We start from the raw sequence: 57,337 nt of genomic DNA on the forward strand, positions 1-57,337 counted from the left end.
GTGTCGGCGAGCTCCTTGAGCTCGTCGTCCGGGCCCCCCAGCTCGATCCGCCGGTGCAGGTCCGAGCCGGCCACCCGCTGGGCGGTACGCGTGATACGGCCCAGCGGCGACAGCACCCGCCCGGCCATGGCATAACCGAAGGCGAAAGCGACCACCGTCAGCCCGAGGAGTGCCAGCACGGAACGGTTCAGGAGGGTGTTCAGAGCCGCCGCCCGTTGTTGCTCGAAACAGCCGTTCAGGGCGGCGTTGGTCTCGTGGAGTGAAACGGCCGACGACAGAGGGGGGCACCGGTCACTGATGACCTTGATGTCGCTGCCGGAGACTCCGAACGACGGAACGCCGTCATCGAGGGCGTTCGCGGCCAGCGTGTAGATGATCGCGAGCAGCACGATGCCGGCCGTCAGGAACATGCCGCCGTAGAGCAGTGTGAGGCGAATGCGGAGGGTGGGGCGCAACCAGAAAGTCGGCTGCCCTGAGGGTTGAGGGCCCCACGTCGGTTTCGCCTGCGTGGTCGGCGGCACGAGAGATTCGGAGGATGCGGCCATCGCCGGTCAGCCTCTGCAACCCGAAACGGGCACAATGGATAAAACCGGGATGAGGGGTGAACGCACTACTGATCCTTTCTCATGCGCATTGCAGCCGAATGGAGTTGTTTGCCCCTCATCCTGCTCAGATAGGCCATAAACCGACGGTAAGAAGTGCCGCCGGCAAAGGGCCGTCCCACAACTCCGCACCTGCTGGTCACGGTGCCCCGATAGCGCCGGCCGGCACTCGGCCGAAGGGGAGGTCGACGCCCCCCTCGACGCAGAGTTGCCGACAGATCACCAACAGGCGGGCGAACCTGAACCCCACCGGAGGCGATCGCTACTGGTACCAGTCGTCTCCGTCGTCTGCGAGGGACCGGCCGAGGTAGTCCTGCAGGTCCCGGGCGACCCAGCGGCGGCTGTCGTCCTCGGGTTCCCATACGAAGATGTCGGCTCGCGGGGGTTTCCGGACGAAGGCGAACTGATCGCCGCCTCCGTTGTCGCCGAAGAAGAGCAGCGCTTCGAGCGGCATGTACAGGTCGGCAAAGGAATCGTCCGACCAGAAGCGAAGATTCTCCTTGATGATTCGCTCCAGGGGCCAGACCGTCTCCACCCCGTAGCGCCCCACGATGCCGTCGGTCTCCTGCAACAGACTCACCAGCCCGGACGGCAGAGAACACCCCAGCCGTTGCCTCGCAGCGGCCAGGCCGACCGCGTCGACCGGCACCCGGAACTCGGCCTCGGGGAACGCCCGGCCTGCAACTTCTCTCCACATGCGGGCAGCCTAGATGTACTGATCGGAGACGTTAGTCAATCGTGAGAAGGGCGGCTGGCTGCCGCAGGCCGTGTGGGGCCGGTGCTGGTTGTAGTGGTGTAGCCACGTCTTGAGTGCGTCCCGTCGCTCTTGTTCTGACTGGTAGCAACGGGCGTGAGCCCAGCCGTCGGCCATTGTTCGATGGAAGCGCTCCACCTTGCCATTCGTCTGCGGTCGGTAAGGGCGTGTGTGCTTCGGCGTGATGGCCAGGGCCTCGCAGGTGTCGCGCCAGAGGAAGGACCGGTACGCGCCTCCGTTGTCCGACAGAATTCGCTCGATGGTAACGCCGCGTCCGGCGAACCACGCCACCGCTCGATGCAGCACCCCGACGGCGGTGATGGCGGTCTCGTCGTCGTGTACCTCGGTGTATGCGACGCGTGAGTGGTCGTCGATGATCGTGTGCATGAAGGCGTAGCCGAGTTTCGGGTTGCCCCACTTGCTCTTCAGCTTGTCGGGAGTGGCCGAGCGGTTCTTCTCGCCTTGCCGTCGCCCGACGTAGCGCCATCCACCGCCGTCAGGGATGTTCCCGAATTTCTTAACGCCCACGTGCACCAGCGAGCCGGGGTACGGGTGCTCGTAAGCGCGGATGGTTCTCCAGTGGCACGGTCGAGATGGGACAGCCTGTTCACCCGCGTCGCGGTGAGGATACGGTGGACCGTCGACGCGGCGATGCCGAGTCGTGTCGCGAGTTGAACTGGGCCCTCCCTCAATCGCCTCCGCAAGCTGACGGATCGCATCGATACTGCCTTGGGCGTCTTCTTCGGCGAGGTCTTCGGTCGGGACGAGCGGTCTTGCATTGACTCGCCAGCAAGGTGGCGGTCGACCCAGCGCTTCACGGTGGGCCAGGAGACCTGGAAACGGGCCGCAACTTCGCTGATTGGCCAGCCGTCGTCAACGACGAGTCGTGCGACTTTCAGACGGTGGCGCGGGGTGAGGGCAGCGTTCGGATGTGACATGTCTGAGCTCCTGGACGAGCTGAAGGGCCGGCCATCGTGTGTGGCCGGCCCTTCGAGAACGAACATAGTGGGTAGGGGTCGTGCAGCTCAGTCCACCGGGGAGACCCGGATGAGGTTGCCGTCGGGGTCCGTGATCACGAACGTGCGGCCGAAGACAGCGTCGTACGGCTCCTCCACGACATGGACTCCCTTCGAGACCCAACTCGTGAAGATCTCGTCAACTGCGGACGCTGCTCCTGGCACCATCAGCCCGACTTCGCTCGTGCGAGGGGTGGTCGGGACCGCGTGTTCGCTGCCCCCCGTCCACAACGCGAACAGGACGCCGGGGGCTACCTCGAAAGCAACGTAGTGGGGACTGGTGAAGGTCGGTTCGATCTCGAACAGGTCGCTGTAGAAGGCCGTAGCGGCCTCGGCGTTGCGGACGTAGATCAGGAACAGGTTGGGGGCGGGCATAGAGCGCTCCTCAGATCGTTGAATTCTCGGCACCGCTCCAGTTGATCGCCTAATCGCGACAGAACCTGTCATCTTTTCTGCGAACATTGGTCAGCATGAAGGCTTCGAGGCTGTTTCACCTCTTGCTGCTCCTGCAGACACGTCAGCGCATCACCACCACCGAGCTCGCCGAGCGTCTGGAGGTTTCGCGGCGGACTGTGCTGCGGGATGTCGAGGCGCTCTCTACAGCAGGTGTGCCTGTTTATGCCGAACGCGGGCGGAACGGTGGGATCGTTCTGCTCCCCGGTGCACGGCTCAACGCATCCCATCTGGAACCACCAGAGCTGGAGGTCCTCTCCGTGGCTGGTTTGGACAGCGCGCAACTTGAGCGCTTGGGACTGTCTGCGGTGCGTGAGTCGGCCGCGCGCAAGATCGCCGCCCGCCAGGCCGCAGCACCTGAGTCGCCGAGCCTGCTGCGACTGGCGAACCTGGTACTCGTGGACAGCAACGCGTGGCTTGCTGACTCAAAGGCAGCGGTGGACGTATCGGATCTAGCCTCGGCCCTGCGACACCGACGCCGGCTGCGAATCCAGTACCGGCGCAGTGCCGAGAAACAGGCCTCGGCGCGGGTGGTCGACCCGTACGGGATCGTGGCGAAATCAGGCCGCTGGTATCTCATCGCCGACGACCAGGGGACCGGTCGGCTGTTCGCTCTGGAACGACTCTCGGCCTACGAACAACTCGACGCGCCAGCTGTTCTCCGACCAGATGAGACCCTCCGCACCAGGTGGGCTGCGTTGAAGGAACGCACCGAGAGGCCAGGTCGCGTGAGCGTGACCGTCCGTCTGCGAGAAAATGGCCTCGACCTGGCACGGCGCATCCTCGGCACCCGCATCCACGATGTCTCCGACACGGAAAACGGCTGGTGCACCGTCGTCGTCCGCTACCCCGACATCGAGTCAGTGCGTCAGCTCCTCCAGTTCGGCGACCACATCGAGATACTCACCCCAGAGACAGCCCGCAAACGCATGAGCCAGCTTGCCAAGGACCTGGCTGAAAGACACTCGGCCCCAGCCTCGTGACTGCTAAGCGGCACGCCCTGCTCTCGATCAATGTCCCCGGTCGATACACCTAGACAGCCCCGCCGACTCCCCACTCGGGCATCCCGGAGCCGAGCGGCCCTACTCCTGCTCGTCCAGCATGAAGGATCCGTACTCGGGCTTCCCCGCCCGTTCGTAGGCGCAGTACTGCACGCCCGCACCGGAGGCGCGGGATTCCGTGAGCGTCCAGGCCGAAGGGGCGGCGCCCTCGGCGAAGAGCCGCTTGCCGGTGCCGATGATCACGGGGTTGACGAGCAGCCGGTACTCGTCGACGAGGTCGTGCTGCTGCAGGGTGCGGATGAGGTCGCTGCTGCCCTGCGTCATGATCACGCCGTCGAGCTGCTCCTTGAGCTGTGCGACGGACTCTGCGGCGTCGCCCTTCAGCAGATGGGAGTTGTGCCACTCCAGGCTGCTCCGGGTGCGCGAGGTGACGTATTTGGGCATGGCGTTGAGCTTCACGGCGATGGGGTCGTTCTCGTCGGTGACGCGGGGCCAGTGGGCGGCGAAGATGTCGTACGTCTTCCGGCCGAGCAGGAGATGGTCGGCGGTCTGCTCGAAGATCCTCGTCATGAGGTCCATGAAGTCGTCGTCGACGTACGGGACCTGCCAGCCGCCGTGCTCGAAGCCTTCGTCGACGTCCTCGCCCGGGCCGCCGGGGGCCTGCATGACGCCGTCCAGGGTGACGAATGCGGTGACGATCAGTGTGCTCATGGTACTGCCTTTCGGGTGCGGAATCTGCCTGCACCCGTTGTGACTCCCGGGCCGACGAGAACTCATCGCCCTGTCGGCGTGCGTCGACATCATCGTGGTGGGGGTTGAACCAGTGTGCGGCTCGCCCGGCGCCGACAAGGGCGCCGAGGAGCCGCACCGACTGCTACTTCCGGTCCCCGAGCACCTCGGTCGCCACGTCCTGCAACGCGGCCTGAGCCTGAGCGAAGGCGTTGGGCGGCTGCAGGGCCTCCTGGTGCTTGCCGGGCTTGGACTTGGAACCCTCATGAGCCGGACATGCCTGCGCGGCTGACGCCCCCAGTGCCACTACGGCGATCGAGCTGGCAACCATTACCCCGGCACGACGAATGCGCATCATCACTCCAACGGAAGGCAGGCTGACATCCACGGTGGATGTCTCTCCAACAACCGGGTTGGCCACCTGCTGGTTACACGCCAAGCGGGTGACGGGTGGAGCGAATGCCGGCAGTCGGCTCGGCCGACCGTGCCCGTGGGGCCGCTTCGGGGCGCAGCGGCCGAGGTGTCGATGCCCCGGCCGCCGTGACCGGCGTCGGGCAGGGCGGCTCACGTGTCGGACGGATCGACCATGGCGGCCAGTACGGCGCGCCGGTCCTCGCCGGGCCGGGCGCGAAGGGACGGGGCCAGGCGGTCGGCGTGGTAGTGCCAGCGGTGGTCGAGGTCCGGGTGGACCTCGTCCGTTTCGCGGATCTCGCTGTCGCTCCCGAGCAGCGTGATCAGCTCGCCCGCCAGGTCCCGCCACGCGACGTGGCCGCTGAGGGCGTTGGCCACGCCGTGTACGGGTGCGTTCAGGCAGGAGACCACGGCGCGTGCCAGGGCCGCGGCGTGCACCCAGGCCGCCCCGAACCAGTCGCACCCGTCGGTACCCGGCCGGGGAAGGTCCATCGGATGTCCCGCGCGTGCCGCCTGGTAGAGCATTCCGGTCGCACCCCAGCGCAGCTGATCGCGCAGCCGCTGGTGGGGTCCCCAGACCAGGGGGGACCGAACGGCGCTGGCGCCGCCACGTCCCTGGGTTCCGGCCGCCCGCAGCAGCATTCCTTCGCAGTCGAGCTTGGCCTGTCCGTACGCGCTCAACGGCTGCCGTGCGGCGGACTCCTCCGCCACCGATGTGCCGGCCGGACGTCCGTAGGCGTCCACGCTGCTGACGAAGACGAACGGGCCGCGCGACCAGGCGCCGACCATGGCCGCCATCGCCGCCACGTCGACCTCGGGACGGGTGAAGGTGCAGGCCGCGTGGATGACGGCATCCGCGCTGCCGACGGCCGTGCGCAGGCCGTCGAGGTCGGTGAGGTCGCCCTCGACGACGTCCACGCCGGTCGCGGCGACCAGGTGCGCGGATTCGGGGCGGGCCAGGGCCAGTACCGGGCGTCCCTGGGCGGCCAGTTCGCGCAGCACGGACGCGCCGACGCCGCCGGTGCCGCCGGTGACCAGGACGGTCCCCTCGCGGGTGCGCCGTGGGCGGGAGGGGGTGGTCGCGGGGGCGGCGGCGCGTTCCGCCTCGCGCGTGTCCAGCAGGGCGGTGACGGCGCGCGGGCTGCGGGCCTGCATGATGTCCAGGCCGGTCAGCGGCAGATTCAGTGCCCGGCGCAGCCGTTCGGCGAGCTGGACGGCGATCAGCGAGTGGCCGCCGAGGAGGAAGAAGTCGTCGTCCGGCCGGGGTGTGTGGCCCAGCAGGTCGGTGAAGGCTTCGGTCACGGCATCGGCGCGCGGACCGTGCGGTGCGGGTGCGGACGGCAGCCCGGGGAGCCGGGCGAGGTCGGGCGCGCCGTCTGCCGTACGCGGCAGGGTGTCCAGCAGGGTCACCGCGGCGGGCACGCGTTCCGGGGCGAGCGCGGTGCGAAGACGGGCACGGAGTTCGGCGGGCGAGGGGCCGCCGATCTCCCGCAGGACGGCGTACGCCAGCAGCGGGCCGCCGGCCGGTTCGACCACCGCGGCGTCGGCCACCGCGGGGTGTGACCGCAGCAGCGCCTCGGCCGGGTGCCCGGCGGGCCCGCCCGGGGGCGCCGGCGCCGCGCCGGGCAGCCGGGAGAGCCGGCGGCCCGGCTCGTCCGCCACCGCGGTGAGCAGGGCGGCCCAGTGCGCCCCGAGGGCGGCCGCCTCCTTCTCGTCCAGTGCGGTCCGGCCGTACTGGACGAGGGCGGCGGGAGCGTCGGTGTGCACGAGCCCGAAGGACAGGTCGAACTTGGCCTCGCCGGAAGGGACTTCGACGTACCGGCCCTCCGTGCCGGGCAGTTGCAAGGTCGTGGGGTGGCCCAGGACGTCCGCGGTCACCCGGATCAGCGCGGTGCCGTCGGTGTTGCGGGCGGCGGCGCCGAGCCGCTCCAGGATGAGGTCGAAGGGCACGTCGCGGTGCTGCTGGGCGTCGAGCAGTGCCTCGCGGACGCGTTCCACGAGCGTGGTGAAGGCGGGGTCTCCGGCGGTGTCCACGCGGACCGGGAGGGTGTTCACGCACAGCCCTACCAGGCCGCGCATTTCCGTGCCCTGCCGGTGTGTGCCCGCGACCCCGATCACCAGGTCGTCCTGGCCGGTGAAGCGGTGCAGTGCGGCGAAGGCCGCGGCGAGTGCCACGGTGAACAGCGTGGCCCGGTGCTCTCGGCCCAGGTCGCGCAGCGCCGCCGGAATCCGGGAGTCGAGCGGCACGGTGTGCGTGGTGGTGGCCGGCCGGGTGGTGGTGTCGGCGGGCGGGTTCGCGGGGCGGGGCAGGCGCAGCGGGGCGACACCTTCGAGGCGCTCCGCCCAGTGGCTCAGGCCCTCGTCGTGGCGGTCGGCGCCCGCCCGCTCGCGCCGGGCGAAGTCCGCGTACTGCGGAGGTGCCGGCCGCTCGGCCGGGGTGCCCTGGGCGGCGGCCGTGTAGAGCTCGCCCAACTCCTCGGCGACGGTCTCCAGTGACGCGCCGTCCAACGAGATGTGATGGAACGTCAGTTGAATGGTGTGGTCGTCCGGCCCGTGCCGCAGGACGAGGGCGCGCGGCACGGTGCCCGCGGCGAGGTCGAACGGGCGGCGGGCCTCGGCGGCCAGCAGCGCGTGGGAGCCGGCCGCGTCCGTGTCCACGACGCGGATCGCGATCTCCTGCGGTGCCGGAAGCACTTCCTGGTACGGCTCGGCGTCCTGTTGGCCGTAGCGGGTGCGCAGGATCTGGTGGCGGTGGACCAGGGATGTCAGCGCGGCGCCCAGGGCGTGCAGGTCGAGCGGGCCACGCAGGCGGGTGGCGAAGGGGATGCTGTAGGAGGCACCGTCCTGGCCGAGCCGGTCCATCAGCCACATGCGGCGCTGGGCGTGGGTGAGCGGTGCGGGCCCGTGGTGGACGGTTGCGGAGGCGGTCGCGGGGCCGGGGCGGGCGGCGCGGGAGCGTGCCCGGCGCAGCAGTTCCTCCTGAAGGGCGGCCGCGGTGGGGGTGTCAGTGGACATCGGTGTCCTCCGGGGCGCCGGGGCGCAGGTCGCTGTGGGCGGCGAGCAGTGCGCGCTCGACCAGTGCGGCGTGTCCCGCCACGGTGGGGAGGGCGAAGAAGTCGGCGAGCGTCAACTCGACGCCGAGGTCCTCGCGAAGGTCGTCGGCGACGGCGAGCGCGAGCAGGGAGTGTCCGCCCAGGGCGATGAAGTCGTCTTCCGGGCGGGCCACTTCACAGCCGAGCGACCGGCTCCAGATCTCGGCCACGGCCTGCTGCAGGGGGCCGAGCGGCTCGGCCGGGGTGCCGGGCCCGTCCTCCGTGACGAGGTCCGTCAGCGCGCGGCGGTCGACCTTCCCGGAGGGGGTGAGCGGCAGTGCGTCGACGATCTGCACGTGGTCGGGCAGCAGAGCGGCCGGCAGCACGGCGGCGAGCCGTTCGCGCAGGGTGGCGGGACGGGGCACGGGCCCGGGGGCGGCCACGACGAAGGCGGTGAGCCGGGCGTCGTCGTGTGTGCGGCGGTGCACGGTCACGGCGGCGTCCGCCACTTCGGGCTGCTCGCGCAGGGCGTGTTCGATCTCCGCCGGTTCGATCCGGAAGCCGCGGATCTTGAACTGGTCGTCCGTCCGCCCGTGGAAGTCGAGGCTTCCGTCCGGGCGCAGCGAGACGAGGTCGCCGGTGCGGTAGAGGCGCCCGAGCTCGGGGTGGTGGACGAATGCTTCGCCGGTCGGCCGGGACCGGCCGGTGTAGCCGTGTGCCAGCCGGCAGCCGCCGATCCACAGTTCGCCGCGCTCGCCGTCGGGGACGGGTCGGCCGGCGTCGTCCAGGAGATGGACCGTCGCGCCGGCGACCGGCCGGCCGATGGGCACCTGACCTTCGCAGTCGGTGTCGGTGACACGGTGGGCGGTGGTGAAGGTCGTCGCCTCCGTCGGCCCGTAGCCGTTGACGAGCTCCAGCCAGGGGAAGGCCCGCAGTACCTCGCGGGCGTGCTGGGCGGACAGTGCCTCGCCGCCCACGACCACGGTGCGCAGCACCGAGAAGATCCGGGAACGGCGGGCGGCCAGCTGGTGGAAGAGCGCGGTGGTGAAGAACGCGACGGTGACGCCGTGGTGTTCGACGTCGCGGGCCAGGTCCTCGAGGGACGGCCGTTCGGTGGTGCACACCACCACCGCGGCGCCGTTGGCCAGAGCGGCCCATATCTCGAAGGTCGAGGCGTCGAACGTCATGGGCGAGTGGAACAGCAGCCGGTCGCGGGGGCCGATGGTGAGGTACGCCGGGTCGGTGACCAGTTCGGCGATCGCGTGGTGCGGCACGGCAACGCCCTTGGGGCGGCCGGTGGACCCCGAGGTGAACATGATGAACGCAGCGGCGTCCGGGGCCGGTTCGGCCGTGGGACAACCGTCGCCGTTTTCCACCATGGCGTCGTCGGGCAGGGCCAGGGTGGTGCCGGGGAGCGCGGCGGATTCGAGGAGTTTGCCGTCGCCGACGGTCAACGTCGCGCCCGCGTCGGCGGTCAGGGCCTCGGAACGGGAGCGCGGATGCGCCGGATCGAGCGGTACGCACACGGCGCCCGCCCACCACAGCGCGAGTTGGGCGACGACGGTGCGGGCGCAGCGGGGCATCAGCAGTGCGACGGAGTCGCCTTGGCGGACCCCGTGTCCGCGCAGATGGCCGGCGAGCGCGCGGGCCGAGGAGACGAGCTGTGCGTAGGTGAGCGTGGTGTCGGCGTCCGCGACGGCCAGGGCGTGCGGGGTCCGCGCGGCGTGCGCTGCCACGAGGGCCGGCAGCCCGCCCGTTGCGGGGCCGCCGGGCGGGTTGTGCAGGGGCGACGGGGTGCCGTCGGTGGGCACGGGGTGTTCCTTCCGGACGTCGGGAGAGTGCGGGGCGGCAAGGGCGCGGCGGGGCATCTCACGCCCCTGCCGGTTGCCGGGCGGGGTGGCCCTGGTCGATGAGCCGGGCCACGGCGTGCAGGTCCTCCTGGCGGAGCAGGGCGGTGGCACGCAGCCGTATCCCGCTCTCCCGCTCGATGGCGGTCAGCAGTTGGGCGGCGAGGAGCGAAGTGCCGCCGACCTCGAGGAAGTTCTCGGTCAGGAGGGTGCCGGGGCGATCCAGCAGGTCGCGGACGGAAGTCAGGACCAGCTGTTCGGCAGGGGTGGCGCCGGCGGGCCGGGCGGCGGCCGGGGCGGTGGCGGCGACGGGTTCGGCCGCGCGCCGGGTCAGCTCGGGGCGGTCCACCTTGCCGTTGGCGTCCAGGGGGAAGGAGCCCACGATCCGGACGTCGGAGGGCACGGCCTGCTCGGGCAGCCAGGCGCGTACCTCTCCCAGCAGCGCGTCCGCCGTGATTCCGGCGTCGTCGACCACCCGTACGTACGCCACCAGGCGGGCGCCTCCGTCGGCGGACCGGGGTGCGACGACGACGGCGCTGCGGACCGCCGGGCTCTTCTCGAACGCGGCTTCCACCTCGGCCGGTTCGATCCGTACGCCGCTGATCTTGACCTGGTCGTCGAGGCGGCCGAGGAATTCCAGCGGGCCGTCGGCGGGCATCCGCACCCGGTCGCCGGTGCGGTACAGGCGTGCCACGCCGGGCAGCCCGAGGTCCTCGGGCACGGCGGCGAAGCGGCGCGCGGTCAGCTCGGGGTCCAGGTAGCCGAGTGCCAGGCCGCTCCCGCCGATGAGGAGTTCGCCGTCCGTGCCGCGCTCGACGGGCCGGCCGGCCTCGTCGGCGACGACGACGGTCACTCCCGGTACGGGGTGGCCGATCGGAGGCGCGGCATCGGTGCCCGCCTCGCTGTCCGTGGCGCGCATGGTGAAGGCGGTGGTGACCACGGTCGCCTCGGCCGGTCCGTAGGCGTTGTGCACGGTGGCGGTCACGTCCGGACCGGGACGGCGCCGCATCCGGTCGCCGCCGACGATCAGATGGCGCAGCTTGAGGTCCTGGGGCCAGGGGCGGTCCAGCAGCGGCTCGGCCATCGGGGTGGCCGCGACGGACACCGACACCGCGGCCTCGCGCCACCAGTCGGCGAGGAGCACGGGGTCCCAGCGGAGTTCGTCGGGGGCGACCGCGAGCGTCGCCCCGGACGTCAGGCCCGCCCACAACTCCAGCAGATGCGGGTCGAACGCGACGCCGATCAGCAGGGACTGCCGGTCTCCGGGAGCGAGACCGGTCGTGGTGCGGTACCAGTCCAGGAGTCCGCCGAGCGCGGCCTCGTCGACGGCCACCGCTTTGGGGCGGCCGGTGGAGCCCGATGTCAGCACGGCGTAGAACGCCCCGTCGGGTGCGGGGCGTGCGCCGTCGCCGGGCGCGGCGAACGCCGCCACGACGGTGGCGCCGGCGTTGGCTCCCTCGGTGGGCAGCGCCAGGTCGTTCCGGTCGGCGGTCCGGTACCGGGGCGGCAGGACGGCGGGGTCGCCGATCAGGCAGACGACGTTCAGGTCCTCGGTGACGGCGTCGGTGCGGCGCTCACCGGGGCGGGGGCCCAGCGGAAGGTAGACGGCGCCGAGCCGGGCGAGTGCGACGGCGGTCACCACGAGCGCGGCGGACCGGTCGAGGCAGACGCCGACGAGGTCCCCGGGCCGCACCCGGTCGCGCAGGGCGCGGGCGGCCTCGTCCGCGGCGGTGTCGATCTGCCGGTAGGTCCAGGTGTGGGCCCCGTCGACCACCGCGGGGGCCTGCGGACATCGCCGGGCCCAGTCCTCGAAGCGGGCCAGCACTCCGGACTCGCTGCCGGCCGCCGGGGCGGCGCCGTGGGCGACGCTCGGCGCGCCGGGGTCGGGGGTGCGTCGTCCGGCGCCGTCGGCGGTGGTCCCGGGTGCCGTCCGTGCGGTCGTCGGCTCGTTCATCGGGACTCCATCTCGGTGGTCGAAGCGGTGGGAGCGGGGGCGGGGGTGCCGACGGACGCGAGGGCGACGGCCTGGTCGGCCAGCACCGGGTTCTGGAAGAGCAGCCGCAGCGGCGGACGCTTCCCCAGCCTCGGCTCCAGCCAGGCGGCCAACTGCGCGGCGAGCAGCGAATGGCCGCCGGCCCGGAAGAAGTCGGAGGACGTGTCGAAGCGGCTGTGGCCCAGGACTTCTCGCCACCCGTCGGCGAGCATCGCCGTCAGCGGGTCGGCGGGCTCCGGCGGCGCTTCGTCGGCGGGCCTCCCGGCGGCGGCCGGCTCCAGTGCGGCGGCGCTGCGGGTGAGCGCGGTGCGGTCGGGCTTGCCGCCGGCCAGCCGCGGCATGGCGTCGAGCCGGGCCCAGCGACCGGGCACGAGGGCGCTCGGCAGCCGCCGGCTCAGTTCCGCGTGCAGCGCCTGCTCGTCCCACGGCCCGCTCTCGTCCGCGCTCTCCAGGAAGCCGACCAGCCGGGGCCCGCCCGCGGCCTCCCGGTCCAGTACGACGGCGCAGGACCGTCCGCCGAGCGCGGTCGAGGCGGCCGCCTCGACCTCTTCCAGTTCGATGCGGTAGCCCCGCAGCTTGATCTGGTGGTCCAGACGGCCCAGGAAGTACAGGAGCCCGTCGCGGCCCCGGTAGCCGCGGTCACCGGTGAGGTAGACCCGCTCACCGCCGAGGGCTTCGATGCGGACGAACCGGGCGGCGGTGGCCTCGGGGTTGCCGACATAGCCCTCGGCCAGCCCGGCGCCGGAGATGGCCAGTTCACCTGCGGCGCCGTCCGGGAGCGGCCGGTGGTGGGCATCCAGGACGTGGACGCGTTCGCCGGGCAGCTCGGTGCCCAGCGGGATCTCCGCCGCGTCGGCGAGCCCGTCCCGGGTGATCTCGTGGACGGTGGAGCTGATGGCGGCTTCGGTGACGCCGTAGACGTTGAGCACGGTGCTGTCGGTGTCGGCGAGGAAGCCGCGCACCACGTCCGCCGGGAGCCGCTCGCCGCCGAGGACCAGCAGTCGCGGCGCCCACTGGCCGTCTCGGAGCGCTGCGCGCAGCTCCTGACGGGTGGCGAGGAAGTAACTGGTGGGCAGGTTGGCGACGGTGACCCGCGCGGCGGCCAGGAGTTCGGCCAGCTCGGTGCCGGTCGGTACCTCGCGCTCGGGGGCGACGAGGCACGCTCCGGCACCGAGCGACGGCAGCACCTCTTCGAGGGCCACGTCGAACGACGGCTGGGCGAACAGCAGCACCCGGTCCCCCGGTGCCAGACCGAACCGGGTGGCTGCGCCGGTGAGATGGTTCTCCAGCGCCGCACGGCCCACGGCGACGGGCTTCGGGATGCCCGTCGAGCCGGACGTGTGAATGAGGTACGCGGCATCGGGCACGGCCGCGGCCGCGCGCGCCGGCGGCAGCACCGGGGCGTCGACCGGCGCCGTCGGGAGGTCGTCGGGAACGCTGACGGGGGTGTCCGGCGAGGTGAGGACCAACGCCGGAGCCAGCCGCCCCAGCAGCAGCTCCAGTCGGGCCGTCGGGTCGGACGGCGAGAGCGGGCAGTACACCGCGCCGGTTCGCAGGCAGGCCAGCAGCGTCACCACCGAGTCGGCGCCGCGGGGCAGCACGGCCGCCACCGGCTGCCCGGCGATCACGCCCGCCTCCCGCATCCGGCGCGCGAGCGAGGAGACCCGCTCGTCCAGCTCGCCGTAGGTGATCCGGCGGGCACCGACGAGCAGCGCGGGCAGCGCCGGGTCGTGGGCGGCGGCGGGGTCGAGCGGATCGTGGGCCGGCACCGCGGGCGCGGTGGGCGCGACGGCGGGCGGTGCCGGCGGGAGCGCGAGGTCCGCGAGGGCGGCGGCGGGGGTGTCGAGGTAGGCGCGCAGCAGGCCGAGGAAGCGTCCGGCGAGCAGCTTGGCCACGTCCTCGTCGAACATGTCGGCGTCGTAGTCCCAGACCAGCGTCATGCCGGCCGCGCCGTGCCGGGGGCCGACGCCGCGCCGGTCGTCGGGCAGCAGCACCACGTCCAGGTCGAAGCGGGTGGTGCCGGTGTTGAAGCCCTCGAAGAGCGTGATGTCCAGGCCTGGGACGTCGATGTCGGGCAGTTCGGCGTCATGGGCGCTGAACATGACGCTGAAGAGGGGATTGTCCGCGCCCGAGGTGTGCAGGCCGAGCGCGCGGGTCAGCTCCTGGATCGGCACCTCTTGGTGCGGCAGCGCACGGAAGAGGGTGTCGGTCACCTCGTCCATGGACTCCTCGGCGGGGGCCGCCGGGTCCAGGCGGAGCGGGAGCGGGATGGTGTTGACGAACATGCCCACAGCCTCCTCGAAGCCGCGCGGGCGGTTGCCGACCGCGGTGCCGATCACCATCTGCGAGCGGCCGCTGTGCCGGCGCAGCAGTTCGGCGAAGAGGCCAAGGAGCGTGGCGAAGGGGGTGAGGCCACGCGTTCGGGCGTGGTCACGGAGACGTTCGGCCAGATCCGCGCCGATGGACTGGCGCAGCTGGCCACCGTGGTGGCGGCGCCGGGTGCCGGGCCGGGTCAGACCGGGCAGCGGCAGGTCGTAGGACATCTCGCGCAGTTCACCGGCCCAGAACTCCAGCCCGTCCCGCCGCTCCCCCGTCGCCTCGTCCCGCGACCGGGCGCGGACGTGATCGGCGTACGAGGGCGCGGCCGGCAGCTCCACCGGCTCGCCCAGGACGTGGCCGCGGTAGACGGTGAACACGTCATGCAGCAGGATCGCGAACGAGTGGCCGTCGTGGATCAGATGGTGCTCGACGTGGATGAGCCGGTGCCGGTCGTCCGCCAGCCGGACCAGCGTCCATCGCAGCAGCGGTGCCTCGTAGGTGTCGAGTGGCGTCTCCGCCTCCGTGCGCAGCAGCTCCTGGAACGCGGCCTCCGGGTCCGTCGCCCCGCCGAGGTCCACGGTGCGCAGGCGCGGTGTGCAGGTGTCGGCGACCCGCTGCCCCGGCATCGCCCCGGCGACGGCGACGAGTTCCAGCCGCAGACCGGCATGCCGGGTGAGCGCGGCGGCGAGTCCCTGGCGCAGCGCGTCGGTGTCGAGCGTGCCCCACAGGTCGAGGGCGGCGGTGAAGTTGTAGGCGCGGCTGCCCGGTTGCACCTGTTCGTGCAGCCAGACGATCTCCTGCGAGGAGGAGAGCGGAAGCATGGGCGATCCCTGAGGTCGTCGGGGTGGGTGTGCTCCGGCCGGGGCATGGTCGGGCCCGGCCTGTGGGGTGCGCAGACCGGCCGCGGATCGCGCGGCAGGGTCTGGGCGGTGGAGGTCGTGGGGTGCGGGGGGTGCGGGGGCCGGTCAGCCGGCTGTCGGCGCCGGGGTCCGCAGTGCGTCGGTGAGCGCCGTGAAGGCCCTCTCGGCGGTGTGGTCGGGGAGGACCGCGCGGTCCCACACCATGCGCAGCAGCAGTTCGGGTCCTTGGGTGACGGAGACCGCGAACGGGCCGCGCACGGCCCGGCCGTCGATGTGGATCTCGCGGCCGGGCACTCCGCCCAGCTGGAGCGGGGGGTGCCGGCGGGTGTCGTCGACGGTCAGCATGCCGTCGAGCCGGCCGGTCCAGCCGGAGCCGGCCGCCCGGGCGGCGTGCACCACGGTGTCGAAGGGGGTGGCGGCATGGTCGAGGTCGTCCCACCAGGCGCCGGCCGTCGCGGACGCGGTGGGCTCGTCGCCCGTCGCGGTCGGGAACACCACGGTGTTGAGGAAGCAGCCGAGCACCGGGGCGGCGCCGGGCGGCCGGCCGCCCCACGGGTAGCCGATCGGCACGACGGGGCCCGCTCCGTACAGCGCCGCTGCCGCCGCGTGGCAGGCGTTGAGCAGTTCGGGGAAGGGCACGCCGTCGCGGGGTGCGGGCATCCGCAGCACGGCCGAGCCGCTCGGCGGCAGGCCGGCGCGGAGCGCCTCCGGCCGCGGCTCGGGGGCCTGTTCGCGCACCGCGCGCAGCCGTTCGCCCCAGTAGGCCGTCGCCTCCGGTGAGCCGGCGCGTTCCTCGGCGGCGAGCTGGAGCAGAACGGCGTCGCGGTAGGCGGCCAGCTCGGCCGCGACGTCGGTGGGAGAGGGACCGTCGGCGCGGGGCCCGTCGCCGTAGCCGGAGCCGAGCTCCCCGACGATCCGGGCCAGCGACCGGCCGTCGCATGCCGTGTGGTCCAGTACGACGGCGAGGACCTCCTCCGTGCCCTGCGGACCGTCCGGCACCAGGAACAGCCGCAGCGGCGGCCCCTGTGGTGCCCAGCGGGACAGGGCGCGGCGCAGCACGGTGGTCGCGTCCTCGCCGGGCCCGCAGTCCATCCGCGTGACGGGCACCTGCGGCGGCTCCAGGCGCAGCGCGGGCGTGCCGCGCAGCACGGTGGGGCGGGCCCGGAGCACGGGGTGCAGCGCGGCCATCCGGTTCGCCGCCGCCGCGAGGCGTACGGGATCGACCGTGCCGCGCGGGAAGGCGTAGAACATCGGCACGAGATCCGGCCGCCCCGCGGGGTCCATGGCACGGACCAGCGCAAAGCGACGCTGGGCGCCCGTGACGGGCAGCAGGACCGGGTCGCCGGCACCGGTGTCGAGTCGCCGGTAGCGGGCCAAGTACTGGCTCGTGATGCTGAGCACGTGATCCTCATTGTCGTGGCTGACGCGCACGCAGAAGGTGGCGTGGGTGGGAAGGCCGTGCGGGAGGGCCGGGGACGCGGCGGTTGTCAGCCGACGGGCGCGGGGGCGTCCGGGGTCGCGGCGCCGAGCGGGGCGGTGTCCTCGTCGGGTCCGGTGGCGGGCAGTTCCCGCATCCGGCGCAGCGGGGAGAGCAGCAGGGGCAGCGGCACGACGAGGAAGCCGGCCGCGCACCACACGAGCGCGGCCCGGGCCCCGAAGGCGTCGGCCAGCGCACCGCCGGCCAGGGCGCCGAGCGGCAGGGTGCCCCACATCAGGAACCGCAGCGTGGCGTTCATCCGGCCGAGCAGCCGGGGCGGGCACAGGGCCTGGCGGAAGCTCACCTGTGCGACGTTGTAGACGACGGCGCCGAAGAAGACCACGGCGGAGCCGAGGGCGAACAGTGCCGCGCCGGCGCCGCGCCCGGACAGCGGCCACAGCAGCGCGAACGGGCCGGTGGTCAGCGCGGACAGCCAGATGACCCGGGCCTGGCCGAGGCGGGCGGCGAGCCGGCCCGCGCACAGTGCGCCGGCGAGCCCGCCCACGGCGGAGGCGGCCAGGACGAGGCCGACCACTCCCGGGGCCAGCCCGAGCACCCGGACCAGAAAGACGGCCTGGGTCGCCATCAGCACCGCGCTGAAGAGGTTCGCCAGACCGGTCGTCAGCGCGATGACGCGCAGCAGACGGTGCCCGCACACGAACCGCAGGCCCTCGCCGATGTCCTGGCGGAGCGAGGAGCCCGCGACCCTTGGTGGAAGGCTCTCGGGCTGTTTGATGCCCCACAGGAACAACGCGGAGAGGGCATAGCCGGCCGCGTCGGCGACGACGGCCAGGGAGGCACCGAGCAGTTGGACGAGGCCACCGCCGAGTCCGGGGCCCGCCACCTGGGCCGAGGAGCGGATCGTCTCCAGTGCCCCGTTGCCGGAGACCAGATGCTCCGTGGGCAACAGTCGCGGCAGGAAGCTCTGGTGGGCCACGTCGAAGAAGACCGTCGCCACGCCGGTGACCAGGGCGACGACGTACAGCTGCGCCATCGTCAGCACACCGGCGACGGCGGCGGACGGAACGCTCGCCATGGCGACGGCGCGCACCACATCGGCCCGGATCATCAGCGGCAGTTTGCGCATGCGGTCGACCCAGGCCCCGGCGGGCAGCCCCACCAGCAGGAACGCGGCCGTTTCGGCGGCAGTGAGCAACCCCACCTGGAAGGCGGGGGCATGGAGTTCGAGCACCGCGACGAGCGGCAGGGCGACGAGGGTGACCTGGGATCCGAGCTGTCCGGCGGCGGCACCGGCTAGGAGGAGGCGGAAGTCGCGCATGCGCAGCGGACCGCCGGCCGCGGGTCGAGGTGTGGCGGGCATACGACGGACCATGACCGAACCGCTGATCAACGGTCAAAACCAGATGCGCACTTTCAGCCGCTTTTCTTCACCATTTGCACACCAAGACAGGAAAATCTCCATCAGATTCCGGTAACAACCGGATGGCTGCCTCCTGCCGCGCCGCCTGGCGTAAGGGCACTCCCCTGATGGCCGCGCGGCAAGACGGACGATCATGCACAGAGCATCACGTGACGGACTCCGACCGAAAACAGTCATTGATGTCCGCTTATTGACCGAAGCAGTCAGTTTCTCCGCTATGGCGCCGCTCCGACGCCACCCCCTGGACGCCGCACAGGCCGCTCGCCGACGGGGCCCTCACACACCCGAGCGGTTTCCCCGGTTCGCATGTCCTTGCGCCGGGGCCCCTCAACGAAATGGTTGCATTCGTCCGGAGGTGCACATGTCGAGGGAGAACCTGCCCCACGTGGCGTCGCGCGAGGAGTGGCTCGCCGCGCGCAAGGAGCTGTTGGCCAAGGAGAAGGAGCTCACCCGGGCCAGAGACAGGGTCAACGCCGACCGCCGGCGGCTACCGATGGTCCGGATCGAGAAGCCGTACACGTTCGAAGGGCCGAGCGGGCAGGTGAGCCTGCTCGATCTGTTCGAGGGACGGCCGCAGCTGGTGATGCATCACTTCATGTGGGCCTACGACATCGACGCCGAGGGTGTCGAGCACCCCCGCGACACAGGCTGCTCCAGCTGCTCCTCCGCCGCCGACGGCATCGGCAGGCTGAGGCAGCTGCACGTCCGCAACACCACGCTCGTCGCGGTGACAAGGGCGCCGTACGACAAGCTCGCCGCGTTCCGCGAGCGGATGGGCTGGACGTTCCCCTGGTACTCCTCGGCCGGCAGCGACTTCAACTACGACTTCCACGCGACCGTCGACGACCGAGTCGCGCCGGTGCAGATCTTTCACCGCACCGAGGCCGAGCCGGCCGGGGCCGGCATGCCGTTCACGGAGAGCCTGCGCGGCGACTGGCCGGGCATCAGCGCCTTCCTCCGGGTCGACGACGAGGTCTTCCACACCTACTCCACGTTCGGCCGCGGCATCGAAGAGTTCCACCACGGCTACCCCTACCTCGACCTCACCGCGCTCGGCCGCCAGGAGGCGTGGGAGGAACCGAAGGGCCGCGCCGTCCCGCTCGGCCTGCACGTCGGCGGCCCCAACATGCGATTCCCCGACGAATACGACACCGACGAGGCAGCCCGGGCCGACGGTCCCTAGGTGTCGCGGTGCTTGAACGAGGTTGAACCAGGATGAACGAGATGGGATGAGGGCCTTCTGGCTCGGTGCGGATCGCGGCATCTGCCCGACGGCGGGAGGCCCCATGCCCCAAAGCCCTCGGGGTTGCCGGCGCGCAAGGCGGCCTGGACGGAGAGCACCAAGTCACCCTGGAGCGCCGCCGAGAAGCCCACACGCAGCGGTCCGGCAACACCCCGGCCGACCCCGGCCGACCTCGGCCGCCCGCGCGGCGCCGTCCTGGACACGTACGAACGCCGGGACGATCACATGCGATCACATGCCCTGGGCTCCCGACTCTGTCCGTCATCTGCTGAAGCGCGCGCATTCGACCCCCTGGGGCACCCGGGGGTGTCTCGGGTCTTGCTGTGCGGTCGGTCTGCTTCGTTCACCGCCGGCCTTGTTCGTCCCCGGCGAGTGCTTGACGACTGCGCTGCAGGAAGTGGCGCTCGGCCGCGTTCTCGGTGCGGGCGAGCGCCTTGTCGTAGGCCAGGGCCGCCTCGGCGTTGCGGCCGAGGCGCCGGAGCAGCTCGGCGCGGATGGCGTGGAACACGTGGTAGCGGTCGAGCGTGAGGCCGTCGACGAGGTCGAGCGCCTGCTCCGGCCCCTCGACCTCGGCCACCGCAACCGCGCGGTGGAGGGCCACCACGGGGCTCGGGTCGAGGGAGAGCAACTGGTCGTACAGCTCAAGGATCTGCCGCCAGTCGGTGGCCGCCGCGGTCGGTGCGTCGCTGTGGACGGCATTGATCGCCGCCTGGATCTGGTACGGGCCCGGCCGATTGCGTCGCAGGCACCGTCGGACGAGGGTGTGGCCTTCGGTGATGAGGCCGCGGTCCCAGCGGCTCCGGTCCTGGTCCGCCAGCAGTACGAGGCTGCCGTCCGGCCCCGTGCGAGCGGCGCGGCGCGATGCGGTCAGCAGCATGAGGGCCAGCAGCCCCATGGGCTCGGGCTCGTCGGGCATCAGCTCGGCGAGGAGCCGCCCCAGGCGAATCGCATCCCTGCAGAGATCGTCGCGGACCAGTGCCTCGCCCGAGCTGGCCGTGTAGCCCTCGTTGAAGATGAGGTAGACGACGGCCAGCACGGCGCGGAGGCGGTCAGGGAGGTCGGCGTCGACCGGGATCCGATACGGGATCTGCGCGTCGCGGATCTTGCCCTTGGCCCGGCTGATCCGCTGGGCCATGGTCGGCTCGGCGACCAGGAAGGCGCGGGCGATCTCCGCGGTGGTGAGCCCGCCGAGGAGCCGGAGCGTCAGGGCCACCCGAGCCGCGGGGGCGAGGGCGGGGTGGCAGCAGGTGAAGATCAGGCGTAGCCGGTCGTCGCGCACGGGTCCCTCCTCGGCCGGTGTGTCCCCGGCGTGCAGCAGTGCGGCTTGGGCCTGCCGGTCCTCGCGGGATGCCTCCCGGCGGAGGCGGTCGATCGCCCTGTTGCGGGCGGTGGTGATGATCCATCCCGCAGGGCTCGGGGGCAGCCCGGTGGACGGCCACCGCTCGACGGCCGTGGTGAACGCGTCCTGGACCGCTTCCTCGGCGATGTCGATGTCGCCGAAGACGCGGACCAGGACGGCGACCGCGCGGCCGTGCTCCTCGCGGAACACGCCCGAGATGTCCGCTGCGGTCGCCTTCGGCATGCCGGAGGTCACCCGCAGGAACCGTCCTGGAGCGGCCTGACCTCGATGGGGAGGGTGGTGGCGCGTGCGAGCTTGCGGCCCCATTCGAGCGCGGCGTCGAGGTCGGGAGCCTGAATGACGGTGAAACCGCCGATGTGCTCCTTGCCCTCGATGTACGGCCCGTCGGTCATCAGCATCTCGTTGTCCTTCAGTCGCACCACGGTGGCCGTGCTCGGCGCGTGCAGCCCCCCGGAGAACACCCAGGCGCCGGCCGCCCTGAGCTCGGTCTTCAGGGCCTCGACGTCCCGCATGATCGGCTCCAGGAACTCCGGTGGCGGCGGGGTTCCGTCCCCGTCGGGCTGGTAGATGCTGAGCAGGTAGTGGGTCATGACGTGCCTCCTTGGCCGATCGCTCCGCCGGCGCCTGCCGGCGTCTCACCCTCTGTACGAATGGCCTCGTCCCGGATCGACACCGGGCAGCAACCGGCCGGAAGATTTTTTGACGCCCGCTCCCGCAGCAGCGGGCAAAGGCGCCCTCCCTCCAGCTTGAGCCCTCCGGCTTGAGCCCTCCGGCTTGAGCCCTCCGCCGGAGCACCGGAGCGGCTGTCCCCACACCTCGCGCCACCCGGCCGCGAGCAGGCCGAACGGGTGGGAGGGCACCGAAGGCGCCTACGAGATCACGCAGGATAGGTACGAGCGGATCCGGCTCGAGGCCCGGCACCGCTGTGAGCAGACCGTCGGCTCAACGGCTCGACGGCTCGACGGAACATCGAGGGAGCACCGTGATCTCGGACTATCAGCAGCAACTGCGTGAACGCTTTCTGTCCGTCCCCGAGACTCCTCCGCCAGCCGTCTGGCGCCCGGTCCTGGACCGGCGAACACCCATAGGCGGCCTGCTCGGCATCGGCTTCGCCGTCGCTCCCGACACCGGTCATGACCTCGTCATGGTGGTCTCTGTCGAGGGGCACGGGCTCTTCGATGCCGTCACCGGAGAGAAGATCGCCAGGAACCGCGACCCTGATCCCGACGACAGCACCCCAGACGCGGTGCCCGACCTCTCATGCCCTGGACTCGGACCGATCGCCGGGACCCGAGTGCGCATAGCCGGCCTCTTCGGAGGCGGCCTCCATACCACCACACCCGACGGCTGGAGCCTGGAAGTCGCCGGCCCCGAGTGGCCGCACCACCGCATTCTGCTCTCCACGGATGGAGGAATGCCCCACAGCGGACCGCACGGCGAGCGCTGGTGGCACATCTTCGACTCCCACTACTCAGAATTGCGGACCGCCGGCTTCTCCCCGTCCGGACACACCCTCGCGGTCGCCACGAGCAGCGACCTCACCCTCTGGACCCGGCGAACTGCCACAGCAGGCGCAACGCGCGAGAGCGGGACATGACGCGCGATCGACCTGCTGAGACCGCGTAGCGCGGCTGCACCGTGCGGAGCCCGGGTGCCGGCCAGGAGCCCTCACCTACGCGGCGAGAGCCCCCCGAGCACCCGACCGGGCCTCCCCCGTTCGATCGACAGCCTCACGATCGGTACGGCACCGTTTTTCTGAGGGTTCGTCACTCCGTGAGCGAGCCGATGACCACATCCGCCATGGCGCCGGCCATGCGCTGGTGGAACCGCCACAGGAAGGGGTCGCGAGGACTGGGAGCGCCGAAGAACCCCTGTGGCGTCACTCGACGGGCGTGTTCTCCGCCCTTTCGCCATTCCGCCAGATCCGTGGCGCTCAAGCCCGTCGGCTTGAGTCGGGCCATGGCGTCGTAGTCGACGATCTCGGGGAACCAGCGCATCATCAGCGCACTTTCGATCTCTTCCGCATGGACTCCCAGTTCGCCGGTCAGCTCCAGGCCGTCGAACAGCGGCTGCATGGCGAAGACGCCGAGAGCGGGTGTCTGCGCCGCGTCAGGCAACCGGTCGGCGATGAAATCGGGCTCGATGAGTACGACACCGATGTTGCCTTGGTCGTGCTGACGCTGCACGACCTCGAGCAGCATCTGGTTGTGGGCGATGTCACCCTGATGGTTGATCACAAAGACGTGGCGGAACCCGTCGGTAGCCAAAGAGTCCAGGATGTCCGAGTGCAGTGCCGCCGCGGTCTCGGGGCGCGTGCGGAATGTTCCGGCGAAAGCGGCCGACACCTGATTGATTCCCCAGAACACCGGCGGGGCGATGAGCGCCTCCCTCTGGTGCTGCTCAAGCTCGCTCTTCACCATCCGACACAGCTGATAGGCGCCGTAGGCGTCGGTGCCTAACGGGAGATGCGGACCGTGCTGCTCGATGACACCAGTGGGCAGGAGCACACACGCCCCACGACCGGCCGCCGCCTCCACCTCCGGGTACGTAAGGTCGGCCATCGTCCCAGCAAAGATCGAATACCCGCCATGCATCATGCTGCTCCCCCAGTTGGCCAGTGGACCGACCGAGCCGTCGACCACGGCGTGATCTTGGCACGCGCATCAGGTCGCGCACGATCTTCACCTTCGACCAAGACGTGGCCGACGATGTGTGGAAAGACCACAAAGGCTTCCCTGCGGCGTGGCGAACACCCGGACACAAGCCGGCACAGGGCCCCTCTGTTCTGTCGAGCGGAAAGCGGTGGTATCGCGTATCGCATAGATGCCGTTCGGGTGAGTCGTGGTCCGCGCCGGCATCCGCCACGGCGTGAGGAGGAAGGAAGGGGACGGCAGTGAACCTCGACCTTGGGGCGGAGTGGTGAGCGGACGGTCAGGGCCGTTTTGGGATGCCGCGGAGGGGCGCACGCCGCCGCCTCGAGCGGCGGCCACGCTGGGGCTGGAATTCCTCGACGCGGACGTCGAGAACGGCACCATCGAGCTCGCCTTCACCGCGACCGAGGACTTCACGAACCCGGCGGGCAACGTCCTGGGCGCCTTCCTCGCCGCAATGCTCTACGACACCGTCGGCCCCGCCCTCCTGGCCACCCTCGAACCCGACCAGTTCCAGTCCACCCTGGAACTCCACACCCACTTCCTGCGGCCCGTCCGCCCGGGCCGGATCATCGGCAAGGGACGGGTGGTGCACCGGGCAGGCGACATCGCCTTCCTGGAAGCCACCCTCACCACCACCGACGGGGTGACCATCGCCACCGCCGGCGCAACGGCCCGCGTCATCCCCCTCGACCGGGCACCGACCTCGGCGTGACGCTCGCAGCGATCACGGCCGGTTTCGCCGGAGGCGGTCAGCGGGGCTCGTTCCCCTTCGTTGGCGGGTGGGTGGTCCTCATGCCCGGTCGCGACTGAGGGTGTGGGGTCAGGGCGGTGTTGGCAGCATCGAGGATGTTGCGGAAGGTGCGGGTGATGATCGGCCGCGCGAGGCGCCGGGTGAGGAGGTCACCGAGCAAGGGGAGGGGGATCTCGGCGCGGGTGGTCCAACGCACCTGGGTGCCGCCGTCGACCTCGGTGAACGTCATGCGGCCGAGTTCGTGCCGGGACGGCGGCAGACTGCGCTCGACGACGTACTCGGTGGTGTACGGCGGGTCGTACCGGGTGATGCGTTCCCGGAACCAGCCGATCAGCCAGAGGTGACTGCGTACCGCGCCGACGCCGTAGCGCGCGGCATCACCGTGCCGGGTCAGGCGGCAGCGCAGCACCAGCGGCGAACTGGTGTAGTTGGTGGTCGTGGTGAGCCAGGCGAACACGTCGTCGATCGGGGCGTGGATGACGCGTTCAACGGTCATGGTTTCCACGGCTGGTGACCTCCTCTGTCGAGTGGGCGCACCGTCTCGGCACGGTGCAGCTTGTCCGGGTTGCGGACGCCGTAGAGGCCGGTGATCCGTCCGTCGTGGATCTCGAACGCCACCAGCCAGTCGAGCTCACCACCGGTGAGGAAGCGCGCCGCCGGCATGCCGTTGTACGTGGCGTACTCGACGCGGGTCGTCGCGGTGGTGGCGGTGCGGAGCACGCCGAGGACGAAGCGGGCGACGTCGGCGCGACCGGTGATCGGCCGACGGGCGGCGACGACTTTCCCGCCACCGTCGGAGATCTGCACGGCATCGGGTGCCAACAGGTCCATCAGCGCCTGGATTTCGCCGGTCGCCGCGGCGTGCAGGAACCGCCGGACAATCCTCCGGGCGGCATCGGAGTCGGGCTCGAAGCGGCGACGCCGCGCCGCAACGTGCCGACGTGCGCGATGGGCGATCTGCCGGACGGCGGCCTCGGTCCTACCGATCGAGACGGCGATCTCGCCATGGGCGTAGCCGAACACCTCGTGCAGGACGAACACCGCGCGCTCCGCCGGGCCCAGCGTCTCCAGGACGAGCATCATGGCCATCGACACCGACTCGGCCAGGATCGCGTCCTCGCTCACTTCCGGTGCGGTGCGGATCGGCTCGGGCAGCCACGTACCGACGTAGTCCTCGCGCCGTGCTCCGACCGCGCGCAGGTGGTTGAGGGCCTGCCGGGTCACCACGCGGACCAGGTAGGCGCGCGGATGCACGACCGTGGCCGGATCGACCGCGCTCCACCGCAGGTAGCTCTCCTGCAGCACGTCCTCGGCATCGGCGGCGCTGCCCAACATCTCGTAGGCGAGGGTGAACAGCAGCGGACGGTGCACAGTGAAGGCGTCCTCAACCATGGCCCACCCCCACTGCGAGCATGCGTGGGTACCCGGGTGTCATCCGCGGCTCCTCTCGTCAGCTCTCTTCGGCCGCCCATCGAGACACCTCACACCGGCGAACCGTGACAGTCCGCCGCTGTGATTCGCTTCACCACATGGGTTCCACACCGTTGTGTTACTGATCCACAGATGTGTCCGTCGTGGTGCTGACGCTGGTGGCGGCGGCGAGCTTCGGTACCCGTCCCCGAAGTAGGGCGCGCAGGGTGCGGGCCATACGGTGGTCGTCCATGGCGATGTGCCGGCTGGAAGGGAGTGGTGGGCCAAGTGGGCAGGTGGGAGCGGGCGCTGGACGCGGCGGGGGTGCGCGATTCGGGGCTGCGTGCGGACTACAGCCGGCAGCGGCGGCAGGTCTTCCGGTTCAAGCGGGAGATGACGGTGGCCGTCGGGCTGCTGCTTCCGGGCCGTATGGTCCCGCACCTGATCGCCGCGGCCGACTTCATGCACCGCACCGACACCCTGCTCGACAGCGGCCCTGTGGCGGACCGGCGGGCGGCGTTCGCCCGTTGGAAGCAGGAAACCGCCGAGAGCCTCGCCGCCGGTCGCACCGGCCACCCCGAGCTGCGCCCCCTGCTGAACAGCGTCCGTGAACACCCTGCCCTGCACGACCGGGTACGGGATTATCTCGGCGCAGCCACTTGGGATCTCGACTTCACCGGGTTCGCCACCGAGGACGACTACCAGCGGTACGTGGACGGATATTCGCTGCCCGGGTGCATGGTCGTCACCGGGCTGGTCGGCCCCGACGGTGACCAGAGGGGCTACCGGGCCGCCTGCCGGACGTTCATCGACGCCTGCCAGCGGCTCGACTTCGTCAACGACCTCGCGGAGGACCTGGCGGGCGGGCGACTGAACATTCCCGAGGAGACGCTGGAACGGTACGGCGTCACGCGCGCCGACCTGGAGCAGGGCCGCGACCTGCCGGCCGTGCGAGCGATGATCGGCGATCAACTCGACCAGGTGGACCGCGCCATGGCCCAGTGCACGGACATGGTCGATCTGGCGCCGCCGGCCCATCGCCCCATTCTCCGGTGCCTGATCGGGACGGAGGAGCTGACCAGCTCCGCCGCGCGCGCCGACCCGGGCGCCCTCCTGCGCCGCTCCGCAGGTCCTCCCGGACTCGCCGCGCTGCGGCTGCTGGGGCGCGAGTACATTCAGGCCCGCCGACTCGCCTGATGAGCCCCGTCGGACCGGCGGGAGACGCGGTCTTCTCCCCGCACATGGGGAAAAACAATCCACCGACACTGCTCACCGCCCAATCTGCGGGCCCCGTGTCCGGTCAGCCGCTACGGTGCATATGTGCAGTTCAACGCGGTGGAGACGACGAAGCCGGGGACCGTGCTGTTGTTGGCGGCCGCCCCCCTCGGCAAGGGCCGAATGATGGACGCGGGAAGCGTGCTTCCCATGCTCTCCGCCGTCCCGCCCAGCGCCTGGGCGGGCACCGAGACCGCCACGCTCATAGAGCTGGCAGACCCTGTCGAGCCGCAGGCCGTGATCACCCGCATCCGCGCCGCGGCCGCGGCCGAGGGGCCACTGACGCTCGTGCTGGCAGGCCAACTGCAGCTCGATCGCCGTCAGCACGTCGTGCACCTGGCGCTCGCCCGCACCACGCCGGCCACCCTTCGCTACACCGCCCTGCCCTGGCCGTGGCTGCTGCACGAGCTGCAGCAACGGCGCCCAGGCACCACCACGGTGTTCGCGGACCTGGTGGCCGATCCCGAGACCTGGGAGCGGTTGGCCGAGAAGCCGCTCGACTTCGGCAGCCCCACCGCCGCATACGGTGTCATCAGCCCGCCGCCCCATCACCGCAGGATCGCCCGCCCCCGCTACACGGACGCCCTGACGCAGGTGCTGCGCACCGGGTACCGACCCACCCCCACCCAGCTCCACCAAGAGGCCGTACGGATCGCCGGCACCAGCGAGAGGGCCCTGGTGTTCGGCGCCGAGACCGGACACCGTGCCCCGACGCCCCGAGCCGACCAGGCTCCTCCCCCCGCCCCCACGCTCCCGCAGCAGACCCAACGGGCCGCCTCGCCGCACTACGTGCCCGGTGACCGTGTGGTACCGCTCGAAGAGGATCCTCACGAGCGGATCGTGGCCGCATCGAAGGCCGGCCACCACCGCGAGGCGGCCGAGCTTGCGTTCGCCGCGGAGCGACGAGCCCTGCAGGAGTTCGGGCTCGGTACCCATCCGACCGTCCACTGGACGGAGGTCCGCGCCTATCTCGCCTCGGTCGCGGGAGAGCCCCGCGTCAGCTGCGAACTGTGGCTCTCCGCCGCGAACGTCAGGCTCAGCTCCCTGCATCAGGCCCCGGATGCCCAGGACGTCAAGCACGCAGTCGATCGAGCACACCACCAGTGGACCCAAGTGCGGGACGCGGCACGTGCACGTGAGCTGGCGCCGGCGCTCGTCCACCTCCGCCGCCAGGTGCCAGGCCGTCAACACGGTGCGCTCGACGCCATCCAGAAGCGGCTGGATCAGCTCGACGGCCCGCGCCCACGTCCGTGAGCTGCAGCCCGGGGCCGGTGGCCGGAGGCAGTGTGCTGGGCCTTCGACGCAGCTCAGTCCTCGCCGGTGACAACGATGACCACGGCATGGCCGTTGCCGATGCCGACGACGGCCGCGTCGAAGGTGGCCTCGGTGACCCGCACCCACGAGACGTTGCCGCTGGCGCCCTCGCGGTAGGCGGCGTAGCCGTTGGCGCGCCAGTCCGCGTCCGGGCCCAGCAGAGCGATCAGCCGGTTGGCGATGGCGTCGGCGACGAGGCGCATGGGGCCGTCGTGGCTCGAGTGGACGAGCTCGCGGATGAGCGTTGCCGCTATCCAGGGCGATAGTTGGTCCGGGGGGATCCGGATGCCCAGGGCGGACTCCATCTTCTGCGGGTTTCGTGGGCCGCCGTGCCCGTGCTTGCAGTGCCCGCAGTGCTGCGCGAGCAACCCGGTGGGCGCCAGGACGTCCCAGCACAGCCGGCCGTGGCTGCGGCCGTCGTCCGGGCCGTGGTGGACGATGCGGTCCGTGTACTCGGCCCACTCGGTCAGCCACATGCCGAGGTCCGCATCTGATCCCAGGTCGTAGGGCGGCGGCAGCTTGAACGACAGATTCATGACTCCCCTCCCCTGCGCCGCAACCCTATTCGAACTGGTGGCAGAGGGAGTTGCTGGTTGTTGGGTGTATTGGTGTATTGAGGCACCTCCGAGACGTGGATGTCAGACCCGTGTGCTGCTGTTGGCGCAGTGGTGTTCGGCGATGTTCGATGTGAAAAGGCAGCGTGATGGACCACGAGCAGTGGCGGTCGTTCCTGAAACTCTGGAGTGAGGAGTGGATCGTGGGGCACGACCCCGAGCAGGACGCTCCCTTGGATGACGAGGTCGTACGGTCCGGCTGGCTGGGGTTCGCCCCCACAAGCGCGGCCGATGTCGCTGCAGCCGAGGCACGCCTGGGCCGGACGTTGCCGCCGTCGCTCCGCGAGTTCCTGCTGGCCACCACGGGTGGCGGGACGCGGGCAACTTCATCTACCGGCTCGCGGGCACCTCGGAGCTCGCCTGGCTGGCCGACGTCGACCAGGGCTCCGGCTGGATCGACGCCTACAGCGACACCGAGTTCGCCGACGAGGACGACGAGGATGAAGAGGACGAGGGCAGGATCCTCGCTCATTCCCTGTGCCTCTCTCTCGAAGGTGACGCCACGGTCATGCTCCTCGATCCCGAGGATGTCGACGAGCGCGGCGAATGGGCCGGATACCGGCTCGCGTCGTGGTCCGGGATGGGGCCGGCACGCTTTGACTCCTTCTACGACCTGATGCGCCACCAGTACTCCTCGCTGAGCGGAACCGGACGCGGCTGGTGAGCCGGCCGGCGAGTGAGCCGGGTCCCCGAGGTGGGGCGTCGCGGGGAGGTGGTCCGGCGCGGACTCGGCGATGACCGCCGGTACGGCGGCGCCACCGTCGGTTGCGGATCGGGCTACCGCCCCGCTCGGTGGAGGCAGGTGCAGGTAGCGGTCGTGTGTGCGGCGACTCGGTCCGGCCGAGGCGGCGTACCCGACGCCGGGCGGCACATGCACGGTCGCGTGCGGGCACGCCCCTGGAGGCGCCGGACGATGTCCACGGAGCTGAGCCGGTACAGCAGCGCCTCCCCTGCACCCCTGCACCCGTATCGGCTGGGCCGTTTCGTGCGGGCACCGGCCGAGTGCTGATGAGCGCGCACGATCGTGGAGTCCACCGAGACCACCCGGTTCAGCTCCTCGTCGGCGTCCGCCTGGGACATCAGCGCAGTGAGGACACATTCCCGGGTGCCGTCGACGGCCCACATCCGCAAGCGGTGGTGAACGCCCCGCCAGTTGCCGTGCTTCTCCGGCAGGTGCACCCACTGCGATCCGGTCCGGAACTTCCAAGCGATCGCATCGATCACCTCACGGTGATCCCGCCACCGGCCACCCCGCCTCGGTGTCCGGTCCGGTCCGGTCCGGTCCGGCAACAACGGCTCCATCCGCGATCCGCGATCCGCGCCCACTGCACATCAGTCAACAGCACACCCCGGACCAACGGTCCGGTGATCTGAAAGGAATGGTCTAACTCCCGGCCGTGGCGGCCGTCGTGACCACGATGACCGCGGCCATCGCCGCCTGCATGTCGCGGATGGCGGCGTGGACGCTCTCAGCCGCCCATTGCCCGGCGGCCACCTGCGCCATCCGCGCGGCGACCTGCTTGCGCGGGCTGTCGGGGAAGGCCAGGCGGTGCAGCTTGGCGGAGTGGATCAGCGCGATCAGGCCCGCCGTCCGTGTGTCCGGCTCGGCGCCGCCCAGTACGACGGCGCGGAGCCGCTCCCGCAGCTCAGCCTCGACGGCGCCATCGGCCTCGGGGTAGAGGCGTATCGGGAACACTCCGAGTGCCTTGCGCTTCTCCTTCACGACCACTCCGCGCCGGCACAGGCTCTCCAGAGCCGCACCGACGGACCTGGCCTGGTCCTTCGTCAGCCATTCCGTCACCCGCCGCTTTTTGCGACCGCGCAGCCAGGCCTCGATCAGTGCCGTCCGGCTGTCGAGCAACTGGTCCCCGGTCGGCGTCGTGTCCGTCAGTTCGAGGTGCTTGCCTGCAACGGACACCCTCCCGGCCAGGACCAGTTCGAGCAGGATCCCTCCCGACACTGCCCACCCAGCGGCGCTCCGCTGCTTCGCCGACCCGGACTCATCGTCCAGAGACAGCAGCATGATCTCCTCGGCCAGCGTGATCGCCATACCCACTACCCCCGTATATGCGCCGCGATCGCGTTCTCATGATCAAACGCCCGGGACCGCCAAGAGGTTCCCCCCATGATTCCGGCCCTGGCCCGGCCCTCTCACCTCATGCGTGGTCCGCGGACTGATCCGAACGGGACGGCCTCGTCATGAGCGTGGCGCGGGCCCCGGCCCGCTACGACTTCTGCGCACACCGCCTGCGCATGCACGGACCACGTCGGAATCGTCGCGCACGCGACTCGTAGAGTCGCAAGAATGAACCACGACAATGATCTTGACGCACCAAACCCCCCGGACCCGGACCTGCTGATGCTGACTGCCGCGCAGGCGGCACATCTGCGGGCACTCGCCGCCCCCTATGCCGAGGACGGACACAGCACCTCCCTGCACAACCTGGCGCACATATGCCGCAGCGCGCCGGAGAACCGCTGGCCCGACATGGTCAACGCGCACTTCGCCGGTTTGCGTGCGGCGAGCCGGGGCGGCGAGAGCGCCGAGGAACTGCTGCGCGGCGTGCATGCGCGGCTGCTGCCCGTCGAGTCGCTCACCTCGGAGATCGCCGGCGCGCTGCGCTACGCGCGCGTGGTCGCCGACGGACTCGCCTTCGCCTATGCCCTTGACGGGCCCACCTCCGTGCGGATCCTCACCGACGCAGACGTGGAGCGCGCCGGGCTGGAGAAGCTGGGTGAGGCCGCGTACGCGAACCTGATGGGCGTATCCGTCGAGCACGAGGAAGTCGCCCTCGAGGGGCGGGCGTTGCTGCACTCCGTGTACGGCGACTCCCCGTTTGTCGCGAGCAAGGCGCTGTTCCTGTCCGAGCTGGCCCGGCAGGTCACCGGCGAGCCGCTGCCGGACGCCGGAGCTCTCGTCGTCGTGCCGACCCGTCATCTGCTGGCGTTCCATCCGATCGCCGACGGGTCCGTGGCCGATGCCGTCAACGACCTTGCCGCGTATGCCCTCGGCGCCCACGAGGACGGACCGGGCGCGCTGTCCCCGCGGGTCTACTGGTGGCACCGGGGCGGTCTGACGTCGCTCACGGTCATCGACCACGAAACCCGCACGTTCTCCCTGCAGCCGCCGCCGGAACTGCTCGGCCTGATGAAGGGCCTGGTCCGCCTTGACCGCGCCGGACGGCTCGTCAGCCGGACCGGGGTCAAGGCGCCGGACATCGGCGAGCTCACGCACTCCACGGCCGAGTCGATGGCCCGGCTCGCTCAGGAACCGGCCGGACTTGGTAGCGCCTTCACCATGGCCCTCGAACTCGGCCACGCCCATTGCGCCGCCGATCCCGACGTGGCAAGTGTCGAGAGCTGGGACGCGTGGGCCGGCGCCGTGCAGCTCGGCTCCGCGTTGTTCACCGGCGCCCAGCCTCAGGAGTGCCGTCTGGGTGACGATCTCGTGCGGCAGTTGCCCGCCGTCCCCGCCGAGCCGCCCGCCGACGCTCGCGCGTGGCTTGATGCCTTCTACCTCGCGGTCGTGTGCCGCCAGCGAGACCGGGTCGACGGGTTGTGCCGGGTGCCACTGGAGGTGCTGCGTCAGGACGACTCCGTCGACGCGTACGTCCTGCACTGGATCGACACGCTGCAGACCTACTGGTCCGAGGGCCCCACGGACGACGTCGTGAAGAAACTGCTCGCCACTATGGAGACGTCCGCACCCGACGCCGTGGTCCGCGCGCCGAAGGACTTCGTGGATCTGATCGACTACCAGCCGGTCGCCCTCTTCCATCGCCTGGTCACACGCGACCACGACGCCTTCGCCGAGACGCTCGCCAAGGCCCTCGCGCACCACGGTGGTTACTGGGGCGACTCGGCTGCGCCGCGCGCCCGGGTGGCGCTCGGCCCGCTGGCCATGGCGAGCCTGGCGTACGACTACGGATTCCCTCTCGCCCCGAATCAGCCCTACCTGCCCGCGTATCTGCTCAACCGCGAACGTATCGAGGCGATCCCCGGCTGAGGCCGATGGGCGACCGGCCCCCTCGGGTGGATCGAGGGCCGTCCGGGACCGCTGCCGGATCTGGCGCGAGGCAGGTTCTCGGCATGTTCCGCGGCGGCCCCACCCGGCATCCCACACCGCAGTCGGCCACCCGTGGCATTTGATATTTTCCCTCGTGGGAGCCATCCGTGCCGCGTTCCGGCGGCGGTCGACGGGGAGGATGAGCGGGTGACATCCGAGAACGACTATCTGTTGGACAACGGGCAGCGCGAGGCCGGTCGGCGCTTCGAGGCGTTCGCCGAGCTCTTCGATCCCTGGACGCTCGACCACCTCGACCGGCTGGGGCTCGCCACGGGGTGGCACTGCTGGGAGGTGGGCGCGGGCGGACTGTCGCTGCCCACCGCGCTCGCCGAGCGTGTCGGTCCCACCGGACGCGTCCTGGCCACGGACATCGACGCCTCCTGGCTGTCCGGCCCGGCCGCCGCCCCGCTCGAGGTGCGGCGCCACGACGTGGTCCGGGACGAGCCGCCGGCCGAGGCCTTCGACCTGGTGCATGCGCGGCTGTTGCTGGTGCATCTGCCCGACCGGGCCGAGGTGCTGCGTCGGCTGGCCGCAGCGGTCCGGCCCGGCGGCCTGCTGGTGGTGGAGGACGCCGACCCGGCGCTCCAGCCCCTCGCCTGCCCCGACGAGCGCGGCCCGGCCGAGGAGCTGGCAAACCGGATCCGCCGCGGGTTCCGCGCACTGCTCGCCGAACGCGGCGCGGACCTGGCCTTCGGCCGTACCCTGCCCGCCCTGCTGCGCGGTGCCGGGATGCACGACGTACGAGCCGAGGGCTACTTCCCCCTCACCTCTCCCACGTGCCGGGAGCTGGAAGCCGCGACCGTACGGCAGCTGCGCGAGAAGCTCGTGGCGGGCGGCCTGGCCACGAGCGCAGAGATCGACGACCACCTGGCCCACCTGCGCGAGCAGGAACTCGACGTCACCACCGCACCCCTCATCACCTGCTGGGGCCGCCGCCCCGGTAATTGAGGTTTTCAGGGTGGAGTCGGTGGTGTGGGGGCAGTCCGGTGGCGGTGAGGCAGCCGTCGATCAGGTCAGGTGCGGTCGGAGTTGGATTCTTCGTCACTCGCGGCGGAGTGTGCGGTCGAGTCATCGGGTGTGTCGAAGGCGGTGTCGGCCATCGCTCTCGCACCGCCTCAGCCCGGCTGCCAGGTGGGTGTGGAGATGGTCCCGGACCACTACGATCGGGCCGCCGAGCGGGATATGGGCCTGCACACGAGCAGGTCGCGGCAGTCCTTCCAGGAGAAGCCCTTGCGGGCTCCCTTCAATGACCGACGACCCGAGCAGAAAGGCCCCACGCCATGGACCTGGACCTGGACCTGGACCTGGACCTGGACGAGATGTTCGGCGAAGGCTGGTGCGTAACCCTCGCCCCCCACCCCCTCACCGAGACCCTCCACCTCATGGGTGTCGCCGACCCCGTCCCCTGCCCCGAGGGCGTGAGCCGGGCCGCAGACTTCCTTCAAGAGCACCAGGGCGAAGGCGCCTTCATCCTCGGCCGCGAAATGCCCGGCGGCTGGATCCTCACCATCGAATCCGACAGCTGGATCGGCTTCAACAACGATGTCCTGCGCACCCTCGCCGCCGACGGCCGCACCGCGATCAGCGCCTACCGCGACCCCGACACGGATACGGCCACCATCGCCCACGACGGCGCCATCCTCGGCCACCTCGAACTGTCCGGCGGCTACTTCGGCGGCCCCTCCGGCAGCGTGGACACCACCCACCCCGTCGTCGGCTCCCTCACCGCGGTCGGCTTCGACGCCTCCGACGACTGCGAACCCACCGGCGAAGCCGACACCGAAGAGCCCGATGGCTGCCTCGTCCTCGCCGTACGCGTCCTGACCGGCGTCACTCTCACCGCAGCCGACTTCGAGGGCTCCTGGACCGGCGGCGTCCTCGCCCGGGCCTCAAACCCTCTTGAAGTCAGGTAAAGATCGGGAAAGCTCGATGAGCTCTGCCGATAGATGGCCGAGGCGTTGTCGTCCTTGTGCGTGGCGGCGGGCAGGCTGAGCGTCAGCGGTGCGCCGGAGGCCGGTGTCCGTGGTGTGCGGGCTGCCGGCGGCTCAGTCGTCCGAGAGCTTGAGGTTCGGTACGCGCCAGGCGGCGATCACGACGGCGATGAGGGTGACGGCCGCGCCGGTGAGGAAGACGACCTGCATGGCACTGACGTAGCCCTCCAGGAAGGGCCGTGCGAGACGGGCATCGAGGGTGTGGAGGAACGCGGAGTCCTCCAGGTTCACGGTGCCGCCCGGGCCCAGCACGCCCTTCAGCGCGTCCGCGTTGCGATGCTGTTCGGCGAGGTCGCGCAGGTGCGGCTGCTGGAGCGTGGTGGCCAGGCGATCGGTGATACGTGAGCCGGCGAGGGAGAAGAGGATGGAGAGGAAGGCGGCGGCGCCGACGGTCCCGCCGTTGGAACGGAAGAAGTTCACCGAGGCGGTGGCGGCGCCCATATCGCGACCGGGGACCTCCGACTGGGCCAACGTGGTCATGGTCTGCATCGACGCGCCGAGCCCCGCGCCCATGAAGAGCATGCCGATGGAGACGTGCCACATGGGGCTGTCGGCGCGCAGGGTGGCGTACGCCAGCATGGCGGCCGTGATGCAGACGACGCCGGTCACCAGATGGACCTTGAAGTTGCCGGTGCGGGATATGAGGCGGCCGACGACCAGGGTGACCGCGACGTTCGCGGCCATGGTGGGCAGCATGGCGAGCCCGGCGGTCATGGGACTCATGCCTTGCACGAGCTGGAGGTAGAGCGGGAGCGTCGTCATGGCGCCGAACATGCCGATGCCGACGATGAAGTGGAGCACGGTACCGAGCCGGAAGGAACGCGTGCGGAAGAGCCGGAGAGGGAGCAGCGCGGCCTCCCCCATCCGGCGCTCGATCAGGAGGAACGCGACGAGTCCGACGGCGCCGACCGCGTACATGGTCAGCGCGGGCGCCGAGGACCAGCCCCAGCTGCGGCCCTGTTCGGCGACGGTCAGCAGGGGTACGACGCCGACGGCGAGCGCGGCGGCGCCGCCGTAGTCGAGGCGGTGCCGAACGGGCTGGTGCGGCACGCGGCGCAGCACACGCATGATGACGGTGAGGGCAACGGCCGCCATGGGCAGGTTGATCAGGAAGATCCATCGCCACCCGTCGGTGCCCAGCAGTGTGTCGTGGCCGGCGAACAGCCCGCCGATCACCGGGCCGACGATGCTGGACCCGGCGAACACGGCCATGAACCAGCCCTGGTAGCGGCCGCGTTGGCGGGGGGAGGTGATGTCGGCGATGATCGTCATGGCCAGGGACATCAGACCGCCGCCGCCCAGCCCCTGCACGGCCCGGAAGGCGGCCAGCTGGTGGATGGATCCGGCGAAGCCGCACAGCAGCGACCCGGCGGCGAAGAAGAGGATCGCGACGAGGTAGATGATGCGGCGCCCGTAGATGTCGGACAGCTTGCCGTACAAGGGTGTGGCGATGGTGCCGGTGACCAGGTACGCGGTGGTCACCCACGCCTGCGCGGTCAGGCCGTGCAGGTCGTCGGCGATGGTGCGGAGCGCCGAGGACACCACGGTCTGGTCGAGCGCGCCGAGGAACATGCCGAGCATCAGACCGGACAGCACCACGGTGATCTGCCGGTGCGTGAGCCGGGCCGGGCGGCCGGTGTCGGCGGTTGGGGTGTCCGCGGGCTCGCGTGCGAGCGCGTCCGATGACGTCACGTCGGTTCCTTGGGGGTTGCTGGGGCGAGAGCGCTTGGCATCCGGGCCTGAGGGCCGGGGGTGAGACGGTGGGCAACACCATTGGGGGGCGAGGTGTTGAGAACGGCGGATGCCCGCCGGACCGGGGAGCGGCGGGGCCCGGGGGCCTGGGGGCCTGGGCCGGGCCCCCAGGCCGACCGCGGTGGCGGTCCGGCCCGGGGCGGTCGGTGGACGGCGGGTCAGCCCGCCAGCTTCTCCAGATCGGCGACGGCGCTCTCGACCTCGGGAAGGGCGAGCATCGCCAGCCGCGCCCGGCGCGTCTGCGCGTGAACGGCGGTGTCGGCAAGCACGTCGCGGCACACGGCGGCGATGCCCTCGGGCGAACGGTCGGTGATCTCCCGGCCGAGGCCGAGCTCCTGGGTCCGGCGCGCGTTCAGGAACTGGTCGCCGAACTGCGGCAGCACGGCCGTGGGCGTGGCCGTACGCAGCGACTCGCGCACGCTGTTGAAGCCGCCGTGCGTGAGGAAGAGGTCGACGGTCTCCAACAGGATGGGCTGCGGGAGCCGTTCGGTGAGGTGGACGTGCGGGGGCAGTCCGGTGCCGTCGACCGGGATGCCGGCGGTCGCGACGACGACGGTGCAGTCGTCGAGGGCGGCCGCGGCCTCGGTGATCGCCTTCAGCGTCTGGGCGGGATCGGGAGCGTGCACGGGTATCTTGGCCGACTGGCCACCGTCCCCCATCCTCTTGTGCATCTCGGGAAGTGCGGTGCCCATCGCCGCGAACACCAGGGGCCGGTCGGTGGGCAACTCGGCCACCCACGGCGGCAGTACGGAGGTGCGTTCCACGTTGACCGTCTGCCGGTACGCCAGCGAGCCGGGCAGGTGCCGGGTGTAGGAGAAGGCCGGGGGCACGTAGTCGATGCGGCCGTGCGCGGCGATCGCAAGGGGGTCGTCGACGGTGGGCAGGGAGAGTTCACCGCGGAGCGTGTTGAGGCTCTCCACGGTGTGGGCGGGGTCGAGGGTGTTGCTGGCGCCGGAGGGCGTCGGCAGCTGGGGTATGCCGAGCTTCTCGGCCAGCAGAACGGTGCTGAAGTCCATTCCGTCGCGCAGCGCGAGGTCGGGGCGGAAGTCCTCGACCACGGGGCGGAGGATTTCCAGCAGCTTCCTGGCCAGCGGGCCGGAGATGCCCTCGGCCAGAAGGCGCTGCATCAGTTGCTGGCGCTGCTCGTCGTCGAGGTCGGTGCGCTCCATGAGTTCGGCCATGCCGGGCCCGAAGGTGCTGGGAGTGAAGTCCGGCAAGCAGGTGAGGACGCGGACGTCGTCGTACTGGAACACCGAGGCGAGACTCGGTGTGGTCGCGACAAGAACGTCATGGCCGGCGGCTGCGAGCGCCCGGAGAACGGGCAGTTGGGCACGCCCGTGTGAGGGGCTGCCGAGGGTGGTGCACAGAACCCGCATGAGGGGGCCTTCCTTTTCGGTCATCGATGGTGTGGCTGGTACGGCGGGCCGTGTCAGGTGCGGCGTGACGCGGAACCGCGGAGAGGGTGCGGAGGGGTCGCGGCGTCGGGGATGCGGGTCAGCCGGTCATGCTGAGTGTGCGGCCGATGCCCTGCCAGGCCAGTCCCGCCTCCGCGAGCCGGCCGGGGTCGAGGACGTTGCGGAAGTCGTAGACGACGGAGCCGCGCAACTGCTCGGCGATGGCGTGCCAGTCCAGGTCGTGGAACTGAGGCCATTCGGTGAGGACGACGCATCCGGCCGCGCCCGCTGCGGCCTCCGCCGGGTCGTCGACGAGCGTGAGCAGGTCGCTGAGGTCGGGCCGGGTCTCGCTGAGGGCCGGATCGTAGGCGCACAACTCGGCGCCTCGTTCCCGCAGTTGGCGGGCGATGGCCAGGGCCGGGGAGTCACGCAGATCGGAGGTGCCCGCCTTGAAGGCGAGTCCGAGCAGGGCGAGGCGGACGCCGCGCAGCGACCCGTCCGGGCCGGCGCAGCCCGCCGCGACACGCTCGACGAGCTGCCGCTGGTGTTCGACGTTGGTCTCGATGGTGGCGCGCAGCAGCGGGAACTCCACGCCCGCCTGCTCGCAGACGGTCAGCAGTGCGTGGGTGTCCTTGGGGAGACAGGAGCCACCCCAGCCGGGTCCTGGACGCAGGAACGCGCCGCCGATGCGGGGGTCGTGGCCGATGCCGACGGTGACGGCTTCGATGTCGGCGTCGAAGCGCTCGCACACGGTGGCCAGGTTGTTGGCGAAGGAGAGCTTCATGGCGAGGAAGAAGTTCGCCGCGTATTTGGTGAGTTCGGCGCTGGCGGTGTCGGTGAGCACCACGGGCGCGTCGAGCGCCGCGTAGAGCCCGGCGACACGCTCCGCGGCGTCCGGGTCGTCCGATCCGACCACGATGCGGTCGGGGTGCAGGAAGTCGTGGACGGCGCGGCCTTCACGGAGGAACTCCGGGTTGCTGACGACGGTCACGTCCGGGCGACCGAGCAGGTCCGTGACGCGCTCGGCGGTGCCGACGGGCACGGTGGACTTGTTCACCACCGCGCAGCCCCGTGTCAGGACGGGGCGGATCTCGGCGGCGACGGACTCCACGGCGGCCAGGTCCGCCGCCCCTCCGGCGCCCATGGGGGTGGGCAGGCAGAGGAAGACGGTGTCCGCTGCGGCGGCCGCTCCCGCGGTGTCCTGGACGAAGCGCAGCCGTCCCGAGTCGAGACCTTCCGCCACGAGTTCGGGCAGTCCGGGTTCCAGGATGTCGACCTGGGCCTGCTGGAGCCGTCCGACCTTGTGCGGGTCGGCGTCCGCACAGACGACGTGGTGGCCGAGGGACGCCAGACAGGCGCCGGTGGTCAGTCCGACGTAGCCGGTTCCGATGACGGCGACGTGACGTGCGGGCACTGGAGATCACCATTCCTACCGTGGGGTCCTGGGTGGGCGGCCCCGGCCCGGCCCGTCGTGGGTCCGCGCCGTGGGTGGGGTGTGGGGGCCGGCGGGTGCCGGTCCCCGATGCTGCGGCGTCGCGGCACAGTCGCCGCGGCGTCGACGGGTACGGCCGGACTCCGTCGTCCGGGCCGGGGAACAGGGGAGCGATCATTCGAATGACCGCCCGTTTCACGAACATAAGCCACCACCCCGAGAGTTGGTCAACGACCGGTGACAACGACCGATGACTTCCGGACAGCGTCCGGACGCAGGACCATGAGCCGTTGGACTACGAACCGAGCAGAGGTACGACAGGTGAACACATCAACTGAGCAGGAAGAGACCGCGATGCATCCGCCACGAGCCCGCGAGCACGGCGCGGCGAGCACACGCTCGGCCCTCCTCGAAGCAGCAGCCGTGCGGTTCGGCCGGTACGGGTACGACGGCGCCAGCGTCCGGGACATCGCCCGGGACGCGGGGGTGGACGCCGCGCTCGTCTACCGCTACTTCGGCTCCAAGGACGCCTTGTTTCAGCTGGTGTCGACCAACATCGCGCTGTTCGACCCCCTGTTGGAGATCCCGCTGGAGGAGGTTCCCGCCTGGATCTGCGACTTCGTCACCCACCGCCCCAAGGACGACGAGGTTCCGCACCCGGTGCTGTCCGTACTGCGCTCGTCGAGCCGCGGGGAGGCGGTGGACCGCTTCCGCGACGAAGTCACCGAGGTGTTCACCGAGCGCTTCGCGGCACGCCTGGAGGGGCCCGACGCACAGGTGCGGGCGGAGTTGCTGGCCGCGTGGCTGCTCGGGACCAGCCTGCTGTGCAAAGCGTTCCGCACTCCCGCCCTCGACGCCGCCTCCGAGGACACGCTGCGCGAGCATCTGCACGCGGGCATCACCTCCCTGCTCGGCGAGGTCCCCTCCCCCGGCGGAAGGGAGAGCTGCTGCGGCATTTCGCCCTCGTGGACCGGCTGACGCCACCGGGCCGGCCGGGTTGCCGACCCGTCTGCCGACCGGTTTGCCGACCGGCCCGGCCGTCGAGGACTGGCTCAAAGGCAATGGGTGGGGGGGACGCCGCGCGACGTTCGCTCGGTGCCGCGTCCCGGGGCGCGGCACGGGCCGGGGAAGGGCCGCGGAGGAGCCGCAGAGCGCTGCCGCGATGCGTTCGCCACCGGATGCGCGGTGGCGACACGGGGCGCTCCCCCGCCCTGCCGGGCGCCTCAGTGCGTCCGAAAGGACCTCAGCACGGGGTGTCGCGCCCCGCCGCGCCCCGCTCCGGGCCGGCGTGGTTGCCGTGGAGGAGGGGGGTGCGCCAGTCCGGCGAACGGCCGAGAGCGGCCAGGATCTTCTCCAGTGTGCCGGTGTCCGCGCCCGCGGCCAGCGCCGGCCGGAAGGCGCTGTCCGGGGCCAGCCGGAAGTCGCCGTCCGGGACGGCGCGAGCTATCGGCAGTGCGGCCTCAAGGAGCTCGGAGCCGGGTGCGTACGCGATATCCAGGGCCCGGGCGACATCCCAGCTGTGCACCACGTAGTCGATGAGGTGAAAGCCGATCGCGCGGGCAGCGGGGAACGTCCGAGCGCGGGTGAATTCGGGGAGTGCGAACGCGCGATCGGGGCTCTCCACGGTCGCGAATGCGGCGATGACGCGTTCGGCCGCGTCGCGGTATTGCGCGACGGGATCCTCGCCGAGCGGTTCGACCGACCAGTGCGACAGGTCCTGCCCGTGACCGAGCGCCGCCGCCGCGAACCCGTTGTGCTGGGCCGTCATATGGGCGAGCAGGTCGGCCAGTGTCCACGCCGAGCAGGGGGTTGGCCTGAGGAGGTCACCGGGGGTCAACCGGCGCACCAGGGTCACGCTGTCCCGGACCGCCCGGGCGTTGAGGCGACGGAGGTGCGCGAAGTCCACGTGCGGTGTGGATGGCTCGTTATTAGTATGCATATGCTTACGATCTGCTTGAGCACATGAATTGTCAACGGGTATTTTCTTGACCATGGCCGAGAACGCAGCCGACAGCGGCACCACATCCGGGGGGCGGCCCACTCGCCCCGATCTGGCGGCGATGATCGTGCCGCTGGGTCGTGCACTCATGGCAGCCGAGCAGCCGATCCTCGATGCGCACGGTCTGACGATGTGGGCGTACTCGGTGCTGCTGCACCTCGACGAGACACCGATCCGCACTCAAGCAGCGCTGGCCGAGGCCATCCGGGCGGACAAGACCCGCATCATCGCCGTCCTCGACGACCTGGAACGACGAGAGCTGATCTGCCGGCAGCCGGATCCCGCAGACCGACGGGTACGCCTGCTGTCGCTCACCGCTGAGGGCCGACTACTGCGGGACACGGTGCAGGCTGCGATCCAGCTGGGCGAGGAGCGGCTGCTCACCCAGCTGCCGGCCGCCGACCGCGCCGGCTTCCTCACAGGACTGCGGGCACTGTCCACGCTGCCGGAACTGAAGCTCGGCCAGGGGCCACCGCAATCCTCACCGGGACGCGGCGCCGACCGAAGAGGCGGAGCCTGAGGGCTGTCTGACGGGCGTGGGCCGGTCCATCGTCGTACTCGGCCCGGCCCGCCGTAGGCCGCTGCCTCGATGGGTGTCGGTCGTGGTGGGCGCTCCTCGGCAACGCCACGCTCGGTCCAACGCCACGCACGGTCCGTCTTCGCCTTCCGCGTCAGACCTCTCCCCGCACTCCGCCTTCCTGTCCGACGCCAGCCGGCAGGCATACGTACGGCGCCCCGCCCAGAACGTCGTCAGCTGGTACCGCACCGGCCGCCCGCTCACGCCCGTCATCGAAGGAGTCCACCCGTGACCGACCTGCCGGCCCCCGCCGACCAGCCGCCGACCACCGTCGACGAGGAACGGCGGCTGCGTCGCGAACTCGCCGCGGTCTACCGGCTCGTGGCCCACTACCGGATGACCGACCTGATCTTCACGCACATCTCGCTACGGCTGCCCGGGCCCGATCACCACTTCCTGATCAACCCCTACGGCTTGCTGTTCGAGGAGATCACCGCCTCCGACCTCGTCAAGATCGATCTGTCCGGCAACCCGGTGGAACCCACCCCGCATCGCGTGAACCCGGCAGGCTTCGTCATCCACAGCGCCATCCACGCGGCCCGCCCCGACGCGCGATGCGTCCTGCACACCCACACCAAGGCCGGATGCGCCGTGGCAGCCCAAACCCAAGGACTGCTGCCGCTCAACCAGATGGGCATGGAGTTCCACCGCCGGATCGGCTATCACGACTACGAGGGCGTCGCCCTCAACCTCGACGAACAACGGCGCCTCGTCGCCGACCTGGGCGCCCACCCCGCACTCATCCTGCGCAACCACGGCCTGTTGACCGTCGGCGGATCAGCCGCCGAGGCGTTCCTGCGCATGTACTACCTCGAGAAGGCATGCGAGATCCAGGTGACCGCCCAGGCCGCCGGCACCCCGCTCACCATGCCGCCGGCCGAGGTGTGCGAATACGCCGCCCAGCAGCTCACCGGCACCGCCGAAGCAGACCTCCAGGACGACGGCGCCCACGACCTGGCCTGGTCCGCCCTCCTCCGCCTGGCCGAGCGCATCGCCCCCGACCACGTCAACTGACCGCATGCCCGCGTGGACAGGTCGTCGCAGCAGACGGTTCGCGGTCCCCCGACCGTCCCGGACCGGGTGCCTGGCCGGGGCCCACCGGCACATACGGCGGAAAGGCACCCGGACGGCGGAGAAGCACACCCAGGGCCCTTCGTCCGGATCATCCGCCCGACATCCGGTACTGCCGATACGGTTGGTCAGGCTTCCTGATCAACTCCGTGAAGGGCCACACCATGCGCAAACTCACTTACTTCGTCGCCGCGACGCTGGACGGGTTCATAGCGTCCCCTGACTCCGAGCACACGATGTTCGTCGAAGGGGAAGACCACGGGGCATGGGTGCTGGCGCAGATGCCGGAGACGATTCCGACGGCCTATCGGCACCTCGTTCCGGGACTCGCCGAGACCGAGAACCGGCGGTTCGACACTGTGCTGATGGGCCGCGGTACCTACGAGCGCGGCCTGCGTGACGGTGCCACCAGCCCCTACGGTCATTTGCGCCAGCACGTCATATCCACCAGCTTGGTGAGCGTCCCGGATCCCGCAGTGGAACTCGTCGCCGGGGACCCCTTGGAGTTCGTGCGGGCGCTCAAGACGGAGGAGGGGCTGGACATGTGGCTCTGCGGCGGTGGCAAGCTCGCTGCCGCACTCCGGGACGAGATCGACGAGCTCATCGTGAAGATCAACCCTGTCGTGATCGGCTCGGGTATCCCGCTCTTCGACTCGGCCTACTCTCCGCAGCGTTACCACGCGGTCGCGGGCCAGGTCTTCGACAGCGGCGTCGCGATCATGACCTACGCCAAGCGCGACTGACACGGTTGTCCACGGTCAGCAGGCGGATCACAGAGGGGCCCCGAGCCGGACCGACGGCACCTCTCGGGTGCGTGCGCGCTGCTGCACGGCGGCCCTCGGGCCGGCCAGGCTGCCGTGCACGCTGCGATGCAGGCGCCTCCGTCCGGGACATGCCGGTATCCGTCCGGGACATGCCGGTACTCAGCAGATCCGAGCCGATGGTCCAACCGGCCTGCGTCGGGCACCGAAGGGTGACGACGCTGTCGTCGGCTCGTTGTCATGACATGACAAACATGTGTCGTGCACTCTCCGGTCTCGCGCTTGCGACCGTGCTTCTCGCCCCTGCGTCGGCACAGGCTGTCGCCGCGCCCGGGGGCGAAATCCCGATCGAGCCCCACCTCAAGACACCTCTGAGCGGCATCCTCACGGACCGTGGAACTCCGGCTGATTGGAGCGTCCTCGGGATCGGTCTCTGACACCGCCGGTCGCCCTCCTGCGGCGCCGGCGGTCGGGCCGGGGCGCCCCCCAACAGGCCATCACCACGATGGCCCCCGCCCCGAGCTCGAACCGGCCGGCGTCGAGGAGATGCCCCCGCTTCCCGGCACCTCGCGTTCCGCGAACGCGCGGAAGCTGCGCGGTGGGTCTGGTGCACCTGACCTGTGGCCGGGCCGCCGGCGGGATCGCCGTGGAGCCGAGCGGCACCGCGGCGCACGCCGGATGTACGGGCCCGTTCGAGGAAGGGCAGCATGACGGCGCCCGACTCCGGGAAGGCCGGTGGTGGGATCAGGTGGACCCGGTCCGTGCCGCTCAGGGCTTCGTCGAACGTCGCCAGGTCGCTCCCCGTGAAGTCACCCGTTGCGTCGTGCAGGACGGCGGGAGCCAGTAGTCGCGGTAGTGCGTGATGAGGCCGTCGGTGACGGTCACCACGGTGATGCAGGTCATGTCGAAGGGCCTGTCGGTCTGCACCAGGCGGCCCACTCCGCGCATCATGCGTCGCCCCTGTCCGCGCCAGGAATTCTTCCTCGTCAGCGCGTCGGCCATCGCTTCCGGAGCCCCTGACCGCTGCTCACTCCCCGTACACCCTCCGACGGACGAACCCGGCCTGCACCCGGCCGCGCCCCGCAGTAGGACTGGGGTTGCCAGACAGGCGGATATGACGGATGTGACGGATATGACGGATGTGACGGTGAGAGGAGCGGCTCGGTATGAACGTCGTCGTCGACCTCAACCGCTGTCAGGGCTACGCGCAATGCGCCTTCCTCGCGCCCCAGGTGTTCACGATGCACGGCGAGGAGGCCCTGTTGTACACCCCGGTCGTTCCGGAAGATCAGCTGGAGCGTGTGCAGCGGGCCGCGGCCGCGTGTCCGGTACAGGCCATCCTCGTGGGTGAGGAGGGCGGCGGTGCCCGGGGAAGGGCGTGACGGCCGGATCGTCATCGTCGGCGCCTCGCTGGCCGGGCTGCGGGCCGCCGAGACGCTGCGCGCGGAGGGTTTCACCGGCTCACTGACCCTGGTCGGGGACGAGCCGCACACCCCGTACGACAGGCCGCCCTTGTCCAAGCAGGTGTTGCTCGGGGTGGTGCCGGCGAGCCACACCGGGCTGCCGCAGCGCCGAGACGTGGACGCGCGATGGAGACTGGGCGTGCGGGCCACCGGGCTCGACGCGGTCGGCAAGCGGGTCCTCCTCGCCGACGGGGACGAGGTCGCCTTCGACCAGCTGCTGATTGCCACCGGAACCCGGGCACGTCCCTGGCCGAACCCGGCGGAAGCGGCCTTGGACGGGGTGTTCACCTTGCGCACGAGAGACGACGCGGGCCGTCTCGCCGAGCGCCTCGATACCGGTCCGCGGCGTGTTCTGGTCATCGGCGCCGGCTTCACCGGTTCGGAGATCGCCTCCGCCTGCCGGGAGCGCGGTCTCGACGTGACGGTCGTGGAACGGGGGCCGGCGCCTCTGGTCGGCGCACTCGGCGGGACGCTGGGCGCGCTCGCGACGAGACTGCAACGCGCACACGGCGTCGATCTGCGCTGCGGGGTGACGGTCACCGCGCTGGAGGGCAACGGGCGGCTCACCGGCGCCCAGTTCTCCGACGGTACGAGGATCGAGGCGGACATCGCCGTGGTCGCCCTGGGCTCGGTCCGCAATACCGAGTGGCTGGAGGACTCGGGGCTCGCCGCGGGACCGCGAGGGGTGACCTGCGACGCGGGGTGCCGCGCCTTCGACATGTACGGGATCGTCACCGACGACGTGTTCGCCGCCGGTGACGTGGCCCGGTTCCCGCACCCACTCTTCGAATACCAGCTGATGTCCCTGGAGCACTGGGGCAACGCGGTCGCACAGGCCGAGGTGGCCGCCCACAACATGGTCAGCCCCGGACCGCGCAGACGTCCCCACCTGACGGTGCCGGCCTTCTGGTCCAGCCAGTTCGGTCTCAACATCAAGTCCGTCGGCGTACCCACCTTCTCCGACCAGGTCGTCATCGCCCAGGGCTCCCTCGAAGAAGCCCGACTGGTCGCCGTCTACGGATACCGGGGACGCGTCACGGCCGCGGTGAGCGTGAACCAGGCCAAGTCGCTGGAGTACTACCAGCACCTGATCGAGACGGGGGCGCCCTTTCCGCCCGAGGCCGAAGCCACCGACCGGTCCGAGTCCCCGGCGCCCGTCCTCTCCGACGTACCGGATCCCAGGATGCTCTCGCACGGTCCGACCGTCGCACTCACAGGTCATCTGCCGGACCGGCGCCTGACCCGGCTACCGGCCCGCTGAGACCACTGCCCTTCCGACGCGATGAGGAGCTCCCGCGCATGGCTGCGGACACCCTGTTCCACCGGATCACCGACTACGCCAACCGCGCGGCCCCCTATCCGCTCTACGCCGAACTCCGTGACGCGGGCGTGGCCCGGCAGGACGACGGCAGCTACCTGGTCGGTACCTACTACGAGATCGCGGCGCTGCTCCACGATCCACGCATCAGTTCGGACCGCCGCAACCGCACCACCCCGGCCGGGACCGCGGACGGGGAGGATCAGCTCCCGCCGTCCTTCATCGGGCTCGACGACCCGGAGCACCTCCGGCTGCGCCGCCTGGCGATGCGGTCCTTCGGGCCGCCGCACTGCCCGGGCCGGATCGACGCCATGCAGGGCGAGATGGTCCGGATCGTCAAGGACCTCGTCGCCGCCTTCCCGGCAACTGGCCGGATCGACATCGTCGACGACTTCGCCTACCCGCTGCCCGTCACCGTCATCTGCCGGCTCCTGGGCGTGCCGACCGAGGACGAGCCGCAGTTCCGCCTGTGGTCGGACGCAATCGTCGGCGGTTTCGACCCCACCCCCGGAGAGGACCCCACGGAGCGGCAGCGCGCGGCGTCCGAGGCCCGCAGGGCGATGGGGCTGTATCTGGGCGACCTCGCGGAGAAGCGCCGTGCCCGGCCGTCCGACGACATGCTCTCCGCGTTCGTCCACGACGAGGGTCCCGCCGGGCGCCTCACACAGCTGGAAATCATGACCACAGCCGTGCTGCTGCTGATCGCCGGTCATGAGACAACCGTCAACCTGATCACCAACGGTGTCCTCACCCTGCTGCGCCATCCCGAGGAGCTGGCCCGCCTGCGCAGTGACCCGGCGTTGATGCCCAGGGCGGTGGAGGAACTACTGCGCTACGAGCCCCCCGTCCAGATGCTGCCGCAGCGCTCCCCGCTCGTCGACATCGAGATCTCGGGCGTCACCGTGCCCAAGGGCGCCCCCCTCATCCTGGCGCTCGCCTCCGGCAACCGTGACCCGCAGCGGTTCCCCGACCCCGACCGCTTCGACCCGACACGTGAGGACAACCAGCACCTCGGCTTCGGCGGCGGCATCCACAGCTGCTTCGGCGCACCGCTCGCCCGCCTGGAGACACAGATCGCCCTGACCGAACTCCTCCAGCACCTCGCCAACGCCCGATTGGTCGAGGATCCGCCGCCGTACCGACGCAGCCCGGTACTGCGCGGCCCCCGCCACCTGCTCGTCGAACTCGAACGGGCGGGAGGCTGAGGGCCTTCGGCGCGGCGGCAGGAGGGACCGACCGTGGCCGGAGTCGTGGGGCCGTCCCCGAGTCCGGCCGTATCGGCTATCCGGCCGTTCCGAAGTCCTGCGTCCAGTAATCACCGGGCTGGGCAAGACCCACACCGATCTCCTTGAAGGAGCAGTCGAGGATGTTGCGCTTGTGGCCGGGACTGGACATCCAGCCGTCCATCACGCTCTCGGGAGTCGAGTATCCGTAGGCGACGTTCTCGCCGTAGGCGTTCCAGTTGTAGCCGGCACTCGTGATCCGGTCTTCCGGGGACGACCCGTCGGAGCCCGTGTGCGACATGTTCCGGTGGGCCGCCATGTCCTCGCTGTGGTTCTGCGCGGCTTTGGTCAAGGCGCTATTGACGGTCAGCGGTGCGCATCCGGCCTTGCTTCGTTCGTTGTTGACGAGCTCCACCACGCGAGCTGCGGTGCGGGACGCCGGGGCGGCCGCTTTCACGGTGGACACCGGGGATGCCGATTTCCTGGTGGGCGCCGGGGCAGCGGATTTCGTGGTGGCCACCGGGGGCGATGATTTCTTGGTGGGGGCCGGCGCAGCGGTTTTCGTCGCACTGGGAGACGCGCTTCGGGACGTGGACGGCGACGGCTTGGACCCCGCGGGCCGCTCATGCCCCCACGCCTTCTTTTTCTCCGCCCGGTGGTCGTGGGACGCGCCCTTCCACCCCTCATGGGACCGGCTGCCCTCATCGTGCTGCCCGTCCCGGCAGGCCATGGCGATGGAGGGCACGGCCACGGCGCCTATCGCACAAGTGGCGATGGCTATCTGTCGGTAGTGGCTCTTCTTACGGTGCTTCCTCATCCGTGACCTCACTCGGTGATTGCGGAGTGTTTGGTGCGACTGGCACTGCACCATCCCCGCTCCGGAACTGCGGAGACGCCGCGGGGCGCCATTCTTGGGACCGTCGCCAGGGAAGACAAGGAAGACAAGGAAGGTCAAATACTAGGCGCCTTAGTAGGGTGCGCCGGCTCTTGCCATTCATGAAGTGGCATGCCTGTCCGGCGCTGGTGCGCACATCACATTCTGGCGCTCCGTCAGAAGCCCTCATATGTCGCTCGCGCGAACGCGTCAGCTTCGCGGAGCGAATGACCATTCACTTGACTCGAGGTATTCCACTATCAAGGCGGACAAGTCCCCTATGTCCGTACGCACATCATCTACTATGCAACGTAGTTGAAACCGAAGCGCTATGGCGGATGTCACAGGGACCGAGCGGGCTTCCGTATATCCGGGCGAACGGCAACCGGCGAACGGCGGCCCTGAACATCCGCTCGAAGCTGCCGGCCGCAAAGACAAAGGCGTGAGGGCGTCATTCGCAGGGGCACGGCCCGCCGCAGCCGGAAGGAAGAACCACGCGGCGGACCATGCCGCGAACGGAAGGGGCCTCTTACGGGGCCCCTTACGGCTGGGCCGCCTCGGGCCACGAGATCTTCCTGGCGTGATGGCCCCAGGCCGCCAACACCACCAGGACGGCGACCGCACCTCCCAGCGTCATGGCCCTCGAGGGGGAGGAGTGGTCGACGACGACTCCCCCCACGAGCGCCCCGAAGGAGATCGTCGCTTGGAACGACGCTGTGAACAGGACACCGGACGCCTCGACCGAGTCGGGCGAGGCCTTGGCGAACCAGGTCTGCGAGCAGACCGGTACCGCCCCGTAGGCGACACCCCAGACGATCAGCAATGCCACTGCGCCAGAAGCCGAGGTGCCCAGCACGGGGAGCAGCAGGATCGCGCCGGCGATCATCGAAGCCGCTGCGGCGAAGGTGGCCCGCGGACAACGGGACACAGTCCATCCGCCCAGGAAATTCCCGACGATTCCCGCCCCTCCGTAGATGAGCAGATAGACCGTGATGAGACCGGAGCTCACGCCCGTCACCTGCTCCAGGAACGGAGTGACATAGGTGTAGGTACCGAAGTGGGCCAGCACGATGAGGAAGGTCATCGCCAGGGCGAACCGGGTGTGGACGGTCCGGAGCATGTCGCCGAGCACGTTCGGACGGGTCGCCTGCCCGGCGGGGAGTGCGGGGACCACCAGGAGCAGCATGGCGAAGACGCAGAGCGTGAAGATGCCCATGGCGAGAAAGGCCGTCCGCCAGCCTGCGAGGTCTCCGATGAAAGTGCCCAGCGGCACCCCCAGCACGGAGCCGAGAGGCACCGCGGAGAAGATCACCGAGGTTGCCCGGCCGACCGATTCAGGCCGCACCAGTCGACCGGCCAGACCGGCGCCGATGGACCAGAAACCGCCGATCGTGACCCCGACCATCACGCGGGAGATCAGGACCAGCCAGTAGCTTGACGCGACTGCGGCCAGGAAGTTCGCCAGCGCCAGTAAGAGGATGAAAGCGCCGAGCATCCACCGACGGTCGATACGTCCGGTGGCCACGGTGACCAAGGGCGCTGAAACCGCGGCAAGGAAACCAGGCATGGCCATCATCAGACCAGCCATTCCATCGGAGAGGGTGAAGCTCGAACCGATGGAGGTCAGCAGGCCGATCGGTAGAATTTCGGTGGTAACGATCGAGAAGATTCCCCACATTATCGAAACGACAGCAAGCCAAGAGATCAGTGGTGACCGTGGTGACCGAACCGAGGGTGCAGCGGGCTCGATGGAAATGGTGGTCGCTGTGGACATGAATCCCGTCCTGTGGTGGGCATCGCATGAAGTGTGAGCGCCAGTTCAACAGGAATGGCAGCAATCCTCTGGCAGGTTTCCGACGAGAAAGCCGACTTCTGGGATCGCCCGCGTGCGAGCCAGGCGTGGAGGCCCGTACTCGCTGCGATCGGTCTCCCGGGGAGAGCCGGGCCCAGAACGAGGCCGATCGTTTCCAGATCGTCGCTGGCGATGACGAGGTCCCTGATGTCGAGGAGGATGCCGGTCATTCGCCGATGCTCGAGGACCACGTGCCGTCAACCCGGCCGGGGCCGGCAGCCGTGACCGCGTCACGCCCCGGCGGGCCGCACGTTCGGCGCGGGCCTTCTTGCCGGTATTCGCCGCCGTGCCGGTAGGTGTGCGTGCTCGGCGTTGCCGTCCGTCCTTCCGTGGGACGCGGACGGCTCCGCTCCGGGCGGCGCGGTGGCAGATCTTGCCTCTGCGGCCTCATACCCGCAGGTCACAGGCACCTTACGCGGGTCTGTCGGTGGCGCAATACTGCGGCAACACCACTGCCGTGGGCCCGTCGGTATGGTCCACCCCATGCCAGCCGAACGCATCCCTCAGCACACGGGTCCGGTGGCGGCCGCACGCCGCCGCCGGCTCCGCGCGGACCGCGCCCGGCAGCTCGCCGACCTGCTGCGCCACCAGGTGCTCGCGGGCCGGTTTCCCCATGGCGTACTGCCGCACGAGGAGGTGATCGGCACGGAGTTCGCCGCCTCCCGCAACACCGTCCGCCAAGCCCTCGACCTGCTGCGCGCCGAGCAGCTCGTGGAGCGCCAGCCGGGCGTCGGCACGGTGGTGGTCTGCCAGAAGTATCCGCATGGGCTCGACCGGTTGATGGGCCTCGCCGAGACCCTGCACTCGCACGGCAGGGTCACCAATGAGGTACGCACCATCAGCCCGGTCGCCGCACCGACCCCGGTGGCGGACCGGCTGCGACTCCCGCCGCGTAGCGAAGTGCTGTACGTGGAACGGCTGCGTCGACTCGACGGGGTGCCGCTGTCCCTCGACCTGACCTACATCCCGATGGGCGTCGGCCTGCCGCTGCTCGACGCCGATCTGGAAAACAACGACGTCTTCCAGCTGATCGAGGACACCACCGGACAGCCGCTGGGCACGGCCGAGATCACCCTTGAGGCGGTGAGCGCGGATGCGCACTCGGCCGCCGTTCTGGAGGCTCCCCGCGGCGCGGCCGTGCTGATGCTCGAACGCCTCACCCATCTCGCCGACGGCTGTCCCGTCGACTTGGAGTTCATCCGCTTCCGTGGGGATCGCATCACCATGCAGGGCCTGTTGCGCCGCATGCGCTGAGCCCGCCCGCCGTCGGCCCCGCCGTGCGTCCCCTTCTTCCGGCTTCCTTCCGCTCCTTTCGGCTTCCTCCGACTTCTTCCGACTTCTTCCGGCACGCCCCTTCCCCCCTTCTCCCTCCCCCACGCATGCCCCGCCGCCCGACCAGACTCCCGGAGACCGCCATGGCCCTCGCGCCCCAACGCACCGACGTGCCCGTGACCATCGACGAGTCCAAGTGCATCGACGGCTGCACGCTGTGCGTCGACATGTGCCCGCTCGACTCGCTCGCCATCGATCCGGCCAGCAACAAGGCGTTCATGCACGTCGACGAGTGCTGGTACTGCGGCCCGTGCGCCGCTCGCTGTCCGACCGGCGCCGTCGAAGTCAACATGCCCTATTTGTTGCGATGAGAGGCTCCCCGTCCATGCCGTCCCCGCCCAACCCTCCTCTGCCGCGCGCCGCCCGCCGCAGCGCGCTCGCCGCGGTCCTCGCGACTGCCCTGCTGTCCTCGCTCACCGCCTGCGGTACCACCGCGGACGCCTCGGACGGCAAGACCGTCACCGTGACCGTCGGCTACCAGTCCAAGACCATCAACACCGTCACCGCCGGCACCCTGCTGCGCTCGCTCGGCTCCTTCGAACGCGAACTGCGCGCCCAGGGCAAGCGCGACGGCAAGACCTACAAGGTGGTGTGGCAGGACTACGCGACCGGTGCGCCGATCACCGCACAAATGGTCGCCGGCAAGGTCGACATCGGTTCGATGGGCGACTTCCCGCTGCTCATCAACGCCGCCCGCGGCACGCAACTGCGCGCCCCGACCCGGCTGGTCTCCGTCACCGGCTACAACCTGCGTGGCGCGCTCAACACCATCGTCACCGCACCCGGCTCCCGCCTGCGCGCACTGTCCGACCTGCGGGGCAAGAAGGTCTCCAGCAGCGTCGGCTCGGCCTCCGACGGCACCCTCGTACGGGCCCTGCAGCGGGCCGGGATCGACCCTGAGCAGGACATCCACAAGCTCAACCAGCAGCCTGCCGTGGGGGCTTCCGCGCTCCAGTCGGGCAGTGTGGACGCACTCTCGCAGTTCGTCGCCTGGCCGGGACTGCTCGCCTTCCAGGGCAAGGCACAGGCGCTCTACGACGGGGGCGCGCTCGGCCTGCCCACCTTCCACGGCGTGACCGTGCGGGGCGGGTTCGCCGATCGGCATCCGGCTGTGGTGAAGGCGTTCCTCGCCGCGCAGCGCGACGCGACCCGCTCTTTGCAGGCGCACCCGGTGGACGCCGCCCAGCGGGTCGCGAAAGCCACCGGGCTGCCACCCGAGGTGGTCTACCTCTACAACGGCGCGGGCGGCATCGCCACCTTCGACCCCACGCTCAAGCCGCAGTTGGTCGCCGCGCTGAAGAAGAACGTCTCGGTGCTGCGGGCGGCCAAGCTGACCGGGCCGGTCGACGTCGGCTCGTTCGTCGACGACCACTACCTCAGGCAGAGTTACGGCAGCGGGTATGCCAAGGCTCTGCGCTCCACCGCCCATCCGTCGGCCGACGAGGTGTGGCTGCGGGGTGAGGACCGCACCCACTCCTTCGACAGCCCGGGCGCCCTGCTGCGGTTCGTCGCCGCGCACCACGGAGCGGTTCGGGCCACGTACGTGGCCGATACGACGACCGGCACCCGGTGGTTCGCCGACCGGTCGGTCTGGGTCCGCGACGGCGCGCGGCTGCTGCCCTTCGCCACTCCGGCCACCGCCGCCGCTTGGACGCGGCGCCACCACGGGGCGCACACCGTGGGCTACGCCGCCGCGTGGAAGCAGGCCCGGTGAGCGCGCCCGTCGCCGTCCGCACGGCGACCGCGCCGACGGCCACCGTTCCCGACCGAGCGGGCCGGCGCCACCGGCCCTGGGCCCGCTACGGGCGGCGTACGGCCTCGGTTCTGGCCGCGCTCGCCCTGTGGCAGTCGCTCGCCCAGTTCCGGGTGAATTTCTGGCTGCGGTTCTCGCAGTTTCCGACGGTCACCGAGACCGCCCGCGAGTTCGCTCAGCGGCTCGGCGGCCCCACGTACTGGCAGGACCTCACCGACAGCCTGACGCGGATCCTCGGCGGCTTCGCCCTCGCGGCCGTCCTCGGAATCGCCCTCGGCACCGCCGTCGCCCGCTCCCCCGTCATCTCGGATCTGCTCGGCCCGCTGCTCGAGGTCCTGCGTCCCATACCGGCGATCGCGCTGGTGCCGGTGGCGATCCTGCTGTTCCCCAGCAATGAGCAGGGCATCGTCTTCATCACGTTCACCGCGGCGTTCTTCCCGGTCATGGTCTCCACCCGGCACGCGGTACGGGCGCTGACACCCGTGTGGGAGGAGGCGGTCCGCACCCTGGGCGGTGGCCGGTGGCGGGTCCTGTGGTCGGTGGTGCTGCCGGGGGCGCTGCCCGGGATCCTGGGTGGGCTGTCGGTGGGCATCGGCGTCTCGTGGATCTGCGTGATCTCCGCCGAGATGATCTCCGGCGAGTACGGCGTGGGCTATCGCACCTGGCAGGACTACACCATCGTCGACTATCCGGGCGTCTTCGTCGGGATGGCCACCATCGGACTGCTCGGCTGGCTCACCTCCACGGCCGTGGAGGTGTTGGGGCGGCGCGTGACGCGCTGGCTGCCGCGCACCGCGACCCGCCCGGGCTCGGATCCGGGCCGCCGGCAACGGCACGCCGCCCGGCGCACCGACACGGCCGGCCGGCAAGAGCGAGAGCGAGAGCGAGAGCCATCGTGACCAGCATCGACATCACCGCCGCAGCTCGCCCGCGCCCTCCCGCACACGGCGTACGGCTGGCCCTCGCCGATGCCGTGCTCGGCCGGCGCGGCGCCCCCGTGCTGCACGGCCTCGACCTCGATGTCGCGCCGGGCGAGATCCTCACCGTCGTCGGGCCGTCCGGCTGCGGCAAGTCCACCCTGCTGCGCACCCTGGCCGGTCTGCTGCCGCTGCTCGGCGGCCGGCTGAGCCAGGACGGCAGCCCCGTCGAAGGGCCGGACGCCGACCGTGCCCTGGTCTTCCAGGAGGACGCGCTGCTGCCCTGGCGCACCCTGCGGGCCAACGTCGAACTCCCGTTGGCCATCCGGGGAGTGGCACGCGCGGAGCGCCGTGCGCGGGCCGACGACTGGCTGGCCCGGGTCGGGCTCACCGAGCACGCCGGCCGGCTGCCGCACCACGTCTCCGGCGGCCAGCGCCAGCGCGCCCAGCTGGCCCGCGCGCTGGCCGGGCGGCCACGCGCCGCCTTGATGGACGAACCGTTCGGTGCCCTCGACGCCCAAACCCGCGCCGAAATGCAGCAGTTGCTGGTGACGGCGCTGCGCGGCACCCACGCCACCGTCGTCTTCGTCACCCACGACGTGGACGAGGCCCTGTTCCTCGGCGACCGGGTCGCGCTGCTGGGCACCGGCAAGGTGCTGGGCATACCGCGGCCGCGCGACCGCGAGGCACAAGACGACCCGGCGACCGCCGCCCTACGGCGGAGGGTTCTCGCCTCTCTGGGCGACCAGCCGGACGAGCAGTCGGACGACCGGACCGACGAGCAGCCCGACGGGCAACCAGTGGCGGCCCCGCACGTGCCCTCCTGACCTTCCGGCCGCAACCGTCGCCCAGCGGCGACCGCCCTGCTCGTCCCCGTACCCGACGCGACCACCCGACCTGGCACGCGACCGACGCGACCCGGCAACCGAAAGGCACCGCCATGGAGACCAAGGACCCTACGGAGACCATGGAGATCCCCGCCCTCGACACCGCCGAGGAACTGTCCTGCGATGTCCTCGTCATCGGCGGCGGCACCGCCGGCACCATGGCAGCGCTCACCGCGGCGGAGCACGGCGCGAACGTCCTCCTGCTGGAGAAGGCCCACGTCCGCCACTCGGGAGCGCTCGCCATGGGCATGGACGGCGTCAACAACGCCGTCGTCCCCGGCCGCGCCGAACCCGACGACTACGTCGCCGAGATCACCCGCGCCAACGACGGCATCGTCGACCAGTCCACCGTCCGCCAGACCGCGACCCGCGGCTTCGCGATGGTGCAGCGGCTGGAGTCGTACGGGGTGAAGTTCGAGAAGGACGAGCACGGCGAGTACGCGGTCCGCCAGGTGCACCGCTCCGGCTCGTATGTGCTGCCGATGCCGGAGGGCAAGGACGTCAAGAAGGTCCTCTACCGGCAGCTGCGCCGCCGCGAGATGCGGGAGCGGATCCGCATCGAGAACCGGATCATGCCGGTGCGCGTGCTGACTTCGGACGGCCGGGCGGTCGGCGCGGTGGGCTTCCACACCCGCACCGGGCAGTTCGTCACGGTCCGCGCGGCAGCGGTGATCCTCGCAACCGGCGCCTGCGGCCGGCTCGGCCTCCCGGCTTCCGGCTATCTCTACGGCACGTACGAGAACCCCACCAACGCGGGCGACGGCTACGCCATGGCCTACCACGCGGGAGCCGAGCTGACCGGCATCGAGTGCTTCCAGATCAACCCGCTGATCAAGGACTACAACGGGCCGGCCTGCGCCTACGTCGCCAACCCCTTCGGCGGCTACCAGGTCAACCGGCACGGCGAGCGGTTCGTCGACTCCGACTACTGGTCGGGCCGGATGATGGCCGAATTCGCCGCCGAGGTCGCCTCAGAGCGCGGCCCGGTCTACCTGAAGCTGAGCCATCTGCCGGAAGAGTCCGTCGCGGCTCTGGAGACGATTCTGCACAGTACGGAACGACCCACCCGCGGCACCTTCCACGCCGGGCGCGGCCACGACTACCGCACCCACGACATCGAGATGCACATCTCCGAGATCGGGCTGTGCGGCGGCCACTCGGCTTCCGGAGTGCGCGTCGACGACCACGCCCGCACCACCGTGCCCGGCCTGTACGCGGCCGGGGACCTCGCCTGCGTCCCGCACAACTACATGATCGGCGCGTTCGTCTTCGGCGACCTGGCAGGCGCGGACGCCGCCCAACTTCAGCCGTTCGAGGGCGAGTTGCCTGTCGATCAGCTGCAGGCCGCCCATGAACTGATCTACCGGCCGCTGCGCAACCCCGACGGCCCGCCGCAGCCCCAGGTCGAATACAAACTCCGCCGCTTCGTCAACGACTACGTCGCCCCGCCCAAGACCGGCGCCCGCCTGTCGCTGGCCGTCGAGCACTTCGAGCGGATGCGCACCGACATCGCCGGCATGGGCGCGCGCACTCCGCACGAGCTGATGCGCTGCGCCGAGGTCACCTTCATCCGCGACTGCGCCGAGATGGCGGCCCGGTCGTCACTGGCCCGCACCGAGTCCCGCTGGGGCCTCTACCACGAACGCACCGACCATCCGCAGAGCGACGACACCAACTGGCTCCACCATCTCGACCTGCGCAAATCCGGTACCGGAAACATGGAGTTCACCGCCCGCCCCGTGGAGCCCTACCTCGTCCCGGTCGACGAGTACGCCCCGGTCGGTGGCGCACCCCGGTTCATCGGGGAGGTCCACGCCGAGCAGATCTCAACGGCCGGCGCCCGCGACAAACCGCCGGTGGACTCGGCCCCTGCGACGACGGGCGACGGAGCAACGAGAGACGGAACGGGCGACGGCACAACAGGGGAGGGCGCACCGGGTCAGGGCGCCACCGGCGACGAGGCGGCCGGCCCCGGTACCGCGACCGGCCCCGGTACCGCGATCGGCGCCGACACGGCGACCGGCGCCGACTCCGGCCCCTCCCCCCGCATCCTCGAACTCCTCGCCCTCACCGAGGAACAGCCGGAACTCCCCATCCTGCACCCCTACCTCACCGACCCTGACCCGGCCGTCCGCCGCGCCGCCGTCGCCGCACTCACCGAAAGCGCCCCGCCCGGCAC

At 70.8% G+C, this 57,337-nt stretch carries 50 protein-coding genes and 2 pseudogenes (1 of these 52 cut by a window edge); 25 read left to right on the plus strand and 27 right to left on the minus strand.

What is annotated here, in order from left to right:
* The 4 genes and pseudogenes from ACGFML_RS29490 to ACGFML_RS29505 all read right to left on the minus strand — a co-directional run.
* On the minus strand, positions 1–545 hold a 545-nt coding region (locus ACGFML_RS29490), incomplete at its 3' end, for a HAMP domain-containing protein (protein WP_393548658.1).
* Positions 546–864: 319 nt separating this feature from the next.
* The gene (locus tag ACGFML_RS29495) at positions 865–1,299 is read right to left on the minus strand and encodes an SMI1/KNR4 family protein (protein WP_393548659.1); all 435 of its coding nucleotides are present in this window, start codon (positions 1,297–1,299) and stop codon (positions 865–867) included.
* Positions 1,300–1,308: 9 nt separating this feature from the next.
* A pseudogene (locus ACGFML_RS29500) lies at positions 1,309–2,294 on the minus strand (IS481 family transposase).
* Positions 2,295–2,381: 87 nt separating this feature from the next.
* A complete protein-coding gene (locus ACGFML_RS29505) occupies positions 2,382–2,747 on the minus strand; it encodes a VOC family protein (RefSeq protein ID WP_018091439.1) in 366 nt (121 codons plus the stop codon).
* Between the two features lie 95 nt (positions 2,748–2,842).
* On the opposite strand from ACGFML_RS29505, the gene ACGFML_RS29510 reads away from it, so the two are divergent.
* A complete protein-coding gene (locus tag ACGFML_RS29510) occupies positions 2,843–3,808 on the plus strand; it encodes a helix-turn-helix transcriptional regulator (RefSeq protein ID WP_393548660.1) in 966 nt (321 codons plus the stop codon).
* Positions 3,809–3,907: 99 nt separating this feature from the next.
* Here the strand turns inward: ACGFML_RS29510 and ACGFML_RS29515 are convergent, their stop codons facing one another.
* The 8 genes from ACGFML_RS29515 to ACGFML_RS29550 all read right to left on the minus strand — a co-directional run bounded on the left by ACGFML_RS29515 (position 3,908) and on the right by ACGFML_RS29550 (position 17,815).
* Positions 3,908–4,537, minus strand: a complete 630-nt coding sequence (locus ACGFML_RS29515) for a dihydrofolate reductase family protein (protein ID WP_393548661.1) — start codon at positions 4,535–4,537, stop codon at positions 3,908–3,910.
* 163 nt (positions 4,538–4,700) lie between these two features.
* The gene (locus ACGFML_RS29520; protein ID WP_393548662.1) at positions 4,701–4,943 is read right to left on the minus strand and encodes a hypothetical protein; all 243 of its coding nucleotides are present in this window, start codon (positions 4,941–4,943) and stop codon (positions 4,701–4,703) included.
* 176 nt (positions 4,944–5,119) lie between these two features.
* A complete protein-coding gene (locus tag ACGFML_RS29525) occupies positions 5,120–7,981 on the minus strand; it encodes a condensation domain-containing protein (protein WP_393548663.1) in 2,862 nt (953 codons plus the stop codon).
* Complete coding sequence (locus ACGFML_RS29530; protein WP_393548664.1) at positions 7,971–9,809, minus strand: amino acid adenylation domain-containing protein; 1,839 nt, start codon at positions 9,807–9,809, stop codon at positions 7,971–7,973. The genes ACGFML_RS29525 and ACGFML_RS29530 overlap by 11 nt, the downstream gene beginning before the upstream one ends.
* A 58-nt stretch (positions 9,810–9,867) precedes the next feature.
* A complete protein-coding gene (locus tag ACGFML_RS29535) occupies positions 9,868–11,799 on the minus strand; it encodes a non-ribosomal peptide synthetase (RefSeq protein WP_393548665.1) in 1,932 nt (643 codons plus the stop codon).
* Entirely contained in the window at positions 11,796–14,978 is a 3,183-nt protein-coding gene (locus ACGFML_RS29540) for an amino acid adenylation domain-containing protein (protein ID WP_393548666.1), read from the minus strand. The genes ACGFML_RS29535 and ACGFML_RS29540 overlap by 4 nt, the downstream gene beginning before the upstream one ends.
* Before the next feature lie 144 nt (positions 14,979–15,122).
* Positions 15,123–16,418, minus strand: a complete 1,296-nt coding sequence (locus ACGFML_RS29545; protein ID WP_393548667.1) for a non-ribosomal peptide synthetase — start codon at positions 16,416–16,418, stop codon at positions 15,123–15,125.
* 86 nt (positions 16,419–16,504) lie between these two features.
* On the minus strand, positions 16,505–17,815 hold the full coding sequence (locus ACGFML_RS29550; protein WP_393548668.1) for an MFS transporter: 1,311 nt from the start codon (positions 17,813–17,815) through the stop codon (positions 16,505–16,507).
* A 421-nt stretch (positions 17,816–18,236) separates the two neighbouring features.
* Here ACGFML_RS29550 and ACGFML_RS29555 point away from each other — a divergent pair, with 421 nt between their 5' ends.
* On the plus strand, positions 18,237–19,058 hold the full coding sequence (locus tag ACGFML_RS29555; protein ID WP_393548669.1) for a DUF899 domain-containing protein: 822 nt from the start codon (positions 18,237–18,239) through the stop codon (positions 19,056–19,058).
* Between the two features lie 403 nt (positions 19,059–19,461).
* Here ACGFML_RS29555 and ACGFML_RS29560 read toward each other — a convergent pair whose 3' ends face one another.
* Entirely contained in the window at positions 19,462–20,700 is a 1,239-nt protein-coding gene (locus tag ACGFML_RS29560; protein WP_393548670.1) for an RNA polymerase sigma factor, read from the minus strand.
* An 8-nt stretch (positions 20,701–20,708) separates the two neighbouring features.
* Positions 20,709–21,068: a YciI family protein gene (locus ACGFML_RS29565; RefSeq protein WP_393548671.1), complete on the minus strand. Its 360-nt coding sequence runs from the start codon at positions 21,066–21,068 to the stop codon at positions 20,709–20,711.
* A gap of 392 nt (positions 21,069–21,460) precedes the next feature.
* Here ACGFML_RS29565 and ACGFML_RS29570 point away from each other — a divergent pair, with 392 nt between their 5' ends.
* A complete protein-coding gene (locus ACGFML_RS29570; protein ID WP_393548672.1) occupies positions 21,461–22,075 on the plus strand; it encodes a hypothetical protein in 615 nt (204 codons plus the stop codon).
* A gap of 169 nt (positions 22,076–22,244) precedes the next feature.
* Here the strand turns inward: ACGFML_RS29570 and ACGFML_RS29575 are convergent, their stop codons facing one another.
* A complete protein-coding gene (locus ACGFML_RS29575; RefSeq protein ID WP_393548673.1) occupies positions 22,245–23,120 on the minus strand; it encodes a creatininase family protein in 876 nt (291 codons plus the stop codon).
* A gap of 277 nt (positions 23,121–23,397) precedes the next feature.
* On the opposite strand from ACGFML_RS29575, the gene ACGFML_RS29580 reads away from it, so the two are divergent.
* Positions 23,398–23,844 carry a PaaI family thioesterase gene (locus tag ACGFML_RS29580; RefSeq protein WP_393548674.1) on the plus strand — a complete coding sequence of 149 codons (447 nt, stop codon included), beginning with the start codon at positions 23,398–23,400 and terminating at the stop codon, positions 23,842–23,844.
* Between the two features lie 37 nt (positions 23,845–23,881).
* Here ACGFML_RS29580 and ACGFML_RS29585 read toward each other — a convergent pair whose 3' ends face one another.
* Both ACGFML_RS29585 and ACGFML_RS29590 read right to left on the minus strand, forming a co-directional pair.
* On the minus strand, positions 23,882–24,388 hold the full coding sequence (locus ACGFML_RS29585) for an SRPBCC family protein (RefSeq protein ID WP_393548675.1): 507 nt from the start codon (positions 24,386–24,388) through the stop codon (positions 23,882–23,884).
* A complete protein-coding gene (locus ACGFML_RS29590; RefSeq protein WP_393548676.1) occupies positions 24,376–25,275 on the minus strand; it encodes an RNA polymerase sigma-70 factor in 900 nt (299 codons plus the stop codon). The genes ACGFML_RS29585 and ACGFML_RS29590 overlap by 13 nt, the downstream gene beginning before the upstream one ends.
* 306 nt (positions 25,276–25,581) lie before the next feature.
* Between ACGFML_RS29590 and ACGFML_RS29595 the strand changes: the two genes are divergently transcribed.
* Together ACGFML_RS29595 and ACGFML_RS29600 are read left to right on the plus strand one after the other, a co-directional pair.
* A complete protein-coding gene (locus ACGFML_RS29595) occupies positions 25,582–26,490 on the plus strand; it encodes a squalene/phytoene synthase family protein (RefSeq protein ID WP_393548677.1) in 909 nt (302 codons plus the stop codon).
* A gap of 123 nt (positions 26,491–26,613) precedes the next feature.
* On the plus strand, positions 26,614–27,822 hold the full coding sequence (locus ACGFML_RS29600) for a hypothetical protein (protein WP_393548678.1): 1,209 nt from the start codon (positions 26,614–26,616) through the stop codon (positions 27,820–27,822).
* Positions 27,823–27,875: 53 nt separating this feature from the next.
* Here the strand turns inward: ACGFML_RS29600 and ACGFML_RS29605 are convergent, their stop codons facing one another.
* Positions 27,876–28,418, minus strand: a complete 543-nt coding sequence (locus ACGFML_RS29605; protein ID WP_393548679.1) for a hypothetical protein — start codon at positions 28,416–28,418, stop codon at positions 27,876–27,878.
* A 167-nt stretch (positions 28,419–28,585) separates the two neighbouring features.
* Between ACGFML_RS29605 and ACGFML_RS29610 the strand changes: the two are divergent.
* Together ACGFML_RS29610 and ACGFML_RS29615 are read left to right on the plus strand one after the other, a co-directional pair.
* Positions 28,586–28,801 (plus strand): annotated as a pseudogene (locus ACGFML_RS29610) (SMI1/KNR4 family protein); the annotation flags it as partial.
* A gap of 203 nt (positions 28,802–29,004) precedes the next feature.
* Positions 29,005–29,160 (plus strand): hypothetical protein, encoded by a 156-nt coding sequence (locus ACGFML_RS29615; RefSeq protein ID WP_393548833.1) that lies wholly within the window; start codon positions 29,005–29,007, stop codon positions 29,158–29,160.
* Positions 29,161–29,273: 113 nt separating this feature from the next.
* Here ACGFML_RS29615 and ACGFML_RS29620 read toward each other — a convergent pair whose 3' ends face one another.
* Together ACGFML_RS29620 and ACGFML_RS29625 are read right to left on the minus strand one after the other, a co-directional pair.
* The gene (locus ACGFML_RS29620; RefSeq protein ID WP_393548680.1) at positions 29,274–29,798 is read right to left on the minus strand and encodes a transposase; all 525 of its coding nucleotides are present in this window, start codon (positions 29,796–29,798) and stop codon (positions 29,274–29,276) included.
* Positions 29,799–29,880: 82 nt separating this feature from the next.
* The gene (locus ACGFML_RS29625; protein WP_393548681.1) at positions 29,881–30,546 is read right to left on the minus strand and encodes a GPP34 family phosphoprotein; all 666 of its coding nucleotides are present in this window, start codon (positions 30,544–30,546) and stop codon (positions 29,881–29,883) included.
* A 255-nt stretch (positions 30,547–30,801) separates the two neighbouring features.
* Between ACGFML_RS29625 and ACGFML_RS29630 the strand changes: the two genes are divergently transcribed.
* From ACGFML_RS29630 to ACGFML_RS29640, 3 genes are all read left to right on the plus strand, one after another.
* Positions 30,802–32,502, plus strand: a complete 1,701-nt coding sequence (locus tag ACGFML_RS29630; protein ID WP_393548682.1) for an immunity 49 family protein — start codon at positions 30,802–30,804, stop codon at positions 32,500–32,502.
* Between the two features lie 207 nt (positions 32,503–32,709).
* Positions 32,710–33,510, plus strand: a complete 801-nt coding sequence (locus ACGFML_RS29635; protein ID WP_393548683.1) for a methyltransferase — start codon at positions 32,710–32,712, stop codon at positions 33,508–33,510.
* Positions 33,511–33,842: 332 nt separating this feature from the next.
* Complete coding sequence (locus ACGFML_RS29640) at positions 33,843–34,475, plus strand: DUF6461 domain-containing protein (RefSeq protein ID WP_393548684.1); 633 nt, start codon at positions 33,843–33,845, stop codon at positions 34,473–34,475.
* A gap of 132 nt (positions 34,476–34,607) precedes the next feature.
* Here ACGFML_RS29640 and ACGFML_RS29645 read toward each other — a convergent pair whose 3' ends face one another.
* From ACGFML_RS29645 to ACGFML_RS29655, 3 genes are all read right to left on the minus strand, one after another.
* Positions 34,608–36,245, minus strand: coding sequence for an MDR family MFS transporter (locus ACGFML_RS29645; protein WP_393548685.1), 1,638 nt, complete (start codon positions 36,243–36,245; stop codon positions 34,608–34,610).
* A gap of 218 nt (positions 36,246–36,463) precedes the next feature.
* Positions 36,464–37,681 carry a glycosyltransferase gene (locus ACGFML_RS29650; RefSeq protein WP_393548686.1) on the minus strand — a complete coding sequence of 406 codons (1,218 nt, stop codon included), beginning with the start codon at positions 37,679–37,681 and terminating at the stop codon, positions 36,464–36,466.
* Positions 37,682–37,799: 118 nt separating this feature from the next.
* Positions 37,800–39,113: a UDP-glucose dehydrogenase family protein gene (locus ACGFML_RS29655; RefSeq protein WP_393548687.1), complete on the minus strand. Its 1,314-nt coding sequence runs from the start codon at positions 39,111–39,113 to the stop codon at positions 37,800–37,802.
* 339 nt (positions 39,114–39,452) lie between these two features.
* On the opposite strand from ACGFML_RS29655, the gene ACGFML_RS29660 reads away from it, so the two are divergent.
* Complete coding sequence (locus tag ACGFML_RS29660; protein ID WP_393548688.1) at positions 39,453–40,109, plus strand: TetR/AcrR family transcriptional regulator; 657 nt, start codon at positions 39,453–39,455, stop codon at positions 40,107–40,109.
* Positions 40,110–40,374: 265 nt separating this feature from the next.
* On the opposite strand, the gene ACGFML_RS29665 is transcribed toward ACGFML_RS29660, so the two are convergent.
* Positions 40,375–41,037, minus strand: a complete 663-nt coding sequence (locus ACGFML_RS29665; protein WP_393548689.1) for a TIGR03086 family metal-binding protein — start codon at positions 41,035–41,037, stop codon at positions 40,375–40,377.
* 85 nt (positions 41,038–41,122) lie between these two features.
* On the opposite strand from ACGFML_RS29665, the gene ACGFML_RS29670 reads away from it, so the two are divergent.
* The 3 genes from ACGFML_RS29670 (at position 41,123) to ACGFML_RS29680 (ending at position 43,521) form a co-directional block, all read left to right on the plus strand.
* On the plus strand, positions 41,123–41,650 hold the full coding sequence (locus ACGFML_RS29670; protein WP_393548690.1) for a MarR family winged helix-turn-helix transcriptional regulator: 528 nt from the start codon (positions 41,123–41,125) through the stop codon (positions 41,648–41,650).
* 285 nt (positions 41,651–41,935) lie between these two features.
* Entirely contained in the window at positions 41,936–42,721 is a 786-nt protein-coding gene (locus ACGFML_RS29675; protein WP_393548691.1) for a class II aldolase/adducin family protein, read from the plus strand.
* Positions 42,722–42,942: 221 nt separating this feature from the next.
* Positions 42,943–43,521 (plus strand): dihydrofolate reductase family protein, encoded by a 579-nt coding sequence (locus tag ACGFML_RS29680; protein WP_393548692.1) that lies wholly within the window; start codon positions 42,943–42,945, stop codon positions 43,519–43,521.
* Positions 43,522–44,307: 786 nt separating this feature from the next.
* Here the strand turns inward: ACGFML_RS29680 and ACGFML_RS29685 are convergent.
* Positions 44,308–44,490, minus strand: a complete 183-nt coding sequence (locus ACGFML_RS29685; RefSeq protein WP_393548693.1) for a hypothetical protein — start codon at positions 44,488–44,490, stop codon at positions 44,308–44,310.
* 215 nt (positions 44,491–44,705) lie between these two features.
* Here ACGFML_RS29685 and ACGFML_RS29690 point away from each other — a divergent pair, with 215 nt between their 5' ends.
* From ACGFML_RS29690 to ACGFML_RS29700, 3 genes are read left to right on the plus strand one after another with little or no spacing between them, the layout of a single operon-like run.
* Entirely contained in the window at positions 44,706–44,921 is a 216-nt protein-coding gene (locus tag ACGFML_RS29690; RefSeq protein ID WP_393548694.1) for a ferredoxin, read from the plus strand.
* A complete protein-coding gene (locus ACGFML_RS29695) occupies positions 44,902–46,263 on the plus strand; it encodes an NAD(P)/FAD-dependent oxidoreductase (RefSeq protein WP_393548695.1) in 1,362 nt (453 codons plus the stop codon). The genes ACGFML_RS29690 and ACGFML_RS29695 overlap by 20 nt, the downstream gene beginning before the upstream one ends.
* Positions 46,264–46,301: 38 nt before the next feature.
* A complete protein-coding gene (locus tag ACGFML_RS29700) occupies positions 46,302–47,525 on the plus strand; it encodes a cytochrome P450 (RefSeq protein ID WP_393548696.1) in 1,224 nt (407 codons plus the stop codon).
* 76 nt (positions 47,526–47,601) lie between these two features.
* On the opposite strand, the gene ACGFML_RS29705 is transcribed toward ACGFML_RS29700, so the two are convergent.
* Together ACGFML_RS29705 and ACGFML_RS29710 are read right to left on the minus strand one after the other, a co-directional pair.
* Positions 47,602–48,009 carry a CAP domain-containing protein gene (locus ACGFML_RS29705; protein ID WP_393548697.1) on the minus strand — a complete coding sequence of 136 codons (408 nt, stop codon included), beginning with the start codon at positions 48,007–48,009 and terminating at the stop codon, positions 47,602–47,604.
* Between the two features lie 949 nt (positions 48,010–48,958).
* Positions 48,959–50,095, minus strand: a complete 1,137-nt coding sequence (locus ACGFML_RS29710; protein WP_393548825.1) for an MFS transporter — start codon at positions 50,093–50,095, stop codon at positions 48,959–48,961.
* Between ACGFML_RS29710 and ACGFML_RS29715 the strand changes: the two genes are divergently transcribed.
* The 7 genes from ACGFML_RS29715 to ACGFML_RS29745 form a co-directional block, all read left to right on the plus strand.
* Entirely contained in the window at positions 49,983–50,228 is a 246-nt protein-coding gene (locus ACGFML_RS29715; RefSeq protein ID WP_393548834.1) for a hypothetical protein, read from the plus strand. The two genes, ACGFML_RS29710 and ACGFML_RS29715, sit on opposite strands and share 113 nt — an antisense overlap.
* A gap of 524 nt (positions 50,229–50,752) precedes the next feature.
* On the plus strand, positions 50,753–51,523 hold the full coding sequence (locus ACGFML_RS29720) for a GntR family transcriptional regulator (protein WP_393548698.1): 771 nt from the start codon (positions 50,753–50,755) through the stop codon (positions 51,521–51,523).
* Positions 51,524–51,684: 161 nt separating this feature from the next.
* Complete coding sequence (locus ACGFML_RS29725) at positions 51,685–51,912, plus strand: ferredoxin family protein (protein WP_393548699.1); 228 nt, start codon at positions 51,685–51,687, stop codon at positions 51,910–51,912.
* Between the two features lie 14 nt (positions 51,913–51,926).
* Positions 51,927–53,315, plus strand: a complete 1,389-nt coding sequence (locus ACGFML_RS29730; RefSeq protein ID WP_393548700.1) for an ABC transporter substrate-binding protein — start codon at positions 51,927–51,929, stop codon at positions 53,313–53,315.
* Positions 53,312–54,253, plus strand: coding sequence for an ABC transporter permease (locus ACGFML_RS29735; protein WP_393548701.1), 942 nt, complete (start codon positions 53,312–53,314; stop codon positions 54,251–54,253). The genes ACGFML_RS29730 and ACGFML_RS29735 overlap by 4 nt, the downstream gene beginning before the upstream one ends.
* A gap of 11 nt (positions 54,254–54,264) precedes the next feature.
* Positions 54,265–55,098 (plus strand): ABC transporter ATP-binding protein, encoded by an 834-nt coding sequence (locus ACGFML_RS29740; RefSeq protein WP_393548826.1) that lies wholly within the window; start codon positions 54,265–54,267, stop codon positions 55,096–55,098.
* Positions 55,099–55,211: 113 nt separating this feature from the next.
* Positions 55,212–57,337, plus strand: the 5' portion of a protein-coding gene (locus ACGFML_RS29745; RefSeq protein WP_393548702.1) for a fumarate reductase/succinate dehydrogenase flavoprotein subunit. It continues 730 nt past the right edge of the window; the window shows 2,126 of its 2,856 coding nt (coding positions 1–2,126); the start codon lies at positions 55,212–55,214; its stop codon lies off the right edge, out of view.

Origin of the sequence: Streptomyces sp. NPDC048650, from assembly GCF_043199095.1 — a bacterium.
GTDB lineage: Bacteria > Actinomycetota > Actinomycetes > Streptomycetales > Streptomycetaceae > Streptomyces.

What these genes read in the sequence shown, in the direction of transcription:
- ACGFML_RS29495 (WP_393548659.1), bottom strand. Translation starts at nt 1,299, where the DNA reads ATGTGGAGAGAAGTTGCAGGCCGGGCGTTCCCCGAGGCCGAGTTCCGG.
- ACGFML_RS29505 (WP_018091439.1), bottom strand. Translation starts at nt 2,747, where the DNA reads ATGCCCGCCCCCAACCTGTTCCTGATCTACGTCCGCAACGCCGAGGCC.
- ACGFML_RS29510 (WP_393548660.1), top strand. Translation starts at nt 2,843, where the DNA reads ATGAAGGCTTCGAGGCTGTTTCACCTCTTGCTGCTCCTGCAGACACGT.
- ACGFML_RS29515 (WP_393548661.1), bottom strand. Translation starts at nt 4,537, where the DNA reads ATGAGCACACTGATCGTCACCGCATTCGTCACCCTGGACGGCGTCATG.
- ACGFML_RS29525 (WP_393548663.1), bottom strand. Translation starts at nt 7,981, where the DNA reads ATGTCCACTGACACCCCCACCGCGGCCGCCCTTCAGGAGGAACTGCTG.
- ACGFML_RS29535 (WP_393548665.1), bottom strand. Translation starts at nt 11,799, where the DNA reads ATGAACGAGCCGACGACCGCACGGACGGCACCCGGGACCACCGCCGAC.
- ACGFML_RS29540 (WP_393548666.1), bottom strand. Translation starts at nt 14,978, where the DNA reads ATGCTTCCGCTCTCCTCCTCGCAGGAGATCGTCTGGCTGCACGAACAG.
- ACGFML_RS29550 (WP_393548668.1), bottom strand. Translation starts at nt 17,815, where the DNA reads ATGCCCGCCACACCTCGACCCGCGGCCGGCGGTCCGCTGCGCATGCGC.
- ACGFML_RS29555 (WP_393548669.1), top strand. Translation starts at nt 18,237, where the DNA reads ATGTCGAGGGAGAACCTGCCCCACGTGGCGTCGCGCGAGGAGTGGCTC.
- ACGFML_RS29560 (WP_393548670.1), bottom strand. Translation starts at nt 20,700, where the DNA reads ATGCCGAAGGCGACCGCAGCGGACATCTCGGGCGTGTTCCGCGAGGAG.
- ACGFML_RS29565 (WP_393548671.1), bottom strand. Translation starts at nt 21,068, where the DNA reads ATGACCCACTACCTGCTCAGCATCTACCAGCCCGACGGGGACGGAACC.
- ACGFML_RS29590 (WP_393548676.1), bottom strand. Translation starts at nt 25,275, where the DNA reads ATGGTTGAGGACGCCTTCACTGTGCACCGTCCGCTGCTGTTCACCCTC.
- ACGFML_RS29605 (WP_393548679.1), bottom strand. Translation starts at nt 28,418, where the DNA reads ATGAATCTGTCGTTCAAGCTGCCGCCGCCCTACGACCTGGGATCAGAT.
- ACGFML_RS29615 (WP_393548833.1), top strand. Translation starts at nt 29,005, where the DNA reads ATGCTCCTCGATCCCGAGGATGTCGACGAGCGCGGCGAATGGGCCGGA.
- ACGFML_RS29620 (WP_393548680.1), bottom strand. Translation starts at nt 29,798, where the DNA reads ATGGAGCCGTTGTTGCCGGACCGGACCGGACCGGACCGGACACCGAGG.
- ACGFML_RS29625 (WP_393548681.1), bottom strand. Translation starts at nt 30,546, where the DNA reads ATGGCGATCACGCTGGCCGAGGAGATCATGCTGCTGTCTCTGGACGAT.
- ACGFML_RS29630 (WP_393548682.1), top strand. Translation starts at nt 30,802, where the DNA reads ATGAACCACGACAATGATCTTGACGCACCAAACCCCCCGGACCCGGAC.
- ACGFML_RS29640 (WP_393548684.1), top strand. Translation starts at nt 33,843, where the DNA reads ATGGACCTGGACCTGGACCTGGACCTGGACCTGGACGAGATGTTCGGC.
- ACGFML_RS29650 (WP_393548686.1), bottom strand. Translation starts at nt 37,681, where the DNA reads ATGCGGGTTCTGTGCACCACCCTCGGCAGCCCCTCACACGGGCGTGCC.
- ACGFML_RS29670 (WP_393548690.1), top strand. Translation starts at nt 41,123, where the DNA reads ATGGCCGAGAACGCAGCCGACAGCGGCACCACATCCGGGGGGCGGCCC.
- ACGFML_RS29680 (WP_393548692.1), top strand. Translation starts at nt 42,943, where the DNA reads ATGCGCAAACTCACTTACTTCGTCGCCGCGACGCTGGACGGGTTCATA.
- ACGFML_RS29685 (WP_393548693.1), bottom strand. Translation starts at nt 44,490, where the DNA reads ATGATGCGCGGAGTGGGCCGCCTGGTGCAGACCGACAGGCCCTTCGAC.
- ACGFML_RS29690 (WP_393548694.1), top strand. Translation starts at nt 44,706, where the DNA reads ATGAACGTCGTCGTCGACCTCAACCGCTGTCAGGGCTACGCGCAATGC.
- ACGFML_RS29700 (WP_393548696.1), top strand. Translation starts at nt 46,302, where the DNA reads ATGGCTGCGGACACCCTGTTCCACCGGATCACCGACTACGCCAACCGC.
- ACGFML_RS29715 (WP_393548834.1), top strand. Translation starts at nt 49,983, where the DNA reads ATGGCCATCATCAGACCAGCCATTCCATCGGAGAGGGTGAAGCTCGAA.
- ACGFML_RS29710 (WP_393548825.1), bottom strand. Translation starts at nt 50,095, where the DNA reads ATGTGGGGAATCTTCTCGATCGTTACCACCGAAATTCTACCGATCGGC.
- ACGFML_RS29720 (WP_393548698.1), top strand. Translation starts at nt 50,753, where the DNA reads ATGCCAGCCGAACGCATCCCTCAGCACACGGGTCCGGTGGCGGCCGCA.
- ACGFML_RS29725 (WP_393548699.1), top strand. Translation starts at nt 51,685, where the DNA reads ATGGCCCTCGCGCCCCAACGCACCGACGTGCCCGTGACCATCGACGAG.
- ACGFML_RS29730 (WP_393548700.1), top strand. Translation starts at nt 51,927, where the DNA reads ATGCCGTCCCCGCCCAACCCTCCTCTGCCGCGCGCCGCCCGCCGCAGC.